Source organism: Pseudomonas sp. ATCC PTA-122608, assembly GCF_001952855.1.
Lineage (GTDB): Bacteria > Pseudomonadota > Gammaproteobacteria > Pseudomonadales > Pseudomonadaceae > Aquipseudomonas.
On record NZ_LPNO01000012.1, the window covers coordinates 1 to 55,779 of the forward strand.

The 55,779-nt window shown below is 60.9% G+C and carries 50 protein-coding genes, 1 tRNA gene, 1 rRNA gene and 2 pseudogenes (1 of these 54 only partly in view); 28 read left to right on the forward strand and 26 right to left on the reverse strand.

Going from position 1 to position 55,779, the window contains the following annotated elements:
• Positions 1 to 70: 70 nt before the first annotated feature.
• From rrf to AU074_RS12015, 4 genes are all read left to right on the forward strand, one after another.
• Positions 71 to 186 (forward strand): 5S ribosomal RNA (gene rrf, locus AU074_RS12000).
• Between the two features lie 170 nt (positions 187 to 356).
• Positions 357 to 1,016, forward strand: coding sequence for a paraquat-inducible protein A (locus AU074_RS12005; RefSeq protein WP_063033189.1), 660 nt, complete (start codon positions 357 to 359; stop codon positions 1,014 to 1,016).
• Entirely contained in the window at positions 1,003 to 1,626 is a 624-nt protein-coding gene (locus AU074_RS12010) for a paraquat-inducible protein A (RefSeq protein WP_003214366.1), read from the forward strand. The genes AU074_RS12005 and AU074_RS12010 overlap by 14 nt, the downstream gene beginning before the upstream one ends.
• Positions 1,619 to 3,922: a PqiB family protein gene (locus tag AU074_RS12015; protein WP_076014908.1), complete on the forward strand. Its 2,304-nt coding sequence runs from the start codon at positions 1,619 to 1,621 to the stop codon at positions 3,920 to 3,922. The genes AU074_RS12010 and AU074_RS12015 overlap by 8 nt, the downstream gene beginning before the upstream one ends.
• Positions 3,923 to 4,093: 171 nt before the next feature.
• On the opposite strand, the gene mksF is transcribed toward AU074_RS12015, so the two are convergent.
• Genes mksF through mksB form a run of 3 tightly spaced genes read right to left on the reverse strand, consistent with a single transcriptional unit; the run spans position 4,094 to position 8,920 of the window.
• Complete coding sequence (gene mksF, locus AU074_RS12020; RefSeq protein ID WP_076014909.1) at positions 4,094 to 6,934, reverse strand: Mks condensin complex protein MksF; 2,841 nt, start codon at positions 6,932 to 6,934, stop codon at positions 4,094 to 4,096.
• A complete protein-coding gene (mksE, locus tag AU074_RS12025; RefSeq protein WP_076014910.1) occupies positions 6,931 to 7,638 on the reverse strand; it encodes an Mks condensin complex protein MksE in 708 nt (235 codons plus the stop codon). The genes mksF and mksE overlap by 4 nt, the downstream gene beginning before the upstream one ends.
• On the reverse strand, positions 7,628 to 8,920 hold the full coding sequence (gene mksB, locus AU074_RS12030; RefSeq protein WP_063033185.1) for an Mks condensin complex protein MksB: 1,293 nt from the start codon (positions 8,918 to 8,920) through the stop codon (positions 7,628 to 7,630). The genes mksE and mksB overlap by 11 nt, the downstream gene beginning before the upstream one ends.
• Before the next feature lie 206 nt (positions 8,921 to 9,126).
• Here mksB and AU074_RS12035 point away from each other — a divergent pair, with 206 nt between their 5' ends.
• Both AU074_RS12035 and rimI read left to right on the forward strand, forming a co-directional pair.
• Positions 9,127 to 9,864 (forward strand): energy transducer TonB, encoded by a 738-nt coding sequence (locus tag AU074_RS12035; protein ID WP_076014911.1) that lies wholly within the window; start codon positions 9,127 to 9,129, stop codon positions 9,862 to 9,864.
• Positions 9,857 to 10,309 (forward strand): ribosomal protein S18-alanine N-acetyltransferase, encoded by a 453-nt coding sequence (gene rimI / locus AU074_RS12040; RefSeq protein WP_003214382.1) that lies wholly within the window; start codon positions 9,857 to 9,859, stop codon positions 10,307 to 10,309. The genes AU074_RS12035 and rimI overlap by 8 nt, the downstream gene beginning before the upstream one ends.
• Before the next feature lie 120 nt (positions 10,310 to 10,429).
• Here rimI and AU074_RS12045 read toward each other — a convergent pair whose 3' ends face one another.
• Positions 10,430 to 10,834 (reverse strand): serine kinase/phosphatase, encoded by a 405-nt coding sequence (locus AU074_RS12045; RefSeq protein WP_076014912.1) that lies wholly within the window; start codon positions 10,832 to 10,834, stop codon positions 10,430 to 10,432.
• Between the two features lie 152 nt (positions 10,835 to 10,986).
• On the opposite strand from AU074_RS12045, the gene can reads away from it, so the two are divergent.
• Positions 10,987 to 11,631, forward strand: a complete 645-nt coding sequence (gene can / locus AU074_RS12050; RefSeq protein ID WP_003214385.1) for a carbonate dehydratase — start codon at positions 10,987 to 10,989, stop codon at positions 11,629 to 11,631.
• Here the strand turns inward: can and AU074_RS12055 are convergent.
• From AU074_RS12055 to acpA, 3 genes are all read right to left on the reverse strand, one after another.
• Positions 11,628 to 12,152 carry an SET domain-containing protein-lysine N-methyltransferase gene (locus AU074_RS12055; RefSeq protein ID WP_076014913.1) on the reverse strand — a complete coding sequence of 175 codons (525 nt, stop codon included), beginning with the start codon at positions 12,150 to 12,152 and terminating at the stop codon, positions 11,628 to 11,630. The genes can and AU074_RS12055 overlap by 4 nt on opposite strands.
• A 171-nt stretch (positions 12,153 to 12,323) precedes the next feature.
• Positions 12,324 to 13,493, reverse strand: a complete 1,170-nt coding sequence (locus AU074_RS12060) for a hypothetical protein (RefSeq protein WP_076014914.1) — start codon at positions 13,491 to 13,493, stop codon at positions 12,324 to 12,326.
• Positions 13,494 to 13,615: 122 nt separating this feature from the next.
• Entirely contained in the window at positions 13,616 to 15,316 is a 1,701-nt protein-coding gene (gene acpA / locus AU074_RS12065) for an acid phosphatase (RefSeq protein ID WP_076014915.1), read from the reverse strand.
• Positions 15,317 to 15,474: 158 nt separating this feature from the next.
• Between acpA and AU074_RS12070 the strand changes: the two genes are divergently transcribed.
• On the forward strand, positions 15,475 to 15,765 hold the full coding sequence (locus AU074_RS12070) for a nucleotidyltransferase family protein (protein WP_076014916.1): 291 nt from the start codon (positions 15,475 to 15,477) through the stop codon (positions 15,763 to 15,765).
• A complete protein-coding gene (locus tag AU074_RS12075) occupies positions 15,762 to 16,106 on the forward strand; it encodes a DUF86 domain-containing protein (protein ID WP_076014917.1) in 345 nt (114 codons plus the stop codon). The genes AU074_RS12070 and AU074_RS12075 overlap by 4 nt, the downstream gene beginning before the upstream one ends.
• Positions 16,107 to 16,129: 23 nt before the next feature.
• Here AU074_RS12075 and AU074_RS12080 read toward each other — a convergent pair whose 3' ends face one another.
• Positions 16,130 to 17,548, reverse strand: a complete 1,419-nt coding sequence (locus AU074_RS12080) for a short-chain fatty acid transporter (protein WP_076014918.1) — start codon at positions 17,546 to 17,548, stop codon at positions 16,130 to 16,132.
• Between the two features lie 188 nt (positions 17,549 to 17,736).
• Here AU074_RS12080 and AU074_RS12085 point away from each other — a divergent pair, with 188 nt between their 5' ends.
• Positions 17,737 to 19,020: an MFS transporter gene (locus tag AU074_RS12085; protein WP_063033178.1), complete on the forward strand. Its 1,284-nt coding sequence runs from the start codon at positions 17,737 to 17,739 to the stop codon at positions 19,018 to 19,020.
• A 106-nt stretch (positions 19,021 to 19,126) separates the two neighbouring features.
• On the opposite strand, the gene AU074_RS12090 is transcribed toward AU074_RS12085, so the two are convergent.
• Positions 19,127 to 20,497 (reverse strand): gluconate:H+ symporter, encoded by a 1,371-nt coding sequence (locus AU074_RS12090; RefSeq protein ID WP_023659163.1) that lies wholly within the window; start codon positions 20,495 to 20,497, stop codon positions 19,127 to 19,129.
• Between the two features lie 217 nt (positions 20,498 to 20,714).
• Between AU074_RS12090 and AU074_RS12095 the strand changes: the two genes are divergently transcribed.
• Entirely contained in the window at positions 20,715 to 21,620 is a 906-nt protein-coding gene (locus tag AU074_RS12095) for a cation diffusion facilitator family transporter (protein ID WP_076014919.1), read from the forward strand.
• A gap of 3 nt (positions 21,621 to 21,623) precedes the next feature.
• On the opposite strand, the gene AU074_RS12100 is transcribed toward AU074_RS12095, so the two are convergent.
• Positions 21,624 to 22,298: a heavy metal response regulator transcription factor gene (locus tag AU074_RS12100; protein ID WP_008437506.1), complete on the reverse strand. Its 675-nt coding sequence runs from the start codon at positions 22,296 to 22,298 to the stop codon at positions 21,624 to 21,626.
• Between the two features lie 160 nt (positions 22,299 to 22,458).
• On the opposite strand from AU074_RS12100, the gene AU074_RS12105 reads away from it, so the two are divergent.
• Genes AU074_RS12105 through AU074_RS12115 form a run of 3 tightly spaced genes read left to right on the forward strand, consistent with a single transcriptional unit; the run spans position 22,459 to position 27,998 of the window.
• Complete coding sequence (locus AU074_RS12105) at positions 22,459 to 23,682, forward strand: TolC family protein (RefSeq protein WP_076014920.1); 1,224 nt, start codon at positions 22,459 to 22,461, stop codon at positions 23,680 to 23,682.
• A 17-nt stretch (positions 23,683 to 23,699) separates the two neighbouring features.
• On the forward strand, positions 23,700 to 24,818 hold the full coding sequence (locus tag AU074_RS12110; RefSeq protein WP_076014921.1) for an efflux RND transporter periplasmic adaptor subunit: 1,119 nt from the start codon (positions 23,700 to 23,702) through the stop codon (positions 24,816 to 24,818).
• Between the two features lie 18 nt (positions 24,819 to 24,836).
• Entirely contained in the window at positions 24,837 to 27,998 is a 3,162-nt protein-coding gene (locus AU074_RS12115) for a CusA/CzcA family heavy metal efflux RND transporter (protein ID WP_076014922.1), read from the forward strand.
• Between the two features lie 139 nt (positions 27,999 to 28,137).
• On the opposite strand, the gene AU074_RS12120 is transcribed toward AU074_RS12115, so the two are convergent.
• From AU074_RS12120 to AU074_RS12135, 4 genes are all read right to left on the reverse strand, one after another.
• Positions 28,138 to 29,541 carry a heavy metal sensor histidine kinase gene (locus tag AU074_RS12120; protein WP_076014923.1) on the reverse strand — a complete coding sequence of 468 codons (1,404 nt, stop codon included), beginning with the start codon at positions 29,539 to 29,541 and terminating at the stop codon, positions 28,138 to 28,140.
• Entirely contained in the window at positions 29,538 to 30,212 is a 675-nt protein-coding gene (locus AU074_RS12125; protein ID WP_076014924.1) for a heavy metal response regulator transcription factor, read from the reverse strand. The genes AU074_RS12120 and AU074_RS12125 overlap by 4 nt, the downstream gene beginning before the upstream one ends.
• Before the next feature lie 219 nt (positions 30,213 to 30,431).
• On the reverse strand, positions 30,432 to 30,617 hold the full coding sequence (locus tag AU074_RS12130) for a hypothetical protein (protein ID WP_076014925.1): 186 nt from the start codon (positions 30,615 to 30,617) through the stop codon (positions 30,432 to 30,434).
• Positions 30,618 to 30,853: 236 nt separating this feature from the next.
• Entirely contained in the window at positions 30,854 to 32,182 is a 1,329-nt protein-coding gene (locus AU074_RS12135) for an OprD family porin (protein WP_076014926.1), read from the reverse strand.
• Between the two features lie 238 nt (positions 32,183 to 32,420).
• On the opposite strand from AU074_RS12135, the gene AU074_RS12140 reads away from it, so the two are divergent.
• From AU074_RS12140 to AU074_RS12150, 4 genes and pseudogenes are all read left to right on the forward strand, one after another.
• On the forward strand, positions 32,421 to 32,753 hold the full coding sequence (locus AU074_RS12140; RefSeq protein ID WP_076014927.1) for a DUF2790 domain-containing protein: 333 nt from the start codon (positions 32,421 to 32,423) through the stop codon (positions 32,751 to 32,753).
• Positions 32,754 to 32,860: 107 nt separating this feature from the next.
• A pseudogene (locus AU074_RS34845) lies at positions 32,861 to 33,637 on the forward strand (PAS domain-containing protein); the annotation flags it as partial.
• A gap of 108 nt (positions 33,638 to 33,745) precedes the next feature.
• A pseudogene (locus tag AU074_RS34850) lies at positions 33,746 to 34,177 on the forward strand (methyl-accepting chemotaxis protein); the annotation flags it as partial.
• A 54-nt stretch (positions 34,178 to 34,231) separates the two neighbouring features.
• Complete coding sequence (locus AU074_RS12150) at positions 34,232 to 34,810, forward strand: flavin reductase family protein (RefSeq protein ID WP_076014929.1); 579 nt, start codon at positions 34,232 to 34,234, stop codon at positions 34,808 to 34,810.
• A 154-nt stretch (positions 34,811 to 34,964) separates the two neighbouring features.
• Here AU074_RS12150 and AU074_RS12155 read toward each other — a convergent pair whose 3' ends face one another.
• On the reverse strand, positions 34,965 to 35,849 hold the full coding sequence (locus tag AU074_RS12155) for a LysR family transcriptional regulator (protein WP_076014930.1): 885 nt from the start codon (positions 35,847 to 35,849) through the stop codon (positions 34,965 to 34,967).
• A gap of 121 nt (positions 35,850 to 35,970) precedes the next feature.
• Here AU074_RS12155 and AU074_RS12160 point away from each other — a divergent pair, with 121 nt between their 5' ends.
• Positions 35,971 to 37,341, forward strand: coding sequence for an MFS transporter (locus AU074_RS12160; RefSeq protein ID WP_076014931.1), 1,371 nt, complete (start codon positions 35,971 to 35,973; stop codon positions 37,339 to 37,341).
• A 122-nt stretch (positions 37,342 to 37,463) separates the two neighbouring features.
• Here the strand turns inward: AU074_RS12160 and AU074_RS12165 are convergent, their stop codons facing one another.
• Positions 37,464 to 38,267 (reverse strand): AraC family transcriptional regulator, encoded by an 804-nt coding sequence (locus AU074_RS12165; protein ID WP_076014932.1) that lies wholly within the window; start codon positions 38,265 to 38,267, stop codon positions 37,464 to 37,466.
• Between the two features lie 203 nt (positions 38,268 to 38,470).
• Here AU074_RS12165 and AU074_RS12170 point away from each other — a divergent pair, with 203 nt between their 5' ends.
• Genes AU074_RS12170 through ddlA form a run of 4 tightly spaced genes read left to right on the forward strand, consistent with a single transcriptional unit; the run spans position 38,471 to position 41,065 of the window.
• Entirely contained in the window at positions 38,471 to 39,025 is a 555-nt protein-coding gene (locus tag AU074_RS12170; RefSeq protein ID WP_076014933.1) for a DUF2975 domain-containing protein, read from the forward strand.
• A 7-nt stretch (positions 39,026 to 39,032) separates the two neighbouring features.
• Positions 39,033 to 39,248, forward strand: a complete 216-nt coding sequence (locus AU074_RS12175) for a helix-turn-helix transcriptional regulator (RefSeq protein ID WP_010177071.1) — start codon at positions 39,033 to 39,035, stop codon at positions 39,246 to 39,248.
• A gap of 40 nt (positions 39,249 to 39,288) precedes the next feature.
• Positions 39,289 to 39,927: a LysE family transporter gene (locus AU074_RS12180; protein WP_076014934.1), complete on the forward strand. Its 639-nt coding sequence runs from the start codon at positions 39,289 to 39,291 to the stop codon at positions 39,925 to 39,927.
• Between the two features lie 43 nt (positions 39,928 to 39,970).
• A complete protein-coding gene (ddlA, locus tag AU074_RS12185; protein WP_076014935.1) occupies positions 39,971 to 41,065 on the forward strand; it encodes a D-alanine--D-alanine ligase in 1,095 nt (364 codons plus the stop codon).
• Here the strand turns inward: ddlA and AU074_RS34480 are convergent.
• From AU074_RS34480 to ggt, 3 genes are all read right to left on the reverse strand, one after another.
• Complete coding sequence (locus AU074_RS34480) at positions 41,055 to 41,414, reverse strand: hypothetical protein (protein ID WP_256576885.1); 360 nt, start codon at positions 41,412 to 41,414, stop codon at positions 41,055 to 41,057. The two genes, ddlA and AU074_RS34480, sit on opposite strands and share 11 nt — an antisense overlap.
• 90 nt (positions 41,415 to 41,504) lie before the next feature.
• Positions 41,505 to 42,233, reverse strand: coding sequence for a polyphenol oxidase family protein (locus tag AU074_RS12195; protein WP_076014936.1), 729 nt, complete (start codon positions 42,231 to 42,233; stop codon positions 41,505 to 41,507).
• A 23-nt stretch (positions 42,234 to 42,256) separates the two neighbouring features.
• The gene (ggt, locus tag AU074_RS12200) at positions 42,257 to 44,083 is read right to left on the reverse strand and encodes a gamma-glutamyltransferase (RefSeq protein ID WP_076014937.1); all 1,827 of its coding nucleotides are present in this window, start codon (positions 44,081 to 44,083) and stop codon (positions 42,257 to 42,259) included.
• A gap of 139 nt (positions 44,084 to 44,222) precedes the next feature.
• On the opposite strand from ggt, the gene AU074_RS12205 reads away from it, so the two are divergent.
• The gene (locus AU074_RS12205; RefSeq protein WP_076014938.1) at positions 44,223 to 45,167 is read left to right on the forward strand and encodes a bifunctional helix-turn-helix transcriptional regulator/GNAT family N-acetyltransferase; all 945 of its coding nucleotides are present in this window, start codon (positions 44,223 to 44,225) and stop codon (positions 45,165 to 45,167) included.
• Positions 45,168 to 45,209: 42 nt separating this feature from the next.
• Here AU074_RS12205 and AU074_RS12210 read toward each other — a convergent pair whose 3' ends face one another.
• The 3 genes from AU074_RS12210 to AU074_RS12220 form a co-directional block, all read right to left on the reverse strand.
• Positions 45,210 to 47,618 carry a TonB-dependent siderophore receptor gene (locus tag AU074_RS12210; protein ID WP_076014939.1) on the reverse strand — a complete coding sequence of 803 codons (2,409 nt, stop codon included), beginning with the start codon at positions 47,616 to 47,618 and terminating at the stop codon, positions 45,210 to 45,212.
• A 75-nt stretch (positions 47,619 to 47,693) separates the two neighbouring features.
• Positions 47,694 to 48,638, reverse strand: coding sequence for a FecR domain-containing protein (locus AU074_RS12215; RefSeq protein ID WP_076014940.1), 945 nt, complete (start codon positions 48,636 to 48,638; stop codon positions 47,694 to 47,696).
• The gene (locus tag AU074_RS12220) at positions 48,635 to 49,150 is read right to left on the reverse strand and encodes a sigma-70 family RNA polymerase sigma factor (RefSeq protein WP_076014941.1); all 516 of its coding nucleotides are present in this window, start codon (positions 49,148 to 49,150) and stop codon (positions 48,635 to 48,637) included. The genes AU074_RS12215 and AU074_RS12220 overlap by 4 nt, the downstream gene beginning before the upstream one ends.
• A gap of 308 nt (positions 49,151 to 49,458) precedes the next feature.
• Here AU074_RS12220 and AU074_RS12225 point away from each other — a divergent pair, with 308 nt between their 5' ends.
• Positions 49,459 to 49,863: a hypothetical protein gene (locus AU074_RS12225; protein WP_083676674.1), complete on the forward strand. Its 405-nt coding sequence runs from the start codon at positions 49,459 to 49,461 to the stop codon at positions 49,861 to 49,863.
• On the opposite strand, the gene rimJ is transcribed toward AU074_RS12225, so the two are convergent.
• Positions 49,860 to 50,414, reverse strand: a complete 555-nt coding sequence (gene rimJ / locus AU074_RS12230; RefSeq protein ID WP_076014942.1) for a ribosomal protein S5-alanine N-acetyltransferase — start codon at positions 50,412 to 50,414, stop codon at positions 49,860 to 49,862. The two genes, AU074_RS12225 and rimJ, sit on opposite strands and share 4 nt — an antisense overlap.
• A 145-nt stretch (positions 50,415 to 50,559) precedes the next feature.
• Here rimJ and AU074_RS12235 point away from each other — a divergent pair, with 145 nt between their 5' ends.
• A complete protein-coding gene (locus tag AU074_RS12235; RefSeq protein ID WP_076014943.1) occupies positions 50,560 to 51,600 on the forward strand; it encodes a DMT family transporter in 1,041 nt (346 codons plus the stop codon).
• Positions 51,601 to 51,681: 81 nt separating this feature from the next.
• Here the strand turns inward: AU074_RS12235 and AU074_RS12240 are convergent.
• Positions 51,682 to 51,758: transfer RNA gene (locus AU074_RS12240), tRNA-Met, on the reverse strand.
• A 269-nt stretch (positions 51,759 to 52,027) separates the two neighbouring features.
• Positions 52,028 to 52,348 (reverse strand): DUF6124 family protein, encoded by a 321-nt coding sequence (locus tag AU074_RS12245; protein WP_063033154.1) that lies wholly within the window; start codon positions 52,346 to 52,348, stop codon positions 52,028 to 52,030.
• Positions 52,349 to 52,774: 426 nt separating this feature from the next.
• Here AU074_RS12245 and AU074_RS12250 point away from each other — a divergent pair, with 426 nt between their 5' ends.
• Positions 52,775 to 53,992, forward strand: a complete 1,218-nt coding sequence (locus AU074_RS12250) for an MFS transporter (RefSeq protein ID WP_008430708.1) — start codon at positions 52,775 to 52,777, stop codon at positions 53,990 to 53,992.
• A 108-nt stretch (positions 53,993 to 54,100) separates the two neighbouring features.
• Here the strand turns inward: AU074_RS12250 and AU074_RS12255 are convergent, their stop codons facing one another.
• Positions 54,101 to 54,652 carry an RNA polymerase sigma factor gene (locus AU074_RS12255; RefSeq protein WP_076014944.1) on the reverse strand — a complete coding sequence of 184 codons (552 nt, stop codon included), beginning with the start codon at positions 54,650 to 54,652 and terminating at the stop codon, positions 54,101 to 54,103.
• Positions 54,653 to 54,916: 264 nt separating this feature from the next.
• Here AU074_RS12255 and sctW point away from each other — a divergent pair, with 264 nt between their 5' ends.
• Positions 54,917 to 55,779 carry the 5' portion of a type III secretion system gatekeeper subunit SctW gene (gene sctW / locus AU074_RS12260; protein WP_076014945.1) on the forward strand. It continues 232 nt past the right edge of the window, so only the first 863 of its 1,095 coding nucleotides appear in the window; its start codon is at positions 54,917 to 54,919; its stop codon lies beyond the right edge, outside the window.

Below are 55,779 nucleotides of genomic sequence, written 5' to 3' on the forward strand. Positions count from 1 at the left end.
ACACCGAAAGCTATCACATACCCAATTTGCTGAAGCGAGACCAACTGGTCACGACTCAGTACCCGAATTTCTTGACGACCATAGAGCATTGGAACCACCTGATCCCATCCCGAACTCAGCAGTGAAACGATGCATCGCCGATGGTAGTGTGGGGTTTCCCCATGTGAGAGTAGGTCATCGTCAAGATTAAATTCCGAAACCCCTGATTGCTAACGCAATCAGGGGTTTTGTTTTGGGCGGTCGGAAAGTTTACCGACATGCTCGATATACAGCCGCACCCCGACAAATTTGCACAGTTATTTCTGAACCAGAACACTAGAATAGGCACCTAACCTTTTTTAGAGTCCGAGCCCTATATGCCCGACCCGGTTGATGCCCTCGAGGTGTCAGACTTACCGCTGGACGAACTCGTGGCATGCCATGAGTGCGACTTGTTGATGCGCAAGCCGGAGCTTGCCCGCGGTGAAAAGGCCCAATGCCCACGCTGCGGCTACGAGCTGTACGCTCACCGCCACAACGTCGTTGAACGAAGCCTGGCGTTAGTGATTGCCGCGCTGCTGTTGTACGTCCCCGCGAACTTTTTACCCATCATGCAGCTCAATCTACTCGGGCAGTCCTCGCAGGACACCGTATGGACCGGCGTGGTTGGTCTGTTCGACACCGGTATGCAAGGCGTCGCCGTGGTGGTGTTCCTCTGCAGCATGGGCATTCCGTTGCTCAAGCTCCTGTGCCAACTGGCGGTATTGCTGAGCATCCGCTGGAACATCGGCCGCAGCTACGGCCTACTGTTTTATCGCATCTACCACCATCTGAAAGACTGGGGGATGCTCGAGGTTTACCTGATGGGCGTGCTGGTGGCGATCGTAAAACTGGCCGACATGGCCACCATCACTGTTGGGCTGGGCCTGGCCTGCTTCGTAAGTCTGTTAATGGTCCAGATACTGCTGGAGGTGGTCATGTCACCTCACCAGATCTGGGAAGCGCTGTCAGGAGAGGATGCTCATGCGGGCGATTGATGCGGGCATTCTGATCTGTACCGAATGCCATGAACTAAACAAACAAGACCCGGACACCGATGAGCAAACCTGCACCCGTTGCGGTGCGCTGGTCCACGCCCGTCGTCCGAACAGCCTGACGCGCACCTGGGCGCTGCTGATCACGGCAGCCATCTTGTACATCCCGGCCAACCTGCTGCCGATCATGACCGTCAGCTCCCTGGGCCAAGGCGATCCGAGCACCATCATGTCCGGCGTGATCCAACTGATGCAGCACGGCATGTTCCCGATCGCCGCTGTAGTGTTCATCGCCAGCATCCTGGTGCCCACCTTCAAGCTGGTGGGCATCGGCTTGTTACTGTTCTCGGTGCAACGTCACCAACCACTTTCCGCGCAACAACGCATTATCATGTACCGCTTTATCGAGTTCATTGGCCGCTGGTCGATGCTGGATATCTTCGTGATTGCCATCCTGGTGGCGGTCGTAAACTTTGGGCGACTTGCCAGTGTCGAGGCCAATCTCGGTGCCGTGGCGTTCGCCAGTGTGGTGATCTTGACGATGCTTGCCGCAGTAACTTTCGATCCCCGACTGATTTGGGATAACACGGAGTCGGACGACGACCATGAGTGATTTGCCTAAGGCTAAAACCCGCCCAGCTTCCAACTGGTCGGCCATTTGGGTGCTACCCCTGATTGCCCTGATTATCGGCGGCTGGCTCGGATGGCGTGCCTATAACCAACAAGGTATCGAGATTCAGGTTCGCTTTGAAAGCGGCGAAGGCATCCAGGCCAACAAGACCGAAGTGGTCTACAAAGGCATGTCCGTGGGTAAGGTGAAAACCCTCGCCCTGGATGACGAAGGTAACAATCGCGGGGTGATTGCCACCATCGAGATGAACAAGGATGTGGAGCAATACCTCAAGACCAACACCCGCTTCTGGTTGGTAAAGCCGAGCGTCAGCCTGGCCGGGATCACCGGCCTGGAAACCCTGGTATCGGGTAACTACATCGCCGCCAGCCCGGGCGATGGTGAGCCGACACGCAAGTTCAAGGCCCTGTCCGAAGAACCCCCGTTATCCGACGCCAAGCCCGGCCTGCACCTGACGATCAAAGCCGATCGCCTCGGCTCGCTGAACCGCGGCAGCCCGGTGTTCTACAAGCAGATCCAGGTCGGCCAAGTCAAAAGCTACCTGCTCTCCGAAGACCAGACCACCGTTGAAATCAAGGTCTACATCGAACCGACCTATGCCAGCCTGGTGCGCAAACACACGCGTTTCTGGAACGCCAGCGGCATCAGCATCGACGCCAACCTTTCCGGCGTAAAAGTGCGCAGTGAATCCCTGGCCAGCATCGTTGCCGGCGGTATCGCCTTCGCCACGCCAGAGAACCGCAAGGACAGCCCACCGACGGATCCAAGCCTGCCGTTCCGACTGTACGAAGATTTCGACGCCGCCGCGGCGGGCATCAAGGTCAAGATTAAACTCACCGACTTCGAAGGCCTCCAGGCGGGTCGCACACCCGTGATGTACAAAGGCATCCAGGTCGGTAGCCTGAAAACCCTGAAGATCGACCCGGACCTCTCCAGCGCCAATGCCGAGTTGACCCTCGATCCACTGGCTGAAGACTACCTCGTCCAGGACACCCAATTCTGGGTGGTCAAACCCTCCATCTCCCTGGCAGGCATCACCGGCCTGGAAGCCTTGGTCAAAGGTAACTACATAGCCATTCGTCCCGGCGACAAGGGCAGCGCCCCACAACGGGAGTACGTCGCCCGGGCCAAGGCGCCGCCACTGGACCTGCGTTCCCCCGGCCTGCACATGGTGCTGTTCACCGACAACCTCGGTTCCCTGGACGTCGGTAGCCCGATCCTCTACAAGCAGGTCAAGGTCGGTTCCGTACAGAGCTACCAGTTCTCCCGCAAGAACAAGCAACTGGTGATCGGCGTCCACATCGACAAAGAATATGAAGGCCTGGTCAACGGCTCTACCCGATTCTGGAATGCCAGCGGCGTGACCCTGACCGGCGGACTCACCGGCGGCATCCAGGTGAAGAGTGAATCCCTGGCCAGCCTGATGGCGGGCGGTATCGCCTTCGAAACCCCGGAGCCGAATGTACCACTGAAAAAGCGCATCCCGCGTTTCCGTTTGTTCCCGGACCGCGAAGCCGCCAACCAGCACGGCACGCTGGTGACCATCAAGGTCGACCGCGCCGACGGCCTGCGTCCCGGTACGCCGGTACGCTTCAAAGGCCTCGACGTCGGCAAGATCGAAAGCGTCGACTTGAGTGCCGACATGCAATCGGTCCTGCTCAGCGCGCGTATCACTCAAGTGGCTGATCGAATCGCCCGGGCTGGCAGTCAGTTCTGGGTGGTCAAGCCTGAACTCGGTCTGATGAAAACGTCGAACCTGGAAACCCTGGTCACCGGTCAGTACATCGAAGTGCAGCCAGCGGTGAAAAACGCCGGCCCGCAAAAGAGCTTCGTTGCCCTCGACCAACCGCCGGAAGCTGTCCATCAGGAAGCGGGCTTGAGCCTGGTGCTCAGCGCTGCGCGTCGTGGTTCGCTGAAGGAAGGTGTGCCGGTGACCTATCGAGAAGTTACGGTAGGCAAGGTCACAGGCTACGAGTTGGGCCAGACCGCCGACCGCGTGCTGGTCCACATCCTGATCGAGCCCAAGTACGCGCCGCTGGTGCGCAGTGGCAGCCGGTTCTGGAACACCAGCGGTTTCGGTCTCGACTTCGGCCTGTTCAAAGGCGCGACGGTACGCACCGAATCCCTGGAGACCCTGGTCGCCGGCGGAATCGCCTTTGCCACGCCAGACGGCGAACGCATGGGTAATGCTGCTCGGCCCCAGCAAACCTTCCCGCTGTTCGACAAGTTCGAAGACGAATGGCTGACCTGGGCCCCTAAAATCCCACTCGGCAAATAGACCGAGGCGCGGCCTTCGCGAGCAAGCCCGCTCCCACATTTGACCCAGTTCCCCCCTGAAGGAACCCGATTGAATGTGGGAGCGGGCTTGCTCGCGAAGAGGCCCTCAAAAACACCAAAAAAAGGCCGCGATCCAGAAGATCGCGGCCTTTTTGCATTTCAGCGCAGTTGATTAAACCTCATCCAACTCCGGCTCATCCGCCTGCACATTCACCGTCGCCTTCACCACATCGTGACGACGGATGTATTTCCAGTCCGCCTCATCAATGTAGATCCCGTTCGGCCCGCTGCCGCCTTCCAGGTCAATCGCCACCTGGGCGGACACCTGCGGCTTCACACTGGCCAGAATCGGCACGAAGCCCAGTTGCAAGCTGGTTTCCAGCAACGCCGCCTGGTTCTTCTCATCGATATCCGCCGCCTCGTCGAGGTAGTAAGGCAAGCGCACGCGCCCGGCCTGGTCGCGGTCCATCAAGTGCAGCAACAAGTACATGTTGGTCAGCGCCTTGATGGTCATGGTGGTGCCGTTGGAGGCGGCGCCATCAATGTCGGTGTGAATGATCGGCTGGCCGTTGACCTTGGTGATCTCGAACGCCAATTCGAACAAGTCCTTGAGGCCCAACTGGTTATGGTTGGCCGCCACCAGGCGCGCGAGGTATTCCTTGGCTTCCTCGTTCTTGTTGTCCTGCTCGGCGCTCTGGCTCAGGTCGAATACCGACAGGGTTTCGCCTTCTTCATACTGACCAGCACTGTGGATGATCTGGTCGATATGCTTGAGGGCTTCCTTGTTCGGCGCGAGCACGATGCGGAAGCTCTGCAGGTTGGACACCTGGCGCTTGTTGATCTCGCGGTTGAACAACGCCAACTGGTGCTCAAGGCTGTCGTAGTCGCTGCGGATATTGCGCAAGGTGCGCGCGATATCTGTGACCGCCGCACGCCGTGCCTTGCCCAACGTCAGGGCTTCATCGGTACGGTGCGCGTAAGCGTTGATCAGCAGGTGCAGGCGGCGCTCCATATCGTCTTCACTGTCGAACTTGGCCACGCCCTTGAGGCGCACCTGTGCATACAGCGCGTCGATCTGGCCGTCAGCCCGCAGCAAACCCTGCCAACTGTCCTGATAGTCATTAAGCAGTGGCAGCAGGTTTTCCATGGAGTCGTCGACCGGGTCCATGAACGGCGTACCAAACGGCAAGTCCGCCGGCAGCAGCTGGCGACGACGCAACGCGTCATCCAGCGTGCGCTGCTTGGCTTCCATATCACCAATCTGGCGGCCTACCAGTTGCAGCTTGGCCGACAGTTGTTGGACGCGTTCGGTAAACGCATCGCTGGAACGCTTCAACTCGTCCTGGGCCGCTTCCATCTGCGCCAGGCTTTCCAGCTTCTCGCCTTCTTCTGCGCTCAGGGTTTGCGAGCGGCGGAAATCTTCCAGCGCCTTTTGCGCGTCCAATACCTGTTGGTACAGCGCTTCAGTCTGGGTCTTGCTCGCCGCGCGGTCAGACGCCACGGCGTGCTGGGTTTTGAGTTGCTTGAGTTCTTTTTCCAGACGCTCTTTCTGGTCACGCAATGCAGCGCGGTCAGCCAAGGCCTGCAATGCCGGCGGCTCGATATGCGAGATGTCGATGGCCAACCCCGGCACTTCAAAACGCTCGCCCTTGAAGCCGTCGAGAATCTGCTCCAGGGATTTCACCCACAGGCCGTCTTCATCCAGGGTGATGCCATGCTCACCCAACGGCAAGCTGAACAGCGAACTGTTGAACAAGCGCATCAGACGCTCGACATCCTGCTGCGAGAATTCTTCCCGCAGCTTGGCGTAGCTGTTGTTGTCGGCGTGATCGAGTTGTTGCTTCACCGACTTCAGGCGTTTTTCCAGGTCCCGCAGACGCTCGTCCAGATCCTCGGCGCTGAACTGACGCGACTGCGCCAAGGCCCCGGCCAATTCGTCGTGAGCATCCTTGGCGGCCAGCAGTTGCTGCTCCAGCACCTTGACGTCATCCACCAGGGCGAAGCGATGCTTGAGTACCGACAGTTCACCGAGCCAGCGCTGAATGCCGCTGATTTCCCGCTCCAGGCGCATCAGCTCCTGAGTGCCGCCGCGCTGGTCGTTCTGCAGTGCGTCTTGCTCGTTGCGGTAATGCTCGGCCTGGATCGTCAGCTCTTCCTTGCGCGCACTGGCGTAGTCCGACCAAGTGCCCAACAACGAATCCAGCAGCGGCGACAGGCGATGCAGTTTGCCCCGCAGGATTTCCCGCTGTTTCACGCCATTGGACAGCGCTTCCACCAGCGGCCCGGCGGCTACCAATGAGTTGTAGTCCTGCTCCATGCGTCGTACATCACGGAAGGCTTCTTCACACGCCGCGATGTAATCGACACTGCCGGAACGCAGGCTGTGTTCGAAGGCATCCAGGAACAGCTGCTTCAACTTGGCCGCGGTAATTTCCCGCATGTGCAGCAAGTTGATAAACAGCGCCCGGAAGGTCTTCAGGCTCTGCTCGCTGGTGGAGCGCAGCGGAATCAGGGTCAGGTCCAGCGGGATCGACGTGTGGCCGCCCACCAGCAAACGCCGCAGTTCATCCGGCTTCAGCTCGTAGGCCTTCAGGCCTTCACGCTCAAGGTTGGTGAACAGCTCTTTCTGGCGCAGGCAGGTGTCGTTCTTCTGGTAGTGAGCCAGGTCCAGCTTGCCCGCATAGGCAAAGAACTGGTGACCGAAACCACCGCCCGGGCCGCGACCGACCACGCCGATCACGTGCGGGCCATGGGGCAGGGCCACTTCCACCAGGATGTAGCTGGTGTCGGTAGCAAAGTAGAAACGCCGGGATTGCTCCAGGGTGTACTTGCCGAAACTCATGTCCGACATGCGCGCCAGAATCGGGAACTGCAAGGCGTTGATCGACGCTGATTTACCGAGGTTGTTCGCGCCATACACCGACAACGGTTCTTCCAGCGGGAACAAACCCAAGCTGTAACCGGCAGTGTTCAAAAGGGCGAAGCGGCGAATGCCGTAGCGTTCCTTGCTCATGCATCGGTCTCCTGTTCTTCGGCAATGGCACGGGCCATGGCGTCTTCTTCGCTTTCTTCTGCGAAGTCACTCAAGTCCAGCGGGTCATCGGTCTTCAGCAGTTTTTCATCGCTGTCTTCGTCGATGATCACCGGGGCCGGCAACGGCAACACGCTGTGGATACTCGCGGCGAGGTCACGGTCTTGCTGCACCGAGAGACACACATCGAGGAAGCGGTGCATCGGGGGCAGGAAGCGGTAGATACCGTTCTCTTCACTGGCAAAACCCAGCTGGGTCATGCGACGCATGATTTTTTCTTCCAGCTCCTCAACGGTCGTCACTTCAGCCTGGATAAACAGGTCGCGGTACTTTTCCAGCAACGACGGCAGCTCATCACGGCCCAGGCTGCCACCGTCAAGCACAGCAATCGGGTCGCGGCCCTGGTCGGCCAGGTGCTCGACGATGATGAAGGTGAACAACGCCAGGCGCTGGGCGGTCTTGTTGACCTGCGCTGCGGCCACGGCCGAGTCCGGTACGAAGTAGTAGAAACCCCGGGTATCGCACACCAGCTCGAAGCCCAGGGCTTTGAACAGCGTGCGGTATTGGTCTTGGAAGTTCGACAGTTGGGCGTACAGCTCCGGGTCGCGGCGGCTGACGTGGTAACCCTTGAACAGCTCGCGAAAGATCGGCGCCAGCTGGGACAGTTCGGATAGATCAAGTTGCATGCGAAGTCCTTACATAAGCAATGCTCGCAGAATTCTCGGCAGAGTCAGGCGTGGCCGGGAGCAGGGCGAATGAGCGCAGGCTGACCTGGTGCTCGTGAGTGTGGTAATCCCGTCGTTCCAGCCGTTCGCGCTTGAAGCGTTTCTCCCGCGAAAGGCGTGAGAACCAGTACAGCAACTCGTCGGTTGCGCCGTCCGGTTCCTGCTCCAGCAGCCAGGTCATCAGGTCGGGCATCGGCAGCGCGTCTTCGCAGCGTTCGAGCATCTCCTTGACCGTGCGCGGTGCGCGAGGGGCTTCGCCCTTGTGGGACTTGTGCGCCTTGGGAAAACGCGCCGGTTTCGGCTCGAAATTGGCCAGGGCGTACACGTAGGCTTCGACCTGGCTGGCACTGCCAAGGAAGGTGCTTTGCGGCCGGGTGAACATCGGCATCGCCGCTTGCGGCACCGCGTCCAGGCCCTTGCGGCGAATCGCCGACAAGGCCAGCGCCGCGCCACGGGTCACGGCGTTGTGTCGGCGCGCTTCTTCACGCAGCGGTAGCAGCAGTTCCCGGGCGTGACGCAAGGTCAACTGGGCGCTGGTTTGCATTTCGAGGATGCGCGCGTGGGTGCGCAGCAGCATGTCGTCGTCCACCAGGTGGCCGAGGCGCTGCTGTTCGGTAAGCATGCGCAACAGCACGTTCTCGACCTTGCGCACGCCTTGTTCGAAGGCGCCGTCGGCATTCACCAGTTGAATCATCGGTTCGACGTATTCGTCCCAGGTCGCGAGGACTTCGGCGTAGCGCTGGCGCAACGGGATCTGCCGGTCGCTGGTCTTGGCGCGGTCGGCCACGGCCGCGAGGGCTTGTTCGTCGTTGGCGAGTTTTTTCAGCACATCGCGCACGCGCATGTCCAGCAGGCGCAATTGGCGCGCCAGGTCATGGCCATCACGGATGTCGAAGGCGTCCTGGATATAACCCGCCAGGCGCTCAAGGTGGCGCAGGTAGGCTTCGATTTCCAGGCACAGGCCTAGCCGGTGCTCCTTGCGAAGATAAGCCAGGAAGTCGTGGATCTGCGCATTGAGCTCGAAACGGTTCGGGCTCTTGGCGACAGGCACCAGGATATCCAGGCGAATCCACACGTCCAGCAGGCTGGTGATGTCCTGTGGCGTGCTGTCCAGTTGTTGGGCGGCCAGTTGGGCGCGCAGTTCGCTGAGGCTCAGAGTGCCTTGGTCGAAGTGTTCGCACAGTGGCTCAAGCAGGGCCCAGTGTTCGGCGAGGGCGCGCAAGACGCGCTTGGGTTCGATCATCGGAATGGCCGGCTGGTTAGCGATTAAAAGCAGCGATTGTACTGCATCGGGGGTGGGATTTATCCACAGCCGGTCGTGAGGCACCCACTTGCACGATCAACTGCGGGCGATCTTCGTCGAAGGGCGGTAGAATCCCCGTTCTTTAGTTATCCACAAGTGGCCGACCTTTGCTTATCGAGTCCCGACGTCGCGCTTACTTGACCGCCATGCAGGTGGTCAACTGGCTGCCGCGCACTGAATTACCGTTCGCCGCCCCCTCTCGGCCCGAGCTGCTGGAGGCCCCGGAACCGTTCGAGGCTTTCGAGCCTTCGGGTGAGGAGGCGGCGGCGCCCGTGCCGCTGGTCAAGCCTGTGGCTGAAACCCCGGTGGTTCGGCCAAAGGTCGAAGTCCCCCGCCCGTCGCCGGTTGCCAAGCCGGTCGTCGCCGAGGACGCGCCTGCCGTGGCCAAGGCCCCGGTCGTGCCGCCGCCGCGCTTTGCCCTGCAACTGCTGCGGGCCGGGCGTTGCCTGTTGCTGGTGGAGTTGCCGACCGGCGAGCGCTTCCAGACCCGTGACCCGGCCTATCTGCTGCTCAAGGACATGTTGCGCGCCGCCGGCCTGCCCGACAGCCCGCAAATCGTCGGCGAGCCGGTACGCTGGCCGCTGCTGGCTCGGGGCACCATGGACCAGGGGCCGGAAGCCGCGCGGGATTTTGTGCAAGGTTTCGTCTCGGCACGGCTGGAAGACGAACCCTGCGTATGCCTGTGGCTGATCGGCCTGCCCGCCGTGCGTTTTGCCGGCGAGGCCGACGCCGAGGCCTGGTACCGCGAACTGCAGGTCGAAGGTCTGGGCTCCGTCTGGGCCTTGCCGGGCCTGGAACTATTAATGGAAGAGCCACAGCGTAAGGCTGATGTCTGGCAAGCCATGCGCCGGCTGATGGCGCGCTGGAAAAGTACCGATGAGTGAAGCTTTATCCTTCCGCCCGATGACCGAGGCGGACCTCGACGCTGTACTGAAGATCGAATACGCAGCGTTCAGCCACCCCTGGACCCGCGGGATTTTTCTCGATGGGCTGGGCAAGTACCAGATCTGGCTGATGTTCGAAGGTGAGCAGCAGGTGGGCCACGGGGTGGTGCAGATCATCCTCGATGAAGCGCATTTGCTGAACATCACCGTCAAGCCGGAAAACCAGGGTCGTGGCCTGGGTTTGAGCCTGTTGGAACATCTGATGTCCCGAGCCTACGAGGCCAAGGCGCGGGAATGTTTCCTGGAAGTGCGCGACAGCAACACCGGCGCGTTCCGGCTGTATGAGCGTTACGGTTTCAACGAAATTGGCCGCCGGCGGGACTATTACCCCGCCGTCGGTGGTCGTGAAGATGCGGTCGTGATGGCCTGCACCCTGGTCGACTAAACACAGGGCCTAATGTGGGAGCGGGCTTGCTCGCGAAGGCGGTGGTTCAGTCGCCAGATGTATTGACTGACACACCGTATTCGCGAGCAAGCCCGCACACACATTTAGTTCAGCAGAGTGTCAGCGGTTGCCGTCTACTGGATCGATATCGGCCAACTCGGCCTCATCCAGGCCATTGCCGCCGCCAATCTCGTCTTCATCGACGATGCTCAGGTCCCAATCGGCCTGTCCATCTTCACCTTCTTCCCGCGCATCCCGCGCACCATCTTCGCGGATCAGCGTTTCCGGGCTCATGTCATCATCGGTTGATTCATGATCAGCGGTGGAGGCCCCAGTCATCCCGGCTTCGCGCACCCGTTCGTCGGGCATCAGATGCTCGCGTTCGCGAGGTGGAATCTCGTCGCCGATCTCCGCCGTCGGCTCTTCCTCGTCAAAATCCAGTTCGTGCATCGAACCCATGCGGTCTTCGTTATCATCAATCGGCTCGGGTTGGGTGGCGCCGAAAGGACGTCGTGAATCAGTCATGGCGATTCCTCATACTGTGGGGCTTATAGTGTGTGGACAGGCATGGCTCCCCAAGATTCAAGTAATTGCCCGCCGGCTATCTTTAATTTCCGGCGTGACCCGGATGGGCGGTCGTCTGTCAAAGCTGCGCATCATTCCTGAGGCTTTCCCTGATGAACGAACTACAAGACCTGCTTGATAACAACGAACGCTGGGCGGATGCGATCAAACAGGAAGATCCCGAATTCTTCGCCAAGCTCGCCCGCCAGCAAACCCCGGAATACCTGTGGATCGGCTGTTCCGACGCCCGCGTACCGGCCAACGAGATCGTCGGCATGCTGCCTGGCGACCTGTTTGTGCATCGCAACGTGGCTAACGTGGTGCTGCACACCGACCTCAATTGCCTGTCGGTGATCCAGTACGCGGTCGACGTGCTCAAGGTCAAACACATCCTGGTCACTGGCCACTATGGCTGTGGCGGTGTGCGCGCCTCGATGCAGGACAACCAGTTGGGCCTGATCGACGGCTGGCTGCGCACCATCCGTGACCTGTACTACGAAAACCGCGACGTGCTGGCCCAGTTGCCCACGGAAGAGGAACGCGTAGACCGCCTGTGCGAGCTGAACGTGATTCAGCAAGTGGCCAACGTCGGGCACACCAGCATTGTGCAAAACGCCTGGCACCGCGGGCAGAGCCTGTCGGTTCACGGCTGTATCTACGGGATCAAGGACGGTCGCTGGAAAAGCCTGAACACCACCATCAGTGGTTTCGAGCAGTTGCCGCCGCAATACCGCCTGCGCCCGCTGGGTGCGGTCTAAGGGCTTTTGCGTTTGCGCCACTGCTCCATGAACTGTTGACCCTCGGTGTTCAGCGGCTCGTTCATGCCGGTGATCCATCCCCGGCAGTTGAGTTCGCCACATTGGCAGCGAAACTGTCGGAACAACACTTCCTCGGTGTGGGCGTAATCCATGGTCAGCAGGGCGCCTGCGGGCACTGGCTGAACGGACCACAGTTCCAGGTACGTCATGTCGAGAAACACGTTCGGGTTGCACGAGTGCGACAGCAGACCGCTGAACCACGGGTCGTACAAGTGGATTCGCGAGGATATCTGCACCGTATGCAGGCGCCGCTCACTCAGGGCATAGCCGGACACCTTGGCGATGCACAGACGGCTGTCAAAGGCGACGCGGGTCTTGATGCCATCGCCTGAGCCGTCCCGGGCACGCACCACTTCGTAGTCGCGGGCGCGGGGGTAGGCGTGTTCGGCGAGCACGGACGCAAACGGGTAAAGACAGTCACTCACAACGGTTTTAGCCTGATCCATGGCTTGAGTTTTCATGACTCTCCAAGAGGGGCTGCATCGACCTGCCGAGGGTGTCTGGACTGCCAGTCTTGCAGCGGATGGGCACGGCTCAAGCCTCGCCTAAGCGGGAGCCGATTTCTACTGTCAAATCTGACAGTAGAAATCGGCTATTTTTTCTGTACGAAAACGCCCTCCTTGCAGCTTGTGTCAAAGCGCCGGTGCATCAACCGACGATGCTGGCACTGTGCCCTTCAATTGCCTTAGCTGAGTTTTGATCGCCGGTTGGGCGCACTTGGCGTTCGCTTGTTCGGGCGTCAGTTCGCGGATCGAGGTGTAGAACAGTTCGCAGGTCTGCTCCTTGCGTGTTACCTGCCAGGTGTTCATGCAGCCCTTGAGCTGCACATTCGGATCGCTGGCGGGTTTCTGGCCCATGGAGGCCTGCCAGCAGGCGGCGCTCAAATCCTGGCCCATCACCTTCAAACCGGCCTCATCGGCCTTTTGCTCGTCACCGTCATAAGTGTCGGGGTTGGCGGCGTACCAGATGTAGCTCGGGTGATTGGCCCCCAGCACGGCGACCTTGCTGCCATCGACCGGACTGATCTGCGCCAGGCCCAACACACCTACGGTTTGCCCGTATTGCTGCTTGATCCAGCTGCGCACTGGCGCCCCGAAGGCCACCATCGGCAGTGCGCCGCCCGCGTGCAGGCTCAGCTCCTTGACCATGCGCGTCTGGTAGTCGGTGAAGTAACCGTACACGCCTTCCAGGTCCTTGCCCGCGGTGGCGGGGGCGGCGATCGGGGCGATATCGATGATGGTCTGGTATTCCGGCGTCTGGGTTGCCGGGATGCCGTTGGCCGTGAGCAGGGTCGCCCAGCGGTCGGTGGTGGCCGACTCCAGGTAGTCCTGGAAGTGGGTCAGTGAGTAATCCGGCGGGAAGTGCAGCAGTTCGATGCTCTTGCGGTTTTCCAGGGCCATGCCCAGCGGCAGGAACAGGTACCAGTTGAACTGCCACTTGCCATCGCCATTGAGTTTGCTGGCGCCCTGGTAAGCCAGGTCGGCGGTGTCGAGCAAGGTGGTCAGCGGCTGGCCATAACCGTCCGGTACGCCGCTGAAGGTGGCAAGCACCTGGTCATGCTCGGTTTTTACGCTGACTTTGCCTCGGCTGTAACCGTCTCGTTGCAGGCTTTGGTTCAGGTAGTGCTCGACGGTCTGCTCCAGCGTCCAGGGACGAAAGCAGATGACGTTGCAATTGTTCGGGTACGCGAACAGCTGGGTGACCCGTTGCGGGGTACCCAGCGGTACGGTGACGTCAGCGTGTACGACCGCACTCAAGGTCAGTGCGGCCAGGGTGAAGGACAACCTGGTGAGTTTAAACATGGATGGTTCCCTGTCAGCGAAAGCCCGTCTGCGCGGGGTGAATGCCCACCCTCACACAGTAGCGGTTGACCGGGAAAAGCGCGTAGAAAAACTGCGCGCTTGTCGCTTTTGAGCAAGAGCGTCTACACCTTGAAGTGCAGCGCGTTGGTCAGGTCACCCATAGGTTTCTGGCCACGTGCGACCATCGATTCGTCCCGCAGCTTGATGCCATCGAGTTTCTCCAGCTGGAACACCCGGGTGATCAGGCGCAGGATCGACGCCGTGTCATACACCGTATGGTCCACCGTGCGCTTGCGTGCGAACGGTGAAATCACCAGCGCCGGAATGCGCGTGCCCGGGCCCCAGCGGTCGCCTTTTGGCGGTGCCACGTGGTCCCACCAGCCGCCGTTCTCGTCGACGGTGATGATCACCACCATGTTTTTCCACTGCGGGCTTTCCTGCAGCATCTTCAACGTACGGGTGATATGCCGGTCGCCCGAAGCCACATCGGCGTAACCGGCGTGCATGTTCAGGTTGCCCTGGGGTTTGTAGAAACTCACCGCCGGCAGCGTGCCGGCCTGGGCGTCGGCCATGAAGTGGTTGGTGCTCGGGTCGTCGCCCAGGCCACCATCGCGCAGGCGTTTCTTGCGCTCTACCGGGTTTTCCGGACCTTGCTGCTTGAAGTAGTTGAACGGCTGGTGGTGGTACTGAAAGCTCGGGATCTTCGGAATCGCTACCGAATCTTTGTGCTCATCAATCGTCGCCTGCCACGCGCCGCCGTACCAAGCCCAGTCGACGTTCTTCTTCGACAGCTTGTCGCCGATGTGCTCGTGGGATTGTGGCACCAGTACGCTGGGCAGGTCCGGCTTGGCGTAGTCCGGGCGTTCCGGGTCGCGGATCCAGGTGGGCCAGTAGGGCGGCGCCATGGTGTTCACCGCATAGCCATCCGGGGTCAATGCGCTCGGACCGAATTGCGGCGGGCCGGTCATCGCGCTGGCCGGGGATTTGTCCAGCGGCTTGAGGCGTGTGTCGGTCGGGTCATCGCTTTGCAGCGTAGCGATCTGCGACTTGGCCACCGAGTTGGCGGCGTCCGGGTAAAACGGCACCTGGGCGCTGATCAAGTACTGGTGGTTGAGGTACGACCCGCCAAAGGCGCCCTGGAAGAAGTTGTCGCACAGCACAAATTCCCTGGCCACATCCCACAGGCGCAGGGAATAGCGGGTTTGCGGGTAATGGCCGAAGGTCAGCGCGCCCGAGTCGGCCCAGGCGACGAAACGGTCGTTCTTGCCGCCGTTGATCTGCATCTGGTTTTGATAGAACACGTGCCACAGGTCGCGGGTGACCAGGGCCAGCGGCAGGTCTTCACCGTCCGGGCCTTTCAACGCGAAAGGCGCGTTGGGCAGGTGTTGCTGATATTGGGAGGCGCTGGGGTAGATCACCCCGTCGATGGTCTGCGGGCCCAACTGGGTCACGCCGCCCCACACTTCAGGCAAGGTGTCCAGCAGGCTGCCGTCACGGTCGTGTTGCTGGTAGTCGGCGGGCTTGAGCGCGGAGAGCGGGCTCTCCACGCCGGGGAAGTCGGCAAAAAGATTGTTGAAGCTGCGGTTCTCGCCGTAGATCACCACTACGTTTTTCACGTTGTCGTGCAGGGCCTTGTCCAGTTCTGCAGGAGTCAGTTCGCGGTCGACCGGCGGGCCCGGCTGCTCAGCTGTGCCGCCGCAGGCGCTCAGGGTGGCTCCGACCCCCAGTACCGCCGCACCACCCAGAAAACGCCGACGGCTAGTGTCTATTGGCGGCTTTTCAGCATTATCGGAAGAAGGGCGATCTTGGTGCTCGTCACTCATTACTGGGGATCCCTACTGGATAGTTGTTGCAATATGTTTCGCGGAAACGGTATCAGCGGATTGTGACGGATGGAAGACACAAGTGGGATGACGCCAGCATGTTTACCCATCCCAAGCACTGCTAGACTGGCACGATATTGCATGCATCGAGGTGAATCATGAAACCTTCAACCGCCCTTGATCTCAAGAGAGTGGCCGTGCGTGAAGTGGTCGGGCGCTTTCGCACCTCCAATCCCAGGGTATTCGGCTCTGTTTTACTCGGTACCGACAAAGAGGGCAGCGATCTCGATTTGCTGGTTGATGCACTTCCGGGTACCACGCTTTTTGACCTTGGCGGGCTTCAAGTTGAGTTGGAGGATTTGTTGGGGGTCAACGTTGACTTGCTGACGCCTGGCGACCTGCCATTGAAGTTTCGTGCCCAAGTCTTGGCAGAGGCCAGGCCTGTATGACGTCAAATCGTATTGGTGATTACCTGGAGCACATACGCCAGGCATCATCTGACGCGATTACCTTTGTCGACGGTTTGAGCAAGCCTGAGTTTTTTGAAGACAAGCGTACTCAGCAAGCCGTGATCATGAGTTTGGTCATCATCGGCGAAGCGTCGACCAAAATAATGGATCAACATCCAGAGTTTGCAGCTGCCCAACCGCAGGTGCCTTGGCGCAGTATGCGAGGGATGCGCAACCGGATTGCCCATGGTTACTTCGATATAAATCTTGAAGTGGTATGGGACACGGTCCAGCACGCGCTACCTGAGCTGCTGAGCAACCTGCCAGCCGCACCCGCCTGAAGAGCGGGTGCAGCTTCGGAAAATTAAGGCATCACCGGCGGTAAATATTTAAGCGTCGTGCCCAACGCCCACAGCAAAAACAGCACCAGCGGCGTATGCACCAGCAACTGCACGAACGAAAAGCCGATCAAGTCCCGCGCCTTCAACCCAAGCACGCCCAGTAGCGGCAGCATATAGAACGGGTTGATCAGGTTCGGCAGCGCTTCGGCGGCGTTGTAGATCTGCACCGCCCAGCCCAGGTGATATTCCAGGTCATTGGCGACCTGCATCACGTACGGCGCCTCGATGATCCACTTGCCGCCGCCCGACGGGATAAAGAAGCCCAGCACCGCCGAGTACACACCCATCAACAGCGCGTAGGTGTCGTGGGACGCAATCGAGGTGAAGAAGGTCGAAATATGATGCGCCAGGGTCGCGCCGTCACTGCCTTTCACCACGGTCATCAGCGCGGCAATCGAGCCATATAGCGGGAACTGGATCAGCACCCCGGTGGTGGTGGGTACCGCACGGGCCACTGCATCGAGAAAACTGCGCGGACGCCAGTGCAGTAGGGCACCGACCATCAGGAACAGGAAGTTATAGGTGTTCAGCCCCGAGATTGCGCTGATCGCCGGCTTGGTCGAGAACTCGTGGAACAACCACCCGGCCGCCAGCAACGCCAGCAGGATGGTCAGCAACGGGCTGTGTTCCAGCCATTCGCCCGGGCGCGTCGGCGGTTGCGGCTTGGGCAGGTTGAAAGCCGGGTCGACACCGCAGGCCTTGGCGTCACGGGCGGAGTTCGGCCCGGGCGCGGTGGCGTAGGCGATGATCAGCGAGACCACGATCAGCGCCAGCAACAGCACGCCGGACTGCCACAGAAAGATGGTGTCGGTGAACGGGATCATCCCGGTAATCGACAGGATCGACGGCGGCAAACTGGCCGGGTTGGCCTGCAACTGCGCCGCCGACGACGACAGCCCCAGCGCCCAAACGGCGCCGAGACCGAGGTAGGCCGCAGCACCGGCCGCGCGATAGTCCATGCGCAAATCCGTACGACGGGCCAGTGCACGCACCAGCAAACCGCCGAACACCAGGGACAATCCCCAGTTGAGCAACGAGGCGACCATCGAAATCAGCGCCACCCACGCCACCGCAGAGCGGCCGTTCTTCGGGATGCGCGCCAGGCGGTCGATGAGTTTCACGGCGGGAGGGGAGCTGGCGACCACGTAACCGCCAATCACCACAAAGGCCATTTGCATGGTGAACGGGATCAAACTCCAGAAACCGTCACCAAAGGCCTTGGCGGCCTCGGTCGGCGCGGCGCCCATGCTCAGGGTCGCCACCGCGACAATGATCACGGCGAGGGCGGCAAACACCCAGGAGTCCGGAAACCAGCGCTCGGCGAAGTTTGAACAACGCAGGGCGAATCGGGCGTAGCGGCTGTCTTCAATAGCATCGGCCACGTTCAGTACCTCTATTTGTATTTATTATGGGGGCGGCAGTTTTGCTGCATGTTCCTCTACGGCTATTCATTTGGGAATGTAGTTATCTTCATTGATCAATGAGTAAAGCAAATATATCCAGCGTGATTGCCATCACTCGGCCCAGCTCATAACCTGCATTCCATTTCGTTTGTCTGCCGAGCTTTCACATGACTGCCACCTCTTATCCACAGGCGCAGCGTTTCTCCCGCTCCGACTACAAAACCCTGGGCCTGGCCGCCCTGGGCGGGGCCCTGGAAATCTACGACTTCATCATCTTCGTATTTTTCGCGCTGACCCTCAGCCAGCTGTTCTTCCCGCCGGAAATGCCCGAGTGGCTGCGCCTGCTGCAAAGCTTCGGCATCTTCGTCACCGGCTACCTCGCGCGCCCGCTGGGCGGGATCCTGATGGCGCACTTCGCCGATCACCTGGGGCGCAAGCGGGTGTTCAGCCTGAGCATCCTGATGATGGCGCTGCCGTGCCTGCTGATCGGGATCATGCCCACCTATGCACAAATCGGTTATTTCGCGCCGTTGATCCTGCTGGCGCTGCGCATCCTCCAGGGCGCGGCGGTGGGCGGGGAAGTGCCCAGCGCCTGGGTGTTTGTCGCCGAACACGCCCCGGATAACCATCGCGGCTATGCCCTCGGCTTCCTGCAAGCCGGGCTGACTTTCGGCTACCTGCTCGGCGCGCTGACCGCGACACTGCTGGCGCAAGTCTTCACCCCGGCAGAAATCCTCGACTACGCCTGGCGCTTCCCGTTCCTGCTGGGCGGCGTGTTTGGTGTGATCGGTGTCTGGTTGCGCCGCTGGCTCAGTGAAACCCCGGTATTCCTCCAGATGCAGGCCCGCCGCCAAGCCGGCGCCGAACTGCCCCTGCGTACCGTCTTGCGAGAGCACCGAAGCGCGCTGCTGCCGGCGATGATCCTCACCTGCGTACTCACCTCGGCGGTCGTGGTGCTGGTGGTCATCACCCCGACCATGATGCAGAAAACCTTCGGCATGAGCCCCAGCCACACCTTCGCCTTGAGCGCGCTGGGCATCGTGTTCCTGAACATCGGTTGTGTGCTGGCCGGGCTGCTGGTGGACCGCATCGGCGCCTGGCGCGCGGTGTTGGTCTACAGCCTGTTGCTGCCGGTGGGGATTGCCGTGCTGTATGCCAGCCTGATTGCCGGCGGCGTATGGCTGGGCGCGGCGTATGCGATTGCCGGATTGAGTTGTGGGGTGGTGGGCGCGGTGCCGTCGGTGATGGTCAGCCTGTTCCCGGCGCAGGTGCGGGTGTCGGGAATCTCCTTCACCTACAACATTGCGTATGCGCTGTGGGCGAGTACCACGCCGCTGATGTTGATCGCACTGATGCCCACCAGCCCGTGGATCTGCGTGGGATATTGCGTGGTGATGGGCGCGGTGGGTGCAGTGAGTGCGGCGCATTTTGGCAAGCGCCAACCCACCTGATCGTTCCCACGCTCTGCGTGGGAACGCCTCCCTGGACGCTCCGCGTCCGCTCTTGTGACGCGGAGCGTCACGGAATGCATTCCCACGCGGAGCGTGGGAACGATCATCAGGTCAGGAAGTGCCACATCAGCAGCGTGCCGACCAAACCGACCACCGACACAATGGTCTGCAACACCGACCACACCCAGATCGTCTGCTTCAACTGCAAGCCGAAGTACTCACGCACCATCCAGAAGCCGGCATCGTTGACGTGGCAGAAGAACACCGAGCCGGCACCAATCGCCAGGGCAACCAGTGAGCTTTGCGTCGCCGCCAACCCCGCCATCATCGGCGCCAGAATGCCCGCCGTGGTGGTCGTGGCAACGGTCGCCGAACCGGTGGCCTGACGCAGCGCCACGGCAATCAACCAGGCCAGCAGCAGGTACGGCATGTGTGCGCCTTCGGCCACCTTGCTGATGGTCTGGCTCACGCCGGCATCCAGCAGGGTTTGCTTCAACCCGCCGCCCGCGCCTATGGTCAGCAACAGCACCGCGATCGGCGCCAGCGCCTTGCGCAAGGTATTGCCGACATCGGCCCGGGGCATGCCGCTGGCCCAGCCCAGGCAAATCACTGCGGCAATCACCGCCAGGCCCAGCGCGATCAACGGCTCACCGAGGAATTTCAGGGTCAACGCCACCGGGCTTTCCGGCGACATGGCGACCTTGGCCAAAGTGCTGCCGAGCATCAGGATCACCGGCAACAGAATGATCAGCAGCGACACACCAAAACTCGGCTGGCGCGGGGCCTTGGGCGGTGCACTGAACAGCGCGCCAATGTCGGCCGGCTCGTCCACGTGCATGCGCTTGGACAGCCAGTTGCCGTACAACGGGCCCGCCAGAATCACGGCCGGTACCGCCAGGCAGAAGCCCAGCAACATGGTCAGGCCCAAGTCGGCGTGCAACGCGCCCACCGCAATCAGCGGGCCCGGATGCGGCGGCATCAACGCGTGCAGGGTGGTCATGCCCGCCAGCGCCGGGATCGCGATTTTCAGCAGCGGTTGGTTCGAACGCTTGGCCATCACAAAGATGATCGGCACCATCATCACCAGGCCGACTTCGAAGAACAGCGGCAAGCCAATCACCATCGCCACCAGCGCCATCACCCAGGGCAACGACTTGCCCTTGCCCAGCCCGAGCAGGGTGGTGGCGATACGGTCGGCAGCGCCGGACTCGGCCATCAACGCGCCGAGCATCGAGCCCAGGGCAATGATGATCCCGGCTTCACCGAGGATCGCCCCGGCGCCTTTGCTGAACGCCTTGGCCACTTCTTCCGGCGGCAAGCCGGCGCCGACACCGGCGATAAACGTGCCGATCAGGATCGACAGGAAGGGCGGCAGCTTGGTCGCGCTGATCAACACAATGATGCTGGCGATGGCCAGTAATACGCAGAACATGAGGCGGGTGTCGTGAACCATCCACGCGGCAGTCGATAACTCCAAAACGGGACTCCTTATCGAACAGGTTGGCTAATATGTTTCTTTTTGTTTCCTGCTCGAAAAGCATACCTGATACAACGGTTCCAGAGCGTTCATGTTCAATTTTGGTGCGCATGGTGTAACGTCCAGCTGACGGCGGGATGACAATTTCGCAACCCATGCCGGTGGTTTTGGCCTATAGCTCTATGATCAACCAGACCACGACCCACGAGGACATTTCATGAGTGCAGGACACAGCCACGCCCAAGTACGCGCCGGCCACGAACGCAAGTTATGGATGGCCCTGGGGCTGACCTCAAGTTTCATGATTGCCGAGGTGATCGGCGCCTTTATCACTGGCAGCCTGGCGCTGTTGTCCGACGCCGCGCACATGATGACCGACGCCCTGGCCCTGGCAATTTCCCTGGTGGCGATCCAGGTGGCCAAGCGCGCCGCCGACCGCAAGCGCACGTTCGGCTATGCGCGTTTCGAAATCCTGGCGGCGGCGTTTAATGCGCTGCTGCTGTTCGGCGTGGCGTTCTACATCCTGTATGAGGCGTATCAACGCTTGCAGGCGCCCGCTGAGATCCAGTCCACCGGCATGCTGGTGATCGCGGTGCTGGGGCTGATCGTCAACCTGATTTCCATGCGATTGCTGAGTGCGGCCAGCGGCGAAAGCCTGAATGTGAAGGGCGCGTACCTGGAGGTCTGGAGCGACATGCTCGGCTCCGTCGGCGTGATAATCGCGGCGCTGGTGATCATGTACACCGGCTGGGGCTGGGTGGATTCAGTGGTGGCGGCAGCGATTGGCTTCTGGGTGTTGCCGCGCACCTGGACACTGCTCAAGGAAAGCATGAACGTGCTGCTGCAAGGTGTGCCGGACGGAATCGATATCGACAAGGTGGAACAGGCGATTCGCGGCGTTCCCGGCGTCAAGGACGTGCACGATCTGCATATCTGGGCCCTCACCAGCGGCAAAAATGTGCTGAGCACTCACTTGTTGGCGGATTCGGCGCAAGGCACCGAGCAACAGATCCTCAGCCAGGTGACGGAGTTACTGCATGAACAATTCGATATTTCCCACGCCACGATCCAGATCGAAGGCGAAGGTTTTCAGCATGACGAGCACGACGAGGTGCACGCCTGACCGTCATTCACGGTCTTCCAGCACATAACCCACGCCGCGCAAGGTATGGATCAACTTGCGCTCGAACGGGTCATCGATCTTCGCCCGCAGGCGGCGGATCGACACTTCCACCACATTGGTGTCGCAATCAAAGTTCATGTCCCACACGAACGAGATGATCTGCGTGCGGGACAGCACCACGCCGCTCTGGCGCATCAGCAGGTGCAGCAGGGCGAATTCCTTGGTGGTCAGGTCGATGCGCTGCAAGCCGCGAAATGCCCGGTGGCGGCCCTGATCCAATTCCAGGTCAGCCACCCGCAACACATCCGGCACCGGCGAGTGCACGCTACGGCGCATCAAGGTACGCACTCGAGCGAGCAATTCGGGGAATTCAAACGGCTTGACCAGGTAGTCATCGGCGCCCAGGTCCAGACCCTTGATCCGGTCGGCGAGGCGGCCCTGGGCGGTCAGCATCATGATCCGCGTGCTGCTGTTCTGGCGAATGCGTTGCAACACATCCCAGCCATCCATCAGCGGCAGATTGACGTCGAGCATCACCAGGTCATAGGCGTGCTGGCGGGACAAATGCAAGCCGTCGGCACCGGTGGCGGCACAGTCGACGATATAGCCACTTTCACTCAATCCCTGATGTAAATAATCGGCGGTTTTAGGTTCGTCTTCGATGACCAGAATACGCATGTCGGGGATCCCGCTGGGCAGTGGAAAGTTGCCGGGAGCTTAAAGCAAAAGCCCGCGCCAGAGCCGTTGCTAACGGATTTGTAATGTTCTGGCCACTCCTCTGATAAGTACTGAAAGTTACATTGCCCACCTGTTAATTCATGGGCATGGAACTCTGGTTATGCCAACTTTTATAAGCACGTTCATTGGGCCCGCCGTTCTATTGCTGATGACGGTTCAGGGCGTCAATGCGCAAACCCTGACCCTCGAATCGGCCCTGCAAACCGCCTTCGCCAACAACCCGGATATGGCCGCTGCACAGTGGGAAATCGACATCGCCCAGGGCGGTCGCCAACAGGCCGGTTTGATCCCGAACCCGGTTGCCTCCTGGGATGCCGAAGACACCCGCCGCAACTCACGCACCACCACGGTCAAGCTAAGCCAAACCCTGGAACTGGGTGGCAAGCGCGGCGCACGGATTGATGTCGCCACCCGCGCCCAGGAAGCCGCCGCACTGACCTTGGAGCAGCGCCGCAACGGGCTGCGTGCGGATGTTATCGACGCGTACTACGGCGCGCTTCGGGCCCAGGAACGTCTCGACCTGGCTCAGCGTTCGCTGGCGCTGGCCGAGCGCGGCCTGGTGGTTGCCAACGGTCGCGTCACTGCCGGCAAATCGTCGCCAGTGGAAGCTACCCGGGCCCAGGTGCAGCTCTCGGAAATCCGCCTCGAATTTAACCGCGCGCAGATGGGCCTGACCGACGCCTATCGCCGCCTCGCTGCCAGTACCGGCGCGGCCAGTACCGACTTCCAGGCGGTCGCCACCCAAGCCCAGGCGGCACCTGAACTACCGCCGACCGCGCAGTTGCTCGGGCGGCTTGAGCAAACCGTCGAACTGCGTTTGGCCGAGCTGCAAATCGCCCAGGGTGAAGCGGCCCTGGGCTTGGAAAAAGCCCAGCGCATTCCCGATCTCGACGTGTCCATCGGCAGCCAGTACGACGCCAGCGTGCGTGAGCGGGTCAACGTGGTGGGCGTGTCGATGCCCATCCCGCTGTTCAACCGCAACCAGGGCAACGTGCTCGCCGCCAGTCGCCGTGCCGACCAGGCCCGCGACCTGCGCAACGCCGCCGAACTGCGCCTGCGCACCGAAACCCGCCAGGCCCTGGACCTCTGGCAAACCGCGAATACCGAAGTGCGCTCGTTCAACCAACAGATCCTGCCCGCCGCCCAAAGCGCCGTGGACAGCGCCACCCGTGGCTTCGAAATGGGCAAGTTCAACTTCCTCGAGGTGCTCGACGCCCAGCGCACCTTGATTGCGGCCCGCACCCAATACCTCGCGGCGACCGCCCAGGCCACTGAAGCCTGGGTGCGTATCGAACGGATTTACGGCGACCTCGCCCGGTTTTGAATTTCCAGGAGCATTCCATGAACAACACACAAAGTAGAGCACTGGCGATTGCGCTGGGGCTGATGCTGGCGTGGCCGGCCATCAGCGGTGCGGCAGAGGCGGAAGAAGAAGGCAAACTCGAGCTGACCGAACAGCAGATCCAGGCCGCCGGCATTCAACTTGCCCCGGCGCAATCCCGGCAGATCAGCACCGTGCTTTCACTGCCGGGCGAGGTGCGTTTCGACGAGGACCGCACCTCCCACATCGTCCCGCGTGCCGCTGGCGTAGTGGAGTCGGTGAAGGTCAACCTCGGCCAATCGGTAAAGAAGGGCGAGCTGTTGGCGGTGATCGCCAGCCAGCAGATTTCCGATCAGCGCAGTGAACTGGCAGCCAGTGAGCGCCGGGTTGTGCTGGCCCGCACCACCTTCCAACGCGAACGCCAGTTGTGGCAGGACAAAATCTCTGCCGAACAGGATTACCTGCTGGCGCGCCAGGCGCTGCAAGAGGCAGAAATCGCCCTGAACAATGCTCGGCAAAAGATGAACGCCCTGAGCGGCAGCGCCGTATTGGTCGGCGGCAATCGCTACGAATTGCGGGCGCCATTCGACGGCGTGGTGGTGGAAAAACACCTGGGTGTCGGCGAAGTGGTGAGCGAGACCAGCAACGCCTTCACCCTGTCGGACCTGTCCCAGGTGTGGGTCACCTTCGGCGTGTTCCCCAAGGATTTGAACAAGGTCCGAGTCGGCAAACCGGTGAAGGTCACCTCCTCGGAAATGGGCACCGAAGTGCTCGGCACCGTGGCCTATGTCGGCAACTTGCTGGGGGAGCAAACCCGCACGGCCACCGTGCGTGTCACGGTGCCGAACCCCGACGCCTCGTGGCGCCCTGGGCTGTTCGTCTCCGTGCAAGTTGCCACCGACACTTACCAGGCCAAGGTCACGGTCCCGCAGGAAGCGATCCAGACCGTCGAGGACAAACCCTCGGTGTTCGTGCGCACCGGCGACGGCTTCATGACCCGGCATATCGAACTGGGCGTCAGCGAAAACGGTTTCGTCGAAGTCCGCCAGGGCCTCGACGCCGGAGCGCAGGTGGCCACCGTCGGCAGCTTCATCCTCAAGTCCGAGTTGGGCAAGGCCTCGGCCGAGCACGCCCATTGACCCTGCGAGTGATTTCCCATGTTTGAGCGCCTTATCCAATTCGCCATCGAGCAGCGCATCATCGTGTTGCTGGCGGTGCTGTTGATGGCCGGTGTCGGCATCGCCAGTTATCAGAAATTGCCCATCGACGCGGTGCCGGATATCACCAACGTCCAGGTGCAGATCAACTCGGCGGCGGCGGGGTTTTCGCCGCTGGAAACCGAGCAGCGCATCACCTTTCCCATCGAAACCGCCATGGCCGGGCTGCCGGGGTTGCAGCAGACCCGCTCGCTGTCGCGCTCGGGCTTGTCCCAGGTCACGGTGATTTTCAAGGACGGCACCGACCTGTTCTTCGCCCGCCAATTGGTCAACGAACGCTTACAGGTGGCCCGCGAGCAATTGCCGGATGGCATTGAAACCATGATGGGGCCGATTTCCACCGGGCTCGGGGAAATTTTCCTGTGGACCGTGGAGGCGAAAGACGGCGCCCGCAAGGAGGATGGCTCAGGCTATACGCCGACTGATCTGCGGGTGATCCAGGACTGGATCATCAAGCCGCAACTGCGCAATGTGCCGGGCGTGGCCGAGATCAATACCATCGGCGGCTTTGCCAAGGAATACCAGATCGCCCCCGACCCCAAGCGCCTGGCGGCCTACAACCTGACCTTGGGCGACCTGGTCACGGCGCTGGAGCGCAACAACGCCAACGTCGGCGCCGGTTACATCGAGCGCAGCGGCGAGCAATTGCTGATCCGTGCGCCGGGGCAAGTCGGGTCCATCGACGACATCGCCAACATCGTGATCACCACCTCTGACGGTACGCCGATTCGCGTGCGCAACGTCGCCCAGGTCGATATCGGCCGTGAGTTGCGTACTGGCGCCGCCACTGAAAATGGCCGCGAAGTGGTGCTGGGCACGGTGTTTATGCTGATTGGCGAAAATAGCCGCACCGTGTCCCAGGCCGTCGCGAAAAAACTCGAAGAGATCAACCGTTCGCTGCCTGAAGGTGTGGTCGCCGTCACCGTCTACGACCGTACCAACCTGGTGGAAAAAGCCATCAGCACCGTGAAGAAGAACCTCTTCGAAGGGGCACTGCTGGTGGTGGCGGTGTTGTTCCTGTTCCTGGGTAATATCCGCGCCGCGCTGATCACCGCGATGGTGATTCCCCTGGCGATGTTGTTCACCTTTACCGGGATGTTCACCAACAAGGTCAGCGCCAACCTGATGAGCCTCGGCGCGTTGGATTTCGGGATTATCGTCGATGGTGCGGTGGTGATCGTCGAAAACTCCATCCGCCGCCTGGCCCATGCCCAGCAGCGCCACGGGCGATTGTTGACCCGCAGCGAGCGCTTGCATGAAGTGTTCGCGGCGGCCAAGGAGGCGCGGCGCGCGCTGATCTTCGGGCAACTGATCATCATGGTGGTGTACCTGCCGATCTTCGCCCTCACCGGGGTGGCCGGGAAGATGTTCCACCCGATGGCGTTCACCGTGGTGATCGCACTGCTGGGGGCGATGATTTTGTCCGTGACCTTCGTGCCGGCAGCGATTGCGCTGTTCGTCACCGGTAAGGTCAAGGAAGAAGAAAACCTGGTGATGCGCACCGCACGTCGCGTCTACGCGCCGGTGCTGGATTGGGTGATGGCGCGCCGCCCGTTGGTGTTCGGCCTGGCGGTGCTGACCATCGTCGTGTCGGGGGCGGTGGCCAGTCGCATGGGCAGCGAATTTATCCCCAGCCTGAGCGAAGGTGACTTTGCCCTGCAGGCCATGCGCGTTCCGGGCACCAGCCTCACGCAATCGGTGCACATGCAGCAACAGTTGGAAAAAACCCTGATGGCCGAAGTGCCGGAAATCGAGCGGGTATTCGCCCGCACCGGCACCGCGGAAATCGCCTCCGACCCGATGCCGCCGAACATCTCCGACAGCTACGTGATGCTCAAGCCCAAGGACCAGTGGCCGGATCCGAAGAAGTCCCGCGAGGCGATCATCGCCGACATCCAACGTGCCAGCGCGATTGTGCCGGGCAGCGTGTATGAACTGTCGCAACCGATCCAGCTGCGCTTCAACGAGCTGATATCCGGGGTGCGCAGCGACGTCGCGGTGAAGGTGTTTGGTGATGACATGGCGGTGCTCAACAAGACCGCCGGGGAAATCGCCGAGACCTTGCAAACCCTCAAGGGCGCCTCGGAAGTGAAGGTGGAACAGACCTCCGGCTTGCCGGTGCTGACCATCAATATCGACCGCGACAAGGCCGCACGTTTTGGCCTGAACGTGGGCGATGTGCAAGACACGATTGCCGTCGCCGTGGGGGGGCGCCAGGCCGGGACGATGTACGAAGGCGACCGGCGTTTCGACATGGTCGTGCGTTTGTCCGACGCCCTGCGTACCGACATCGAAGGCCTGTCGCGGTTGCTGATCCCGATTCCGGCATTGGCGAATAACGCGGCGGGGCAGTTGGGGTTTATCGCGCTGTCGGAAGTCGCCAGCCTGGACCTGGTGCTCGGTCCCAACCAGATCAGCCGAGAAAACGGCAAGCGCCTGGTGATCGTCAGCGCCAACGTGCGTGGGCGGGATATCGGCTCGTTTGTCGAGGAAGCCGGGACTGCCATCGGCACCCAGGTGAAAATTCCTGCGGGCTACTGGACCAGCTGGGGCGGCCAGTTCGAGCAGTTGAAGGAGGCCTCCGAACGCTTGCGCATAGTGGTGCCGGTGGCGTTGCTGCTGGTGTTCGGGCTGTTGTTCATGATGTTCAACAACCTCAAGGATGGGCTGCTGGTGTTTACCGGGATTCCCTTCGCGTTGACCGGTGGGATCATGGCGCTGTGGCTGCGGGATATTCCGCTATCGATCTCGGCGGGCGTGGGCTTTATCGCGCTGTCGGGGGTGGCGGTGCTTAACGGGCTGGTGATGATCGCGTTCATCCGTAGCCTGCGGGAGGAAGGGCGCTCACTGTCGGTGGCGATTAACGAAGGCGCCCTGACGCGCTTGCGCCCGGTGTTGATGACGGCACTGGTGGCGTCGCTCGGGTTTATCCCCATGGCCCTCGCCACCGGCACCGGCGCCGAAGTACAGCGCCCGTTGGCGACGGTGGTGATTGGCGGGATTATCTCGTCGACGCTGCTGACCCTGCTGGTATTGCCGGCGCTGTATCACTGGGCGCATCGGCGTGAGGAACCGGAAGACCGCGTGATGTCTGACCAATAACCTGTGGCGAGGGAGCTTGCTCCCGCTGGGCTGCGCAGCAGCCCCAACACTGGTGACCTATTTTCAGCTGAAAGAATGCGGTGGGCTTTTTAGGGTTGCTGCGCAACCCAGCGGGAGCAAGCTCCCTCGCCACAATGATTTATTGGCAGATAGCGTTGGTGTGAAGAGGAAACACCAGTCGAAACTCAGTGAAACTTTCAGGCAAGCTGCTGACTTCAGCCCGCCCCTGATGCAGCACCATGATCGACCGCACAATCGCCAGCCCCAGCCCGGTGCCACCTTCGGAGCGGGCGCGGCTGCTGTCGACGCGGTAGAAGCGTTCGAACAGGTTCGGCAGGTGTTGCGCTTCAATCCCCGGGCCGGGATTGCCCACCGACAGCGATACTTGCTCGGTGTGAGTCTCTACCTGCAACGAAATATTGGAGGCTGGTGGACTATGACGAATGGCATTGGACAGCAAATTGGAAATCGCCCGCTGAATCATCAAACGGTCGCCATGCACGAAGGCATCGCCGTCGAGGCTCAAGGTCAATTGCTTGTCTTCGGCACTCAACGCAAACAGCTCCATCACCCGGCGCGCTTCAGCGGCCAGGGACACCGGCGCAAACGAAACCCGCGCCGCAGGGTGGCTGACCTGCGCCAGGAACAGCATGTCGGAGACGATCCGCGCCAAGCGTTCCATCTCTTCAGTGCTGGATTCCAGCACCGCTTTGTATTCCTGCGGCGGGCGCTCTCGGGACAACGTCACCTGGGCCTTGCCCATCAAATTGGTCAGCGGCGCGCGCAGCTCATGGGCGAGGTCATCGGAGAACTGCGACAGCTGCTGCACGCCGCCGTCCAGGCGCTGCAACATGAAGTTGATGCCTTGCGCCAACTCGCCCAGCTCCTTGGGCAAGTTATCCACAGCCAGGCGGTGGGTCAGGTCCTGCGTGGTGACTTTTGCGGCGACGCGGCTGAACTGCTGCAGCGGCGCCAGCCCGCGTTGCACCACCCACCAGGCGCCGATGCCGATCAGCAGCAACAGCAGCGGCAGGGCGATCACGGTGGAACGCAGGTAGGCACTGAGCAGCGCCTGATCGTCCCTGCGATCCAGCGATAACAGGACCCGCACGCGCTCGCCACTGGCCAGGCGCATCAGGCTGGAGGCACTGAGTACTTGATTGCCGTTGCCGTCGTCCCAGTTCAGGTAACCGAGGTTCTGGGACGGGGCGAAGTCGGTCAGCAACGGTTCCTGGGGCTTGGCGCCGATGCTGAGCAGCACCGCTTCATTGGGCGCAGTGCCAACGATGGTCAGGTAGAAATTATCGTGCCCCATCACCAGGTCCATCAGCGAGTGCGGGCGGGCTTGGATGTCGCGGGTGTCCAGGCCGAGGGCGAGGCTGTGCTGGATCTGTTCCATCTTGCTTTCCAGGCCCTTGCGCGCGAGTTTCTCCAGCTCGTGAGTCAGCGCCAGGTACGCCAACGTTGCGAGCAACACCACCAGGCCGGCGCCCATCAGGCTCACCGTCAGCCCAAGGCGCATCGACAGGCTGCTGGCTTTCATTGACGGGCCTCCAACACATAACCCACGCCGCGAATGGTGTGGATCAGCTTGACGTCACTCTGGTCATCGACCTTGGCCCGCAAGCGGCTGATGGAGACTTCCACCACGTTGGTGTCGCAGTCGAAATTCATGTCCCAGACCAGGGAAATAATCTGCGTGCGGGTCAGTACTTCGCCGGACTGGCGCATCAGCACGTGCAGCAGTGCAAATTCCTTGGTGGTCAGGTCGATACGTCGGGTGCCTCGGTACGCGCGGTGGCGGCGGGGGTCAAGTTCAAGGTCCGACACCTGGAACACTTCCGGCACCGGTATGTGCTCACTGCGACGCAGCAGGGTGCGCACCCGGGCGAGCAACTCGGGAAACTCGAAGGGTTTGACCAGATAATCATCGGCACCCATGTCCAGGCCCTTGATCTTGTCGGCCAACCGGCCACGGGCCGTCAGCATCATCACCCGCTGGCTGCTGTCGCGGCGCAATTGCTCAAGCACTTCCCAGCCATCCTTGGCCGGCAGATTGACGTCGAGAATCACCAGTTCATAGGCGTGTTGCGCGGCCAGGTGCAGGCCGTCCACCCCGCTGGCTGCACAGTCGACCACGTAACCGCTTTCGGTCAGGCCCTGCTGCAGGTAGGCGGCGGTTTTTTGCTCGTCCTCAACCACAAGGATACGCATGGGAATTTACCTTTTATTGATAGAGAGAGGCTGCGATTCGGATTTTCCGAAGCCTGAAGGCTGAAGTAGCTAGAGGGTCAACCGGGCAGTTTGTGACTGCTTGTTGCGCTGCAAAACCTGCAGGCAAAAAAAACGCCCCATGCGGGGCGTAAAAAATTCATCTCTTTCCAAAGGAGCTACACAAAAGCTTCAGAGATGAATGTGCTCGGTGTGCGCCGTTCAGATCGACTGCTTCTGTGCGTCGGCGGGCGCGGTCTCGGCCACGGACTGTTCGCCGTGGACCTGCTGCTGTTGCTGGCGGAACTCGGCGAGGAACTGCCGGGAACGGTCGGCACCGTCGTCGGCCAATGCGAGGCTGGAAGTGGCGCCGAGAAAACTGATCAATAACAAGTGAGATGGCTTCATGACGTGTCTCCAAATAAGGCGGGTGCCGTTAGTTGTAGCCAGTATAAGAAGCGCAACTTAACGAGAAGGTGAGGCGCATATTACAGTTCTGACAGGCTTCAAATTGTGAACAGATGTTATTCAATTGTAGGGGCGAGCTTACTCGCGAAAGTCGTTAACGATAACGCGGGGCTTCTGGTTTAACGCAGCGCTCTCAGGTTCTTCGCGAGCAAGCTCGCTCCTACAAAGGGCATCGTTTAGAGAATTGCCAATGGATATTCGACAATCAGCCGAACTTCTTCCAAATCCGACTCAAAGGCACTTGAACGAACCGTCGCCTGGCGCAGCCGCAGCGACAGGTCTTTCAAGTTGCCGCCCTGCACCACGTACTTGGCCTCGATATCCCGCTCCCAGCGGCGTTGATCGGTCAACGGGTCGCCGGCCGCGTCACGGCGCATGTACACCGCGTTGGCGTTGCTGTAGTCGGCGCCGGTGCCCTTGCCGTAGCGGGTCATGAACGACAGGCCGGGGATGCCGAAGGCCTGCATGTCGAGGTTATAGGCGAGCATCCATGAGCGTTCCTTGGGCGAGTTGAAGTCGCTGTACTGGATCGAGTTGTTGAGGAAGATCGAGTCGGACATGCGCAGGTAGTCAAAGTCGTCATCACCGTTGTTGCGCTGGTGGGACAAGGCCAGGCTGTGGGCGCCCACCTTGACTCCGACCCTGGCGCTCCAGATGTTGTTATCGAACTCGCCCAGGCGTTTCTTGCCCTCGTCCACCGCCTTGTAATAGTTGAAGTCGCCAAACAGCGACACATCATCGTTCAGCGGGTAGCTGGCGGCACTGCCGAAGTAGTACTGGTCCCAGGCATCCTTCAGGCGGCTGGTGTACAGGCTGACGCTGAAGTGTTTGTTCACCTGGTAGTCACCACCGGCATAGCCGATCCAGGGTGAATCCACCTTGCCCGCATAAAACGTCGCAAAGCCTTTATCCATGCCGCTCTGGGTGGGCTGGCTCATGCCGCTCAGGTGTCCGCCTTGCAGGCTCAGGCCTTCAATACTGGTGTTTTGTGCGGTGACGCCACGAAAGCTTTCCGGCAATACCCGCGAGTCGCCATAGGCCACCACCGGGGTCAGCGGGAACACATCACCGGCCTTGATCACGGTATCCAGCAGGCGCACTTTTACCGCGCCGCCGAGCTTGCTGTAGCCGTCCTCCGGGTGGTTGTCGCTGTCTACCGGCAGCACGCCGAACGAGCCCTTGCCGCCGCTGCGGCCGGTGCCGGAGTCGAGTTTCAGGCCGTACATCGCAAACGCGTCCAGGCCGAAACCCACCGAACCCTGAGTGAATCCGGACTCGAACTTGCCGATAAACCCCTGGGCCCAGGCTTCCGAGTAGCCATTGCCGGTAGGGCTCGACTGGCCCTTGCGATCGTCCCGGTTGAAGTAGAAGTTGCGGGCCAGCACGTTCAACGTGCTGCCTTCGATAAACCCTTCAAGTTTATCTTCCACGGCCATGCTTGAAAGCGGGGTAAGCCCCGCGAGTGCGGCAATCATGGAAAGCGAAAGTGTGCGGTGAGTACTCATGTAGCGCTCCTCGGTAGTGGCAGCTATTAGCTTCTTATCGATGGGGCATTCTTGTTTTAGTGGTGCCCGCGCAGATAGTTGCAAACACGAGATAACGACGAGGTGGCGCACAGATTACAATTTTGGAATTTCAACAAGACATAACGGATAAGTAATCGTTCGGTGAACTTTGCGACAGGCTTGGTTAGTTACTCTTGCTCTGAACTTTCAATCAATGAAATCAGACGAGGACGCCCTCATGAACACCCTGAAAACCACTGTCGCTGCATTGGCCCTGATCTTTTCCGTCGGCGCGATGGCGGAAGGCGGCGGTGACCGCACCTTCGCCCAGTTGATGCAAAACAACGAGCAAGCCATGGCCGCCTATGCCGCGAAAAAAGGCAAGGCGATGCCCGTGGTCCAGGACTATCGCTACGGCATGAAGCTGGACATTGCCAAGGTGGTCAACGTCACGCCGCCGATCCGTTCGTGCAACGCGGTACCGTCGCGCATGACTTATGAAGATTCCACCGGCAAGCTCAACACGCTCCAGTACCAGGTCATGGGCATCTGCCGTAACAACGGCAGTTGAGGGGCCGCAAAAATATAGTTGAGCAACGCACTAAAGCGCTCTTCAGAAAATGCCGGCAGCGCCGATGCAGGTCAGACCCACGTCCTTACTTGCCCACCGGTGCCTCCATGTTCAACACCCGTCTCAAGCAGGAGCTGTCTGCTCTTCGCGAAGAATTGTCCAGCCTGCAGCAAGTGAGAGAGAGCCTGGAAAGCGAAATGATGGCCCTGACCCTGGATCCCGAAGGGCGTATCGAGTCGGTCAATGCCATCTTTCTTCAAGAGATGGGTTACCAGGGCAGCCAGCTGGAAGGCCGCTTGATCGAAGACCTGGTACCGGCGCACGTCAAGCAGGACGAGTTTCAACTGCGCTTCAAAAACGCCCTGGTGCGTGGCGAACATTTCGCCGGCACGGTGCGCCTGACGCGGGGCAACGGCAACGAGGCGTGGTTGCGTTCCATCGTGCAACCGGTGCGCAGCAGTGACGGGCGTATCAAGCATATTTCCATGTTTTCCAGCGACCTGACCCGCACCATCGAGGCCTCTCGCGAGCACGAAAACCTGATCACCGCGCTGGTGCGCTCTACGGCGGTGATCGAGTTCGACCTCAACGGTAATGTGCTGACGGCCAACGACCGTTTCCTCAACGGCATGGGATACAGCCTGGCGCAGATCCAGGGCAAACATCACCGGATATTTTGCGAACCGCAGGACGCCAACAGCGTCGAGTACCAGCAGTTCTGGAAACGTCTGAACGCCGGCGAATTCGTCGCCGGCCGCTTCAAGCGTGTGGACAGCCACGGGCGGGTGGTGTGGTTGGAGGCCTCGTATAACCCGGTGCTCGACGCCAATGAGCGGCTGTACAAAGTGGTCAAGTTCGCCACGGTGATCACCGACCAGATCAACCAGGAACAGGCCGTGGCCGAAGCGGCCAACATCGCCTACAGCACCTCGCTGCAAACCGACAGCAGTGCCCAGCGCGGTACCACCGTGGTCACCCAGGCGGTGGACGTGATGCGCGACCTGGCCAAACACATGCAACAGGCGGGCGAGGGCATCGAAGCGCTGAACGCCCAGTCCCAGGTGATTGGCAGCATCGTCAAGACCATCAGCGGCATCGCCGAACAGACCAACCTGCTGGCGCTCAACGCCGCCATCGAAGCCGCCCGCGCCGGTGAGCAAGGCCGTGGTTTTGCGGTGGTGGCCGATGAGGTTCGGCAACTGGCTTCGCGTACCAGCAAGGCCACTGAAGAAATCGTTGGCGTGGTGCGCCAGAACCAGGACATGGCGCGCGATGCAGTGGCGCTGATGACCGATGGCCGCCTGCAAGCCGAGCAAGGCCTGGCGTTGGCGGCCGAGGCGGGCACGGTGATCGTCGAGATCCAGGACGGTGCCCAGAAGGTGGTCAGCGCGGTGGGGCAGTTTGCCAATCAACTGAGCAGCTAGTCACCGGGGCTCATGCTTGAGGTATCGTAGGTTTTTTTTCCGAGCCTTTCGTCCATGAGCCCTAACCATCGCCGTCCCGTCCCGCTGTCCAAGGCCTACCGCTTGCTCAACCACGGCCCGACCGTGCTGGTCAGCGCTGCGCACAACGGCCAGCGCAACATCATGGCGGCGGCCTGGGCCATGCCGCTGGATTTCGAACCGCCCAAAGTCGCCGTCGTACTCGACAAGGCCACCTGGACCCGGCAACTGCTGGAAAGCGCCGGCACCTTCGTGCTCAACGTGCCGTGCGCGGCCCAAGCCGATATTGTGCAGACCGTAGGCAACACCACCGGCAGCGAGACGGACAAGTTCGCGGCGTATGGCTTGCAGGCGTTCAGCGGCGAACACACCGAAGCACCGATGCTCGAAGGTTGCGTGGCGTGGCTGGAGTGCCGGTTGCTGCCGGAGCCGCATAACCAGCAGACCTACGACTTGTTCCTCGCCGAAGTGGTGGCGGCCGAAGCGGATGAGCGGGTGTTCAGCGACGGTCGTTGGCATTTCGAAGGGCACGATGCGCTGCGTACCTTGCACCATGTGGCGGGCGGGCATTTCCTGACGATTGGTGAGCCGCTGGACGGTAAAAACCTGGCTTGATGCTGCACCGAACCTGTGGCGAGGGGGCTTGTCCCCCGTTGGGCTGCGTAGCGGCCCCAAAAAGAACGGGAGCGCTACGCACTCCAACGGGGGACAAGCCCCCTCGCCACAAGAGCCCCCTCACCAGACAAGCCCCTCAACACAAGAGGTTGTGTTACCACTGGGTTTTGCTGAGTGCCTCGGCAAACGCCATCAACTTCGGTGAGTACTGCCGCGATGGCGGATACACCAGGGATATCGCCCGACTGCGCCCGGCAAAGCCCTCCAGCAAGGGCACCAGGCGCCCGGCCGCCAGATCTTCCCGCACCGCAAAATCCATCACCTGGGCGATGCCAAACCCGCCCAGTGCGCCGTCCACCAGCGCATCGCCAATATCAAAGATCAACCGTCCCTCGACGCTCACGTCCTGCACCTTGCCCTCCAGCATGAACTGCCAGTCCACCAACCGGCTGGTGCGCAGGTTGCGTACGGTCAGGCAATTGTGGTCCTTGAGTTCATCGACCGTTTGCGGTGTGCCAAAACGCGCGAGATAAGCCGGGGCGGCAACGGTGACCCAGCGCAGCGGCGGCAGTGCCCGGGCGATCAGGCGTTGGTCCTGGATATCGCCGGTGCGCAGCAAGGCATCAAAACCTTCGTCGACGATGTCCACCAGGCGATCAGTCATCACCGCTTCGATACGCATTTCCGGGTATTGCAAGGTCAGTTCGCCGATCACCGGCATCACCACTTTGCGGCCAAACAACGATGGCGTGCTGATCTTCAGCAAACCGGAGGGTGAGGCGCGGCGGTCGAGCATCTGTCGTTCGGCTTCGGCCAGTTCAGCCAGCAACGGCGCGCTGCGTTCATACAGCATCTGGCCGTCGGGTGTGAGGCTGACGCTGCGGGTGTTGCGTTGCAGCAGGCGTACGCCCAACTGGTTTTCCAGGCGGGAAATGGCGCGGGACAAGCCCGATTGGGTCAACCCCAAGTCTCCGGCAGCCCGGGTGAAACTGCGGGTTTCGGCGACGCGCACCAGCAGGCGAACAGCGTTCAGATCCATGATTAAAGTCATTACTGAAAGAGTGATAAGGCTATTTATCATCTGTTGGGCATGAAAGACACTGGCGCCTCTCACTTTTTGGCAGGACGCTGTGATGTCTTTATCTCGACCCTCAGGCTGGATGCTGTTGCTGCTGGCGACCGCGCAACTGATCATCGCCCTCGACGCGACCATCGTGTTTGTCGCGCTGCCGCAGATCGGCAACCACCTGGGTTTTTCCGCCCAGCAATTGCAGTGGGTGGTCAGCGCCTACAGCGTGGCGTTCGGCGGTTTCCTGTTGCTGGGCGGTCGCGCCGCAGACCTGCTGGGCAAGCGGCGCTTGTACATCCTCGGCCAATCTCTGTATGCGCTGTCTTCCCTGGCGGCGGTGCTCGGCGGCAGCGCGTTGTTGCTGGTGCTGGCCCGGGCGGTACAGGGCGTGGGTGGGGCGCTGTTGTTCCCGGCGACGCTGGCGCTGATCAACACCCATTACGCCGAAGGGCCGGCGCGTAATCGTGCATTTGCGGTGTGGAGCGCGGCGTCAGCGGCGGGCCTGGCATTGGGCGCGTTGCTCGGCGGCGTGCTGACCCAGGCGTGGGGCTGGGAGGCGGTATTCCTGGTGAACGTGCCGCTGGCCGGCGCCTGCGCCCTGGCGGCGCGTTACTGGATTCCCGCCGATGGCGAGCGGGCCCGGGGGCGCAACTTTGACATCAGCGGCGCGTTGACCGTGACGGTAGGCGGCACGCTGCTGGTGTTCTCCCTGGTGCAGGGGCCGGAGTGGGGCTGGGCGGCGCCGTCGACCCTGGGTTGCATGGCCTTGGCGCTGGCGCTGCTCGGGTTATTTGCCTGGATCGAACATCGAGGGCGCGATCCCCTGATGCCGCTGCGGTTGTTGGGCTATCGGGAGTTGCGCATGGCCATGGTGTTGACGGCGGTGTTCATGAGCAGCTTTGGCGTGCAGTACTACTTTCTGGCGGTGTATTACCAGCAGGTCTACGGCTACAGCGTATTGCAGGCGGGCTTGGCATTTTTGCCGGCGACCCTGGTGTGCACCGGCGGTATCTGGCTGGCGGAACGTTCGTTGGCACGCCTGGGATTGCGCACCACCCTGGTCAGCGGCCAGTTGGCGGGTGCGGTGGGCATTGCCCTGGTGTGCCTGGCGTTGCCGACGGGGGCGGGGTTCTGGTCATTGCTGCCGGGGATTTTCATCCTGAGCATCGGCCAGGGCATGACCTGGACGGCGATGTGGGTGGCCGCCGGCTTGGGCATACGCCCGGGAGAGCAAGGTGTGGCGGCGGGCATGGCGTCCACCAGCCAGCAGATTGGCGGCGCATTGGGGTTGGCGTTGCTGGTGTCGCTGGCGAATGCCGGCGGGTCGACGGGTGCGGCGCAGGCAGGCGGGATTGAACTGGCGTTGTGGTGGAGCGCGGCGATTGCCCTGGCGGGGGCGGTGCTGGCGTTGACCCTTAAAGAACGAGCTCCAGCGTCGAATACGATTTCGGCAGCGACATAGTTCAAATGTGGGAGCGGGCTTGCTCGCGAAGGCGGTGGATCAGTCAATGCATTCAGTAGCTGACACACCGCATTCGCGAGCAAGCCCGCTCCCACAGGTTGATCGCATTTCAAGGCGGAATTTCAGCGCCCGAGCATCTTCACCCAGCGCGACGGCGGCATGCCGAAGGTGCTGCGAAACTGGCGGGTCATGTGGCTCTGGTCGGTGAAGCCGGCGGTCAGTGCCGCATCCACCAGTGACTGGCCCTGGCCCAGCAAGCTGCGCACCAGGTCCAGGCGGCGCATGGTCAGGTAGCGATAGGGGCTGGTCCCGAACAACAACCGAAAATCCCGCGACAGCGCCCAGCGGTCGCGGTTGGCGTACTCCGCCATTTCATCGAGGGTGATCGGCCGGCCCAAGGCGCTGTGGATAAATTCCCGCGCGCGTTCGGCAGCGCGGTAGTCGAAAGTCTTACGATTCACCGTGATCCCCGAGGCATTGTTCAGCGCCTGGGCCAGGTCGAACATTGCGTCCTGTTCCTGCAACGGATCAATCGGGCAATCCAGGCTTTGCAGCAACACTTCACTGGCGCGGTATAGCCACGGGTCGCTGGACAGCCCGCCGGGAATAAACGGTAACGGCTTGCCACCGAGCACTTGCTGGATCAGCGCCGGCTCCACGTAAATCATCCGGTATTTGAAACCTTCCTCGCTGCCGGCCCACCCGTCATGCACTTCATCGGGATGAATCACCATGGTCCGCCCCGGCAGGCTGTGGGTCATGCCGCCGCGATAGTGAAAACTCTGCACACCGAACAGGGTACGGCCGATGGCGTAGGTGTCGTGGCGATGAGGGTCGAAGCCAAACCCGGCAAAATACGCCTCGATACGCTCCAGGCCACTGGCGTGGGGCGCGCGGTGCAGCCAGTCGAGAGAGGGTTTGATCATGGTGTCAGTCGCAGGTCGGGACGCAAATACGTTACCCCAGTGTGACCGGGCTGTCTGCTGCGGTCTTGAACGATTGTGCCACTACTGAAATTACGGGTGCCAGTATCGGTTTTGTGTTCAGGTATCGCTAATCATTAAAAAATGATTGTTTTACGATAATTAATCGTTTATTTTTCCGCCTCAAATTTCTGAGAGGCTTCCCCATGAATTCCCAACGTCTTGCCCAGCTCAGCCAGCGCATGGCACTGCTTACCCTGTTGTTGATTGTCGCCATACTGCTGCTCAATACCGCCGCGTGGCTTTACCCGCAACAAAGCGCTTCGTTCGGATTTGGTTTCGCCTTGAGTGGCCAACAAATCGAGGGGCGGGCGGAGATGGTGGCGGCTTTCCCTTGGTGGCAGACACTGGGCGGCGTCCTGCTCTCCAGCATTCCCTTGATGGCGCTGGTGTCCGGTTTGAATCATTTGCGCCAGCTGTTCCAGAACTATGCTCGTGGGGAGTATTTTTCCTGCGCCGCCGCGCAGCACTTGGGTAAAGTAGGCCGGGCCGTGGCACTGTGGGTGTTGCTGGATTTTCTGTGTGAGCCCTTGCTCAGTGTTTGGGTCACGATGAACGAGCCGGTTGGCCAGCGGCTGCTCACCTTGAGTTTTACTCCGCCCAGCATCGTGGCGCTGTTTCTCGCCGGCTGCATTTCGGTGATCGCGCGTATCCTGTGGCAGGCCAGTGAAGTGGATTCTGAAAACCGCACGTTTGTTTGAGAACAGCATGTCTATTGTGATTGAGTTGGACGTTATGCTCGCCCGGCGCAAGGTCAAGTCCAAGGACCTGGCCGCCGCCATTGGTATCACCGAACAAAACCTGTCATTGCTCAAGCAAGGCAAGGTCAAGGGCATACGGCTGGCGACCCTGGATGCAATCTGCAAGTATCTGGAGTGTCAGCCGGGCGACCTGCTGGTGCATGAACCCGAACCTGAGCTGTAAACGGCAAGGATCTTTAATTCCCTGAAGGATGGATCAACCGATGCTTTTCCCAAGCCTGCCGTACGCCGCGCCTCTTCTGTCGCTGGCCTTGCTCTGGACCGTCGCGGTCGTCACCCCCGGCCCGAACTTCTTCAACACGGCGCAATTGGCCGCCAGTTGCTCGCGCCGCCATGGCGTGGTGGCGTCCGCTGGCGTGGCCACCGGCACCGTGATGTGGGGCCTGGCCGGCGGCTTGGGGATCAAGTCATTGTTTACCGCAGCGCCGATGCTGTACCTGGCGTTCAAGATCATCGGCGGCTGCTACCTGATTTACCTGGGGTTGAAACTGTTCCGGCGCTCGGCACCGGCCATGGCCCAGAACCTGTTGCCCGACGAACCTCGGCGCTCGCTGTTTTCCGCCTGGCGCCTGGGTTTATTGGGCAACCTGTCCAACCCCAAGGCGGCGCTGTTCGTCGCGACGATCTTTGCGTCCACCATGCCCCCATCACCGTCGCCGATGCTGCTGACCCTGGCTGTGATCACCATGGCGACGCTGTCATTCAGCTGGTATTCCTGCGTGGCGCTGGTGTTTTCCAGTGAACGGATGGCCAACGTCTACAGCCGCTCGCGCAAGTGGCTGGACCGGTTTGCCGGTGGTTGTTATGTGCTGTTCGGGGCCACGCTGGTAGCGAATCGCTGACGGCTCATGGTAAGAAGCCTTACTTTCAAACGTGAGGCCGATCATGAGCAAGCTGCGGGTAGGGATTATTTTTGGTGGCCGTTCGGCCGAGCACGAAGTGTCGCTGCAGTCGGCGCGCAACATCGTCGATGCGCTGGACCGTTCGCGCTTCGAGCCGATCCTGATCGGCATCGACAAGGCCGGCCACTGGCACCTCAACGACACCTCGGGCTTCCTGCTCAACGAAGAAAACCCGGCGCTGATCGCCCTCAATCAATCTAATCGTGAACTGGCGGTCGTGCCGGGCAAGGCCAGCCAGCAACTGGTGGAAACCGCCAGCCAGGCCTCACTGGAACACGTCGATGTGATCTTCCCGATCGTCCACGGCACCCTCGGCGAAGACGGCTGCCTGCAAGGCCTGCTGCGCATGGCAGACCTGCCGTTTGTCGGCTCCGACGTGCTGGGTTCGGCCGTGTGCATGGATAAGGACATCAGCAAACGCCTGCTGCGCGATGCCGGGATTGCCGTGACGCCGTTCATCACCCTCAACCGCAGGAATGCGGCGCGTACCACCTTCGACCAAGCGCAACAGAAACTCGGATTGCCGATGTTCGTGAAACCGGCGAACCAGGGATCGTCCGTGGGGGTGAGCAAGGTGGGCAGCGAGGCTGAGTATCACGCTGCTGTAGAACTGGCACTCGGGTTTGATGAAAAGGTGCTGGTGGAGTCGGCGGTAAAAGGCCGGGAAATCGAATGCGCCGTGTTGGGCAACGAGAATCCCATCGCCAGCGGTTGTGGCGAGATCGTGGTGCGGGACGGGTTCTATTCCTACGACAGCAAATACATCGATGACCAGGCGGCCCAAGTGGTGGTGCCGGCGGATATCAGTGTTGAAGCCAGCGAGCGCATTCGTGCGTTGGCCATCGAAGCGTTTGAAACCCTGGGCTGCGCCGGGCTGGCGCGGGTGGATGTGTTCTTGACGGATGAGGGTGAGGTGCTGATCAACGAGATCAACTCGTTGCCCGGGTTCACCCGCATCAGCATGTACCCGAAGTTGTGGCAGGCGGCTGGCATGAGCTACAGCGAGCTGGTGAGCCGGTTGATCGAGCTGGCGCTGGAGCGGCATGCGGGGCGTAAGGGGTTGAAGATTAGCCGGTGATTTTTACGGATTTAGATCTGGGCGGGCTGGAATGCTGTACCTGCCCATACCGGCCAGCTTTGATGTCGACAATTGCAGCGAGTAATTCCTCGCCGATGTTGCGTTTGGTGTCGCGTTTTTTAAGTCGGTGCTTGGTGAGCGGCATGAGGGCCTGCTTCGATTTTTTGCGAAGGACCTTCGCAATTTGCATGATCAGCAAGACCAACTTTGTTACCGGCCGAAGATTGGTTTGGGAATCTGATAAATACCTTTTCATGAGTAAGATCTCATTGTGGCGAGGGAGCTTGCTCCCGTTGGGCTGCGCAGCAGCCCTGAAACTGAGTTTGGTGCTCTTGCTGAAAAAACGCATCATCTCATTCTGGAGGCGCTTCGCMCCCCAACGGGAGCAAGCTCCCTCGCCACAAATATGGTGTTGCCGGAGAGGTTGTATTCGGCCACTTTATCGTTGCGTTTTTCGCGAAATCCACGAATACAACAACGCCTTCCTTTCCGTACTGTCATGGGTCCTTCTGCGATAACTCGCGAATGCCGGCGAGGTGCAATACGTACACACTTCACTGACCTCCACCTGCTCACGCTTTATCCCCGCAGCCTCCAGCAAAATCAGTGCGTACTGGCTCAAATCGAACCATGCACTCGACGCCTGCCTCGGCTCAGGCGGCGCAATCTGTGGCGTCAACAGCGGCCCCGGCTGCTCAAACGTCCAAGGCGCATTCCCATCCCGCCACAAATGCCCCTGACTCGCCTGCAACTGCGCTACAAACTCGCCACTCACCTCATAACAACAAGGCTTGATCGAAGGCCCAATCGCAATCTGCAACTGATCCAGCGCCATACCCTCGGCGGTAAACCGTTGCATGGCATTGGCGATGATCCCGCCTTGCAGTCCCTTCCAGCCGCCATGAATCGCCGCGACAAAGTCCCCGTTCTCCGAGGCCATCAGCAGCGGCAGGCAGTCGGCGGTGATCACCGCAATTGGCTGGGTATCCCGGCTGAAAACCCCATCGGCTTCAACCGTATTGGCTGCCAGCTCCGGGCGCCATTCAAGGGTCGTGGCGCTGTGCACCTGCTTGCAGATGAACACCTCGTCAGGCCGCAATGGATCGTCAATCGAACAAAACCCATGATCGACGCCAGCAAGGGCGCCGAGGTTATTTGCCTTGTGCACGCGCAGCTCTCCAATGAGTCAACTCAATCCCCCAGCGCTTCGCCTTCACGGCGTGGATCAGCCCCGCCGATCAACGACGCTTTGCCCTGCGCATCGCGCACCCGGACGATCGCCTGGGCGCCGCTGGTCATGTCGATTTCGCTCAGGGCGTGGCCTTTGTCCTTCAGCGCCTGTTTCAACGGTGCACTGAACAACCCGGCTTCCAGCTCGGTCGCGCCGTTGCGGCTGCCGAAGTTGGGCAGGCCGACGGCGGCTTGCGGGTCGAGGTTCCAGTCGAGCATGGCCACCAGGGACTTGCTCACATATTCGATGATCTGCGATCCGCCCGGGGAACCAACCGTGGCCACCAACTCGCCGCTCTGACGATCAAACACCAACGTCGGCGCCATGGACGAACGCGGACGTTTGCCCGGCTCGATCCGGTTGGCTACCGGCTGGCCGTTCTCTTCAGGAATGAAGGAGAAGTCGGTCATCTGGTTATTCAGCAAAAAGCCCTGGACCATCACATGGGAGCCGAACGCCGCTTCCACCGTAGTGGTCATCGACACCGCGCCACCTACGTCATCCACTGCCACCACTTGCGAGGTGGAAATGCGCAACGGCGAGCGATCCGGCGCATAGGCCACTTCAATCCCGGCCGGCTTGCCCGGCTTGGCGACGCCCATGCTGCGCTCACCAATCAACGCAGCGCGGCTGGCCAGGTAATTCGGAGCGATCAGTCCGGCAACCGGCACCGGCACGTAGTCCGAATCGGCCACGTATTGGGCGCGGTCGGCGTAGGCCAGGCGGTCGGCCTCGGCGATCAGGTGCACCGCTTCGGGCACCGGCTCCAGGCCTGCTGGTGAGTCGCTCTTCACCGGCTTCAACGGCGCGAGGGCCATGCGCGGGTCGCGGGCTTCCAGGGCCTGCAACGTACCGAGGATCTGCGCAATGGCAATCCCGCCCGACGACGGCGGTGGCATGCCGCAGACTTTCCAGCGCTTGTAGTCAGTGCACAACGGCGCCCGCTCAACCGCGTTGTAGCCTTTGAGGTCGGTCAGCGTCAGGCTGCCGGCGTTGCTGTTGCCCTGCACCTTGCGGGTAATTTCTTCAGCAATCGGGCCGTAGTACAGCGCGTCCGGCCCTTCCTTGGCGATGCGTTTGAAGACGTTGGCCAGCGCCGGGTTTTTCAGCAGTGTGCCGGTGGCCTTGGGGCTGCCGTCGGCGTTCAGAAAGTACGCGGTCATTTCCGGCGAGCGGGTGATGTAGCGGTCGGCGGCGATCAGGCTGTGCAGGCGCGCGGAGATCGGGAAGCCCTGTTCAGCCAGGCGAATGGCCGGCTCGAACAGCGTCGCCCATTGCAGGTGGCCGGTCTTCTTGTGGGCCATCTCCAGGGCGCGCAACACGCCCGGAGTTGCCACGGAGCGCCCGCCAATCTGTGCATCGGGGAAGGCCATCGGCGTACCGTCGGCCTTCAGGAACAACCGCTCGGTAGCGCCCGCTGGTGCGGTTTCGCGACCGTCGTAGGCATGCACCTGCTTGCCGTCCCACAGCATGATAAAAGCACCGCCGCCGATCCCGGACGACTGCGGTTCCACCAGCGTCAGTACGGCCTGCATGGCAATCGCGGCGTCGATGGCCGAGCCGCCCTTGCGCAGGATTTCCCGCCCGGCTTCGGCGGCCAGCGGGTTGGCGGCGGCGGCCATATGGCGCTCGGCGTGGCGGGTGCTCATGTCGGTGCGATAGCCCGAACCGAGTTCCGGGGCGGGCGGCAGTTCAGGCGCGGTGGCGCTGTGGCAGGCGGCGAGGGTGAGGGCGGCGGTGATCAGCGAGAGGGTGGTAAGGCGTTGGCGGTGGAAAATCGAAAACACGCGATGACTCCGTTCATTTGAGAATGATCTGTTGTCCGTGTAGGGAATGTACCTCAGTGCTTTGGGAGAGGGGAGATTGATCTGTATTTGGTTGTGCGGTACAACTATATCTCTCTTCATTCGGGCAAGAGGTTTCCCCGTGAACCGTTCCAGGCCAGACCTTATCGATCAGATCCGCTGTGCGTCGCGCCTCATAGTGCGGGAGCTGGGCTTCATGCAGCCGAAGTTGGCAGCCAGCCGTTATCCACCGTCATCAGTGCACACGATTGTTGAAATCGGCGAGCGTGGCGCACTGACAGCGGCTGAACTGGTCGCCTTGCTGGGCCTGGAAAAATCGTCGGTGAGCCGTATGGTGCGCAAGCTGTTCGAGGCGGGCGAGCTGGAAGAGTTTGCCAACGAGGACGATGCCCGCTCGAAAAAGCTGCGGCTTACCACACGAGGCCAGAAGACGTTACGCGACATCGAAACGTTTGCCCGGCGCCAGGTGGGCGAGGCCATTGGTGACTTCTCCAGCGAACAGCAGCAGGCCGTCAGCCGCGGGCTTGATCAGTACGCCGCAGCCCTGCAAACCCAACGCACCGGCGTCCGGCAGCCAAAGCACTACAGCATTGCCCGTGGCTACCGGCCTGGAGTGATTGGGCGCATCGCGCAGATGCACGCCGAGTACTACGCCAAACACGCCCATTTTGGCCAGCCGTTCGAAAGCCTGGTGGCGGCGGACATGGCCGAGTTGATGGGACGCCTGGCCAACCCTGGCAACGAAGTGTGGGCGGTACTGGATGGGGCGCAGATTGTGGGTTCGATTGCCATTGATGGCGAGGGCGAAAACGGCGAGGCGATCTTGCGCTGCTTCATCCTGGACCCGTCGGCTCACGGTCAGGGCTTGGGTAAACGGCTGCTGAAAGAGGCGCTGGATTTCTGTGACGGGCACCGGTTCCCGGCGGTGCGGCTGTGGACGTTCAAGGGTCTGGATGTGGCGCGCAAGCTCTATGAAAACGCGGGCTTTGTGCTGGAGTCCGAGCAGGACGGGCAGCAGTGGGGCAAGTCGGTGGTGGAGCAGTGTTTTGTGCGGCACGCTGTTTGACGCAACAGCGCCCCATGCCACGGGGCGCTGGCGCCTGGCGGGTTAAAAGTCCCAGCGCGTGGTGAGCATCACATTGCGCGGGGTGCCGTAATAGGCCGTGTTATAGAACCCGATGTTGGTGTAGTACTGCTTGTCGAACAGGTTGTTGACGTTCAGCGTCGCGGAAAGATGTTCGCTGACCTGGTACTTGGCCATCGCGTCCACCACCCAATACGCTTCCTGCGAGAACTCTTCGTTTTGCGCCTTGGGCCGGTTGTACACCACTTGCCAGCTTCTGCTCTGCCAGCGTGCGCCGCCGCCGAGGGTCAGGCGGTCCAAAGGGCCTTTGAGCTTGTACGAGGTGAAGAAACTGAGCTGGTCCTCCGGCTCCCAGGTCGAAGCCTTGTCGCCATGTTCATCCCGCAGGATCTTGTGGGTGTAGCCGGCCTGGGCCTGCCAGCCCGGCGCCAGCTCGCCGGACATCTCGGCCTCGAAGCCCTTTGTCTTGGCCTTGATGCCTTTTTCGGCATAACCCAGGGACGGATTGGTAGGCGCGGCGTTGTATTCAGCGTCCGGCTCCGCGCGGTTGGTTTCATGCACTTCGAAGTAGGCCACGCTGGTGTTGAGCCGGCCTTCGAAGAACTCGCCCTTGAGGCCGGTCTCGTAGTTCTTGCCTTCATCCGGTTCCAGCAATTTGTTGTTGCGGTCGCGGCTGTAGCTCGACGGCATAAAGATGTCGGTGTAGCTGGCATACGCGGTGAAGTTGTCGTTCAGGTCGTAGGTGACTCCGGCGTAGGGCACCAGCTTGCCGGTCTCGGTGGAGTCGTCGTCGCCGCGCAGTTTGTAGTTGGCCACGCGGCTGCCGAGGAACAGGTTCAAGTCGTCCGTGAGGTTGAAACGTGCGGCCATGTAGCCGGCGGATTGCCGGGTGGTGGCGTCGATGGTACGGGTCGGCGCGCCCCAGTCTGGCTCCGGCACATTGCCGTCGAAATTCCAGAAATCAATCTGGTTGTTGCCGACATAAGTGGGGGCGCCGTAGTCTTTTCCGGTCCAGTGGGAGTTCGAGGCCGACGCGCCAATCACCAGTTCATGGGTACGGCCCAGCAGGCTGAACGGACCGCTGGCGTAGACATCGCCCGAGTCGGCGCGGGTATTGCCGGTGAACTTGTTCGCGTACAGGGACGACAGTCCGGTGGCGGCGAACGGACCACTCATGATCGAGCCCAACGGCGCGTCGTAGCCCATGAGTTGGTGCGTGTACTGGCCCTTGATCACCCAGCCATTGTCGAAGTTGTGTTCCAGGGTGGAAAACGCGCTGCGGGAATACTGCTCCCAACGGCTCCACTTGGCGCCGTTGTTATAGGAGCGTTTCACGTCGATGCGGTTGCCGCTGCGGTCGAACAACGCCCGGCTGCCGGACCAGCCCGAGCCTTGCGGGTCACTGTTCTGGTAATCGAAGCCGACGGTGAGCAGGGTGTCTTCGGTCAGGTCGGCTTCCAGCGTGCCGAAATACACATTGGTGTTGCGCTGGTAGTGGTCCATGAACGAGTGCTTGTCCTGATACGCCGCCACTGCGCGGCCACGCACGTTGCCGCTGTCGGTCAGCGGGCCACTCACGTCGATCTGGGAGCGATAGTTGTCCCAACTGCCGGCGCCGAGTTCCACGCTGGCCTTGAAGTCGCGGGTGGGCTTTTTGCGGATCAGGTTGATCGTCGCGCCAGGGGCGCCAGCGCCGGTCAGCAGGCCGGTGGCGCCCTTGAGAATTTCCACGCGGTCATAGATCGCCATGTCGGTCAGGGTCTGGCCGGACGAGTAGGCGGAGTTGCGCAGGGTAGGAATGCCGTCGTACTGGAAGTTCTCCACCGAGAAGCCGCGTGCGTAGTAGTTATTGCGCTCGCTGTCGAAGGTCGACACGGTGATGCCCGGCGTATGGCGCATCACGTCATCGATCGAGGTGAGCGCGAAGTCATCCATATGCTGGCGCGTGATCACGGTGATCGACTGCGGGGTTTCCCGTGGGGTCAGCACCATGCGCGTGGCGGTGGCGATGGTGCCCGGGGTATAGGAACCACTGCCTTCGGTGATGGTGCCCAACTGGTTGGCAGTGATCTCTGTGGCGCCCAACGACAGTGCGCCGCCGGCTACCGGCAGGCTTTCCAACTGATAGCCATCGGCATTGCCGGTTGCGGCGAAACCGGTGCCGGCCAGCACCTGCGCGAACCCGTCCGCCACGCTGTAGCTGCCGCGCACACCGGGGCTGTTCAACCCGGCCACCTGTTGCGACAGGAACGAAATCGGCACACCGGCGGCCTGGGCGAAGCGGGTCAGTACATCACCGAGTTTGCCGGGCGCGACGTCGAACGCCTGTACCTGCTGTTGCGCGTAAGCCAGGCCCGGCACCGCCAGCGGCAGGCAGCCAAGCAACAGTCGACTGGCCAGTAACAGGCCGCCGCGAGTGGGGGTTGAAGACATGTTATCGGTGCTCCTTTGGATGTTGGCCAAGGGAAGGACGCGGTAAAACCGAAAACACGCAGCGAGGCGCAAAAATTATTCGGCCGGTACTTTCAAGCGCACACGGGTAAGCCACGGGGTGTAGGTGCTGACTTCAATCGGCAGGGTGCGCGTGAGCAGGCGCAACGCGCGGTCGCTGTCGTCCGTCGGCAGCATCACGCTCACCCGAATGCCTTGCAGCGCCTTGCGATCAAACATCAGCACACCTGGGCGATGCCGCGCCAGGCGCTCAAGCACATCCGCCAGCGGCTCGTCATTGGCCAGCAACTGGTGGGCCGTCCAGGCTTGCTGCTGCGCCTGCACGTCGACGCTTTTCGGCGTGCCCGGCCCGTTTGCATCCAGGCGCACTTGCTGGCCGGGGGCGAGGGTGATCGTGTGCCCGGCACTGTCGATGCGGGTTGAAGATTCGAGCATCTTGACCACGGTGGCTGTGTCGCTGAGTTCGACGATAAAGCGCGTGCCCAGGGCGCGAATGCTGCCTTGCGGGGTGTCGACATAAAACGGCCGCTGGGCATCCTTGGCCACCGCCACCAGGAGTTCGCCGTGCAGCAGTTGCACGCGGCGTTCGGTAGCGTCCAGGTGCAGGTTCACGGCGGAGTTGCCTTCCAGTTCCAGGTCACTGCCGTCGGCCAGCAGCGTCTGATGCCATTCGCCACGGTCGGTACTCAGGTCGGCGAACAGATAGCCACGTTGCTCGTACTGGTACGCCGGCACGCCCGCTAGCAGCAGGGCCAGGGCGAGACACTTGACCAGCGTTGCCGCGTGGCGAGGCTGCCGGGCGCGGCGCAATGCGGCACGGGCCGGGGCTTGTTTAAGAGGCTGCAAGTGGCCCTGAAGGCGGGCAATGGCTTGCGGGTGCTGCGGGTCGGCGGCCAGCCAGGCGCGAAACGCCTGTTCGCTGGCGTCGTTGCCTTCGTGATCCAGCCGCACCAGCCATTCGGCAGCCTGGCGAAGCACAGCGTGGGGCAGAGGCTGGTTCATGGCTGGGCGCACGCATCGCACGCCAGCAAGGCTTCCACCAGGTCGTTCTGTACCGTGCGCACCGAGACCCCAAGGCGCAGGGCAATTTGCGCCTGGTCCAGGCCTTCGAGGTAGCGCAGGATGAAGGTGTCGCGTATCCGCTTGTTCATGCGCGCCAAGGCCCGATCGATCGCTTCAAGCATTTGCGCGGCTTGCAGGATCTGCTCCGGCGATGGGGCTTGCTCAAGGTAGGCGGCGCAGCGTTCGAGCTCTTCGCGGTAGGCCTGCTCCACGCGTCGGCGGCGGCCACTGTCCATCAGCAACCGGCGCGCGATGGTGGCCAGATAAGCCCGTGGCTCACCCGGCGCGATGTAAGTGCCCGATGCCAGCAAGCGTACGAAAGTGTCTTGCGCCACGTCGGCCGCCTGATGGGAGCAATGCACGCGACGCCGCAACCAGGTCAACAACCAGCCGTGGTAGCCGCGGTACAGCGCATCGAGCGTAGGAGCGTCGGTGGGCGAAGACAGCTTCATGAGAGAGAGTCGTAAGTGAGAATTAATCCCATTCTAGTGGTTTAAAACTTCGGGCTGCAATAGACGGCACATGATCGGTTGAGAGAGACTTTTTCGAGGTGGTGGCATTAAGCTACCCGCCGCTTAACCTTCGCGGCATCTAACAGGACTTGAGTTTATCTATGGATCGTTCGTTTGCTTGGGTCATTCCGTTGTGCCTGGTGGCTGTTTTTGTTGCGGGTTGTTCTTCTCATAAAGGCCCGCCACCGGCCAAACCCAAGCCGGTTGTACTCACGGCAGACGATCACCATGCGAAGGTGATTTTCAGAATGCTCAGCACGGAATCACAGGTGAGCTTCAGCGCCGGCCCCGTAGGGAAATTGAGTAGCGTAGGGGTTGTTTATAACGATGCCCAAGAGCAGCAAATGCCGGCGTTTGCCCGAGGGTTGTACAAGGGCCTGGCCCATGGAGTTTATCGTGCGCGGCCGTTCCGGGAGATGCTGGTGCCGGCGGATCAGTTGACCGTGGTGGAGGGCGTTGCGAACTGGCGCAGCGATCACGGCACCTCGTACACCCTGGAAAAGTGCGGGCCGCTGTCGCGCAGCTTTCTGCCGAAAGCGAACAAGACCTATGTGGTGGAGTTTGATTTACAGGGGTTCTCAGTGTGCAGCGAGAAGATTTATGACGTGACGGTGGAAGGGCAGAAGGACCTGGTTTTACCGGTAGGGATTTAGTCGCTTGCCGGATTGATCAGTGCAGTTAACACATGGTCCGTCCAAGCCCCGTTGATCCTAAGGTACTCCCGCGCTTCACCCTCTCGTTCAAACCCAAGCCGTGCCAGCAGGTGCGCACTTCGCTCATTCTCTGGGCGGTAGTTGGCCATGATGCGGTGCAGTTGCATGGCGTCGAACACATGGGTAATCGCCGCCGTCAGCGCTTCGTGCATCAAGCCTTGGCCTTGGGCGGATTCAGCGAGCGCGTAACCCAAGTGGCAGGCCTGGAACGCACCGCGCACGATGTTGCTGAAGTTGCAGGCGCCGATGATTTGGTCCTGGTTGAATATCAGCAGGTGCAACGCTTCGCCGCTGGCGGTTTTGTCGGCCATGGCGTGGAGGCGTTCGGTGATGGCGTCCAGTTCAAAAAAGGCGTCGTCACGCAAAGGCTCCCAAGGCTGCAGGAAATCGCGATTTTGCAGCAGGTACGTTTGCAGGGCGCGAGCGTGGGAAGGGTGGGCGCCCAGCAGTAAGAGGCGGTCAGTGCTGATGCCGGTAGCGGGGAATGTCATGCGTCACCTTCTTGTGGTTTGCCAGCCGGGCTATCCTGCCGCTTCAGTCGTACAGAATCCAGCCAGGCTGGCGTTCACATAATTCTTACCCGGGCATAGCTATGATGCTCGTCCTTATCCAATAAGCCTGACAGGGCGACCGATTATGAATGTGAGCGTTCTCTACGCGTTGGCGGCGGCGGCGCTGTTCGGCGCCAGCACTCCGCTCGCCAAGCTCTTGGGGGTGGATACGCCGCCCATCCTGTTGGCAGGGCTGCTCTATCTGGGCAGCGGCCTGGGCCTGGCCATCGTTCGGTTTGCCCGCGACCACGGCTGGAAACGGCCCGGGCTTGCAGCCGGAGAGTGGCCCTGGTTGATGGGCGCCATTGTCTTTGGGGGCGTGCTGGCGCCTGTGGCGCTCATGTATGGCCTCACCCGTACCGCGGGCGCCACCGCATCGCTGATGCTCAATCTTGAGTCAGTGCTCACGGCCGTGCTGGCGTGGGTCGTGTTTAAAGAGAACGCGGATCGCCGGATTGTGATCGGCATGATCGCCATTGTTTTGGGCGGGCTCGTTTTGTCGTGGCCGCAAGGGACGGCGACGGCTCATGATTGGACGGGGCCGCTGGCCGTGGCTTTCGCCTGTTTTTGTTGGGCCATCGATAACAACCTGACCCGTAAGGTCTCTGCCTCAGATGCGCTGTTTATCGCCGGGAGCAAAGGCTTGGCGGCGGGTGTGGTCAATTGCTGTTTGGCGTTGGCCATCGGGTCGCAACTGCCAGCCTTGGCCACGCTGGGGTCCATCATGGTGGTGGGGCTGCTTGGGTATGGCGTGAGTCTGGTGTTGTTTGTGCTCGCTCTGCGCGGGCTTGGCAGTGCGCGTACCGGGGCCTATTTTTCCACGGCTCCCTTCCTTGGCGCGGTCATCTCGATCCTGATCCTGGGCGAGTCGGTCTCGCTGATGTTCTTGCTCGCTGCTGCCTTGATGGCCATCGGGGTGTGGATTCATTTGATGGAACATCATGCCCACGAGCATCAGCATGATCCCCTCACACACGGCCATCGCCATACACACGACGAGCACCACCAGCATGTGCATGGCTTTGAGTGGGACGGTACCGAGCCACATAGTCATGCGCATGAGCACGCACCGATCCAGCACAGTCATGCGCATTTTCCCGATGTGCACCATCGGCATAGACACTGACTTTTCTAGGGTAATAGGGGGGTGTACTTTTCTTCAGGCATAAAAAAACGGCCTACCTTTCGGTAAGCCGTTTTTAGTACTTGGTGGCTACACAGGGACTTGAACCCCGGACCCCAGCATTATGAATGCTATGCTCTAACCAACTGAGCTATGTAGCCAAGTGGCGCGCATTATTCGCGGAGAACGGGAATGCGTCAAGCGCTTTTTTTGAAAATTTATCTACGCTATCAACTGTTTAACGGGAAACACCGGGTTTGGTGACGAGCGGTTGGGGTTTGCGCAGGTCCCAAGGCGGCGAAGATCAAAAGGTGGGAGCGGGCTTGCTCGCGAATGCGGTGTGTCAGTCAGCAGAGGTATTGGATGGTCCACCGCCTTCGCGAGCAAGCCCGCTCCCACATTTGATCTGCGGTGTTCTGGCGTTCGTGCGTCAGGTTTTGCGCGGGTGCAGGCACTCTATCGAGCGGTCGACCATGGCTTTGGCCATTTCCAGCAGGTGCCACACGGCAAGCACTTTGGCACGCTCGGGGCTTTGCAGTTGTTCGCCACAGTCGAGCGCGGTGGCAGAGGCGCTGTGCAGCAGGTCGGCGGTGTAGAGCAGGGAGTCTTCGAAGCTGATTTCGTCGCTGATGGCGTAGAAGTTTGTCGACGGTTGCGGCGGGTCGGTCGGCAAGTAGTGGTCGAGCGCTCGGTTGAAGGCGGCGCGGTCTTTGGCTTGGTCACGGGGTGGATCGGGAACGATCTTGAACATGGTGTAGCTCCTGATTAACTGGGAGCCGTACCGTTCGCGACTAAACGAAGGGTGGCGGCTGTACGCAGGTTAGTCGACCGGCTAATCAGGAAAACCCGGCGCACCCGAAGGTGCCCTGCGCACAGCCACCATGAAACCTCATGAAAGCATGCGCCTGATATAAGTCCGGGCGACTAAACCCGATCACTGAAAACCAGCGACGGACCGAAGACTAGTCACCGACTCCCCCAGGCACAAGGCCGAAAGATTCTCTAGGAAACGTCCCGCAAATTAAAGGGATTCATCTTGCTGGCCCTTTACAAGCCATGACCGCTGCATCGATTCACCTACTCGTTAGCCTGCTAACGGGATAGCCTTCCTGCACCCAAAAGTGGCACATTGTCGCACCTGCACCTGTGCATCCATCTGCTGTATGGAAAACCTCCCATGGCTCTGAGCAATTCCCAGCCCTCCGTGGCTACGGCGCCTGCCGCCGGGCAAACCAGCCCGTTGGTGATGCGTGTAATCGGCGCGGTGGCGCTGGCGCATTTGATCAATGACTTGATTCAGTCGGTACTGCCTTCGATCTACCCGATGCTCAAGGCCAATTACGGCCTGACGTTCACCCAGGTCGGGCTGATCACTCTGACGTTCCAGCTCACCGCTTCCCTGCTGCAACCGTGGGTGGGTTATTACACCGACCGCCATCCCAAGCCGTACCTGTTGCCCTGCGGGATGATTTGTACGCTGGTGGGCATTTTGATGATGTCCCAGGTGGGCAGCTTCCCGTTGATCCTGCTGGCGGCGGGGTTGATTGGTATCGGGTCGTCGACCTTCCACCCGGAAGCGTCCCGCGTGGCGCGCTTGGCTTCCGGCGGGCGTTATGGCCTGGCGCAGTCGACCTTCCAGGTGGGCGGTAACGCAGGCTCGGCGTTCGGTCCTTTGCTGGCGGCGGCGATCATTATTCCGTTCGGCCAGGGCAATGTGGCCTGGTTCGGTCTGTTCGCGGTGTTTGCGTTGTTTGTGCTGTATGCGATCAGCCGCTGGTACGCGCACCACTTGAACCTGTTCAAGCTCAAGCAAGGCCAGGCGGCCACCCATGGCCTGTCCAAAGGCCGGGTGCTGAGTGCATTGGTAGTGCTGGGCCTGCTGGTGTTTTCCAAGTACTTCTACATGGCGAGTTTCACCAGTTACTTCACCTTTTACCTGATCGAGAAGTTCGACCTGTCGGTGGCCAGTTCCCAGCTGCATCTGTTCCTGTTCCTGGGGGCGGTGGCGGCGGGTACGTTCTTTGGCGGGCCGATTGGCGACAAGATCGGCCGTAAGGCGGTGATCTGGTTTTCGATCCTCGGCGTTGCGCCGTTCACCTTGCTGCTGCCCCATGTGGACCTGTTCTGGACCAGCATTCTGAGCGTGGTGATCGGCTTTATCCTGGCCTCGGCGTTCTCGGCGATTGTGGTGTACGCGCAAGAATTGGTGCCAGGCAATGTGGGGATGATCGCCGGGGTATTCTTCGGTTTGATGTTCGGTTTTGGCGGGATTGGTGCAGCGCTGCTCGGGCACCTGGCTGACATTCACGGCATCGAATACGTGTACACGCTGTGCTCGTTCCTGCCGCTGTTCGGGGTGTTGGCAATTCTGTTGCCGCGTACCAAAAAGGCCTGATGTCGAGTCAATCGAGTCGGGCAGATATCCTTGCTGCCCAACGCTTGCGTCAAACGGGGTAAATCAATTGCTCCTGCAAAGGGTGTCGGCGTTGCGCCAGGCCCTGATTTACGGTTGTAGCGGGTTGTACGTGGCTCGCTTCAACTGTTCGCGCGCCCTGGACAAACGTGAGCGTACGGTGCCGATGGGGATGTCCATGGCGTCGGCGGTGTCTTGGTAGCTGCCGTCGGTTTCCAGCGAGGCGTAGAGCGTTTTACGCATTTCCGGCGGCAAGTGCGTGATCGCCCGCAGGGTCTTTTCCAGTTTGCGGTTGATCTCGAACTGCCAGTCCAGGCTGTTGTTTTCTTCCTGCCCATGCCACAGCGCCTCATCGAATTCGCAATGCACCGGTTTGGCATACATGCGCCGGAAGTGGTTGCGGATCAGGTTCTGGGCAATCCCGCACATCCAGGTGCTGAGGGTGGCCTGGCCACTGAAGCGGTCCCGGTTGCGCCAGGCCTCCAGGTACGTCAGTTGCAGAATATCGTCTGCGTCTTCCGGGTTCAGTACGCGTTTATGAATGAAGCGGCGGAGTTTCTTGTGGTGGTCTTCCGACAGGTTCTGGATGGAGCGGTGCGGGTCAGGTGTAAGGTGAACTAAAACATCGATAGGGATATCCATGATTTTTTCCTCAGGGTAGACACGATCGGAATAATTCCGACGGGAACCCCCTTAGCACTGCCTGTGCCAAGCACTAATTACTCATAAGTTATTGATATATATAGCGAAATATCTTGTTTTTATGCTTTTTTACGCAAGGTTTTGCACAAACCTTCGCAGGGTTGTGCCGGTTTTTTCATAAGCCTCGCAATCGCCGATAAGTTGGAACCGTAACGGGTTTGCCCGCCACACAAGGACACGAATCTCCCCGTCCTGGCATTCCCCATGAAAGTCGATCCCCATATTGATGTGCAAAAGCCCCAGAGCCTGGATCAGCCTGCGCCTGCAAGGGTTGATCACCGGCCACCCTCCACGGCGAGCGCCGCGCCGATCGGCGACGACCTCGGTTCGCTGTTCAACCAAGAGGTCGAGCTCAACAGCCGTGCGCTCGGACGGCGGCAGATAGGCCTGCGTGTTATGCCGGTCGAGCAACTGGCGCAACTCTATGAACAGTTGGGGCATCCGGCTCAGGCAACGCTGGCGACCGTCGCGCGGAATGTCAGGGTTCAACTGTTGGTGAACTCCAGCGTCGAGAAGTTTCTGGAGATCACCGGCAATGACCCGGCCCGGGCCTACGTGGTGCTTCAGCAAGTGGCCGCGCAGGCCGATGCCGAGGTGCGCAGCAACGAGGCGAAGCTGGCTCGTGAGGCGCTGGTGAAGCTGGAGATGCGCTTCAAGCCGCAGATCCAGGCGGGCCTGAATACGGCATTGGCGCTGCAGGCCAGCAGTGATGACCCTCAACTGCGGCAGGCGGTGCGCGGTGTGTATTACGCCAGCGTGGTTACCCGGCAATCTCTGGCAACAATGTTGCAGGCGCTGCTGGGGTTGTTCGGTGGCGATGAATTTGGCCTGGGGCTGAAGCTGATGCGCCGTGCCCTGGCCGACGATATTGCGGCGCTGACTCCTTCGATTGCTTCGGCAAAATTACTCACGCTGCTGGTGGGGTTGCGCGGCTGCGACCAACTGGGTGGCATCTTATGTAATTGCCGGGACCTGATCGAGCGCCTGGCCCTCACCTATCCCGCGGTGACACGGGACGCGGTGGCGCTGCTCCAACGCTTGCTGGCCTACTCGAACACCGGGATTGC

Excerpts from the sequence above, each read along its gene's own strand:
- AU074_RS12005 (WP_063033189.1), top strand. The coding sequence starts at position 357 with ATGCCCGACCCGGTTGATGCCCTCGAGGTGTCAGACTTACCGCTGGAC.
- AU074_RS12010 (WP_003214366.1), top strand. The coding sequence starts at position 1,003 with ATGCGGGCGATTGATGCGGGCATTCTGATCTGTACCGAATGCCATGAA.
- AU074_RS12015 (WP_076014908.1), top strand. The coding sequence starts at position 1,619 with ATGAGTGATTTGCCTAAGGCTAAAACCCGCCCAGCTTCCAACTGGTCG.
- mksF (WP_076014909.1), bottom strand. The coding sequence starts at position 6,934 with ATGAGCAAGGAACGCTACGGCATTCGCCGCTTCGCCCTTTTGAACACT.
- mksE (WP_076014910.1), bottom strand. The coding sequence starts at position 7,638 with ATGCAACTTGATCTATCCGAACTGTCCCAGCTGGCGCCGATCTTTCGC.
- mksB (WP_063033185.1), bottom strand. The coding sequence starts at position 8,920 with ATGATCGAACCCAAGCGCGTCTTGCGCGCCCTCGCCGAACACTGGGCC.
- AU074_RS12035 (WP_076014911.1), top strand. The coding sequence starts at position 9,127 with ATGCAGGTGGTCAACTGGCTGCCGCGCACTGAATTACCGTTCGCCGCC.
- rimI (WP_003214382.1), top strand. The coding sequence starts at position 9,857 with ATGAGTGAAGCTTTATCCTTCCGCCCGATGACCGAGGCGGACCTCGAC.
- AU074_RS12045 (WP_076014912.1), bottom strand. The coding sequence starts at position 10,834 with ATGACTGATTCACGACGTCCTTTCGGCGCCACCCAACCCGAGCCGATT.
- can (WP_003214385.1), top strand. The coding sequence starts at position 10,987 with ATGAACGAACTACAAGACCTGCTTGATAACAACGAACGCTGGGCGGAT.
- AU074_RS12055 (WP_076014913.1), bottom strand. The coding sequence starts at position 12,152 with ATGAAAACTCAAGCCATGGATCAGGCTAAAACCGTTGTGAGTGACTGT.
- AU074_RS12060 (WP_076014914.1), bottom strand. The coding sequence starts at position 13,493 with ATGTTTAAACTCACCAGGTTGTCCTTCACCCTGGCCGCACTGACCTTG.
- acpA (WP_076014915.1), bottom strand. The coding sequence starts at position 15,316 with ATGAGTGACGAGCACCAAGATCGCCCTTCTTCCGATAATGCTGAAAAG.
- AU074_RS12070 (WP_076014916.1), top strand. The coding sequence starts at position 15,475 with ATGAAACCTTCAACCGCCCTTGATCTCAAGAGAGTGGCCGTGCGTGAA.
- AU074_RS12075 (WP_076014917.1), top strand. The coding sequence starts at position 15,762 with ATGACGTCAAATCGTATTGGTGATTACCTGGAGCACATACGCCAGGCA.
- AU074_RS12085 (WP_063033178.1), top strand. The coding sequence starts at position 17,737 with ATGACTGCCACCTCTTATCCACAGGCGCAGCGTTTCTCCCGCTCCGAC.
- AU074_RS12095 (WP_076014919.1), top strand. The coding sequence starts at position 20,715 with ATGAGTGCAGGACACAGCCACGCCCAAGTACGCGCCGGCCACGAACGC.
- AU074_RS12100 (WP_008437506.1), bottom strand. The coding sequence starts at position 22,298 with ATGCGTATTCTGGTCATCGAAGACGAACCTAAAACCGCCGATTATTTA.
- AU074_RS12105 (WP_076014920.1), top strand. The coding sequence starts at position 22,459 with ATGCCAACTTTTATAAGCACGTTCATTGGGCCCGCCGTTCTATTGCTG.
- AU074_RS12110 (WP_076014921.1), top strand. The coding sequence starts at position 23,700 with ATGAACAACACACAAAGTAGAGCACTGGCGATTGCGCTGGGGCTGATG.
- AU074_RS12115 (WP_076014922.1), top strand. The coding sequence starts at position 24,837 with ATGTTTGAGCGCCTTATCCAATTCGCCATCGAGCAGCGCATCATCGTG.
- AU074_RS12120 (WP_076014923.1), bottom strand. The coding sequence starts at position 29,541 with ATGAAAGCCAGCAGCCTGTCGATGCGCCTTGGGCTGACGGTGAGCCTG.
- AU074_RS12125 (WP_076014924.1), bottom strand. The coding sequence starts at position 30,212 with ATGCGTATCCTTGTGGTTGAGGACGAGCAAAAAACCGCCGCCTACCTG.
- AU074_RS12130 (WP_076014925.1), bottom strand. The coding sequence starts at position 30,617 with ATGAAGCCATCTCACTTGTTATTGATCAGTTTTCTCGGCGCCACTTCC.
- AU074_RS12135 (WP_076014926.1), bottom strand. The coding sequence starts at position 32,182 with ATGAGTACTCACCGCACACTTTCGCTTTCCATGATTGCCGCACTCGCG.
- AU074_RS12140 (WP_076014927.1), top strand. The coding sequence starts at position 32,421 with ATGAACACCCTGAAAACCACTGTCGCTGCATTGGCCCTGATCTTTTCC.
- AU074_RS12150 (WP_076014929.1), top strand. The coding sequence starts at position 34,232 with ATGAGCCCTAACCATCGCCGTCCCGTCCCGCTGTCCAAGGCCTACCGC.
- AU074_RS12155 (WP_076014930.1), bottom strand. The coding sequence starts at position 35,849 with ATGGATCTGAACGCTGTTCGCCTGCTGGTGCGCGTCGCCGAAACCCGC.
- AU074_RS12160 (WP_076014931.1), top strand. The coding sequence starts at position 35,971 with ATGCTGTTGCTGCTGGCGACCGCGCAACTGATCATCGCCCTCGACGCG.
- AU074_RS12165 (WP_076014932.1), bottom strand. The coding sequence starts at position 38,267 with ATGATCAAACCCTCTCTCGACTGGCTGCACCGCGCGCCCCACGCCAGT.
- AU074_RS12170 (WP_076014933.1), top strand. The coding sequence starts at position 38,471 with ATGAATTCCCAACGTCTTGCCCAGCTCAGCCAGCGCATGGCACTGCTT.
- AU074_RS12175 (WP_010177071.1), top strand. The coding sequence starts at position 39,033 with ATGTCTATTGTGATTGAGTTGGACGTTATGCTCGCCCGGCGCAAGGTC.
- AU074_RS12180 (WP_076014934.1), top strand. The coding sequence starts at position 39,289 with ATGCTTTTCCCAAGCCTGCCGTACGCCGCGCCTCTTCTGTCGCTGGCC.
- ddlA (WP_076014935.1), top strand. The coding sequence starts at position 39,971 with ATGAGCAAGCTGCGGGTAGGGATTATTTTTGGTGGCCGTTCGGCCGAG.
- AU074_RS34480 (WP_256576885.1), bottom strand. The coding sequence starts at position 41,414 with ATGCGTTTTTTCAGCAAGAGCACCAAACTCAGTTTCAGGGCTGCTGCG.
- AU074_RS12210 (WP_076014939.1), bottom strand. The coding sequence starts at position 47,618 with ATGTCTTCAACCCCCACTCGCGGCGGCCTGTTACTGGCCAGTCGACTG.
- AU074_RS12215 (WP_076014940.1), bottom strand. The coding sequence starts at position 48,638 with ATGAACCAGCCTCTGCCCCACGCTGTGCTTCGCCAGGCTGCCGAATGG.
- AU074_RS12220 (WP_076014941.1), bottom strand. The coding sequence starts at position 49,150 with ATGAAGCTGTCTTCGCCCACCGACGCTCCTACGCTCGATGCGCTGTAC.
- AU074_RS12225 (WP_083676674.1), top strand. The coding sequence starts at position 49,459 with ATGCTCAGCACGGAATCACAGGTGAGCTTCAGCGCCGGCCCCGTAGGG.
- rimJ (WP_076014942.1), bottom strand. The coding sequence starts at position 50,414 with ATGACATTCCCCGCTACCGGCATCAGCACTGACCGCCTCTTACTGCTG.
- AU074_RS12235 (WP_076014943.1), top strand. The coding sequence starts at position 50,560 with ATGAATGTGAGCGTTCTCTACGCGTTGGCGGCGGCGGCGCTGTTCGGC.
- AU074_RS12245 (WP_063033154.1), bottom strand. The coding sequence starts at position 52,348 with ATGTTCAAGATCGTTCCCGATCCACCCCGTGACCAAGCCAAAGACCGC.
- AU074_RS12250 (WP_008430708.1), top strand. The coding sequence starts at position 52,775 with ATGGCTCTGAGCAATTCCCAGCCCTCCGTGGCTACGGCGCCTGCCGCC.
- AU074_RS12255 (WP_076014944.1), bottom strand. The coding sequence starts at position 54,652 with ATGGATATCCCTATCGATGTTTTAGTTCACCTTACACCTGACCCGCAC.